Raw genomic sequence first — 56,979 nt, 5'->3', positions numbered from 1 at the left:
GCTCGGATCGACGATCTTCACTTCGAGATGCGGCTGGATGCGGCCGACCGTCGTCGTGCGCTTCTCCAGCGGATCGTCGGTCGAGCTCTGGAACGACACGGGGCTCGTCTCCGTCATCCCGTACGCGATCGTGATTTCAGAAAGGTGCATCTGCGACACGACGCGCTTCATCGTCTCGATCGGGCACGGCGAGCCGGCCATGATCCCGGTGCGCAGCGTCGACAGGTCGAATTTCGCGAATTCCGGATGGTCGAGCTCGGCGATGAACATCGTCGGCACGCCATGCAGCGCGGTGCAACGTTCTTCGGCCACCGCCGCGAGCGTCGCGACCGGATCGAACGCTTCGCCGGGGAATACCATCGCGGCGCCCTTCGACACGCACGCGAGCACGGCCAGCACCATCCCGAAGCAGTGATAGAGCGGCACCGGGATGCAGAGCGAATCCTGTTCGGTGAAACGCATCGCCATCGCGATCGAGCGCGCGTTGTTGACGACGTTGCGGTGCGTGAGCGTCGCGCCCTTCGGGCTGCCGGTCGTGCCGCTCGTGAACTGGATGTTGATCGGATCGTTGGCCGAGAGCGTCGCGCCGATCGCATCGAGCAGCGCCGGATCGACGGCCCGGCGGCCACGCGCCATCACGTCCGCGAAGCGGAACATGCCGGCAGGCGCCACCTCGCCCATCGACACGATCGTGCGCAGGCTCGGCACGCGCGCCGCATGCAGGTCGCCCGGCGTCGCGGTCGCGAGCTCCGGCGCGATGGTCTGCAGCATCTCGACGTACGCGGAGCTCTTGAAGCGCTCGGCTGCGATCACGGCCTTGCAGCCGACCTTGTTCAGCGCGTATTCGAGTTCCGACAGCCGGTAGGCCGGATTGATGTTGACGAGCACCGCGCCGATCCGCGCGGTCGCGAACTGCGTGAGCAGCCATTCGCTGCGGTTCGGCGACCAGATGCCGACGCAGTCGCCCTTCACGATCCCGAGCGCGGCGAGCCCTGCCGCCAGCACGTCGATCTCGTTCGCGAACTCGCGCCAGGTCCAGCGCACCTGCTGCTCGCGGAACACGACGGCCGGGCGGTCGGGAAAGCGGCCGGCCGTGTCGAGCAGGAACCGGCCGATCGTCGCTTCGGATAGCGGCACGTCGGTTGCACCACGCACGTACGACAAGCCGTTCTCGGGCGCGATCAGCGCGCCCACGCCAAGGTCTGCTGCCATGAATGTCTCCGTCCTTTGGGTCTGATCGGCCCGCGCGCGTGCTGCGCGCCTCCGCCGCAACGCTCGCGACGAGCGGCCTCACCGCGGATGATGCCGCGCTCCGCTGACGGTACTCTGACATCAAATCGCGGTGGACGGATGAAATAGCACGATCGGACGCAATGATCCGGCCCGAAAAACGCAGACGAAATGCGGGCGAAACACGGAGGAAGCGTGGACGAAGCCCAGACGAAAAAAAAGCAGCCCGAAGGCTGCTTTCTTTCGCGGGATACGCGGCGCGGCTCAGTGCCGGCTGCGGATCTTCGCCAGACGCTGGATCGCCTCGAGCTGCGCCATCGCGGTCGCGAGCTCGGATTGCGCTTTCGCGAGGTCGAGATCCGACTTCGCGTTCTGCAGCGTTTCCTCGGCACGCTTGCGCGCTTCCTCGGCTTTCGCCGCGTCGAGGTCCTTGCCGCGGATCGCGGTATCGGCGAGCACCGTCACGGCGCCCGGCTGCACTTCGAGAATGCCGCCCGCGACGAACACGAATTCGTCGTTGCCGCCCTCGACCTCGATGCGCACCGCACCCGGACGAATCCGGGTAATGAGCGGCGTGTGACCCGGCAGAATGCCCAGCTCACCCGTTTCGCCCGGCAGCGCGACGAATTTCGCCTCGCCCGAGAAGATCTGCTCTTCCGCGCTGACGACGTCTACTTTGATGGTTGCCATATCGACTCCAATCTCATCCACGGGTTGAGCGTATTGCGGCCGGCGCAGGCGGCCGGAATACAAGTCATCACTGACTTCATTGCTCCGGCCGGCGCTCGCCGGCTTGCGACTCACTCAAGCCCTTACTGGATCTTCTTGGCCTTTTCGAAGGCTTCGTCGATCGTGCCGACCATGTAGAACGCCTGTTCCGGCAGGTGGTCGCACTCGCCGTCGACGATCATCTTGAAGCCGCGGATCGTTTCCTTCAGCGGCACGTACTTGCCCGGCGAGCCCGTGAACACTTCAGCGACGTGGAACGGCTGCGACAGGAAACGCTGGATCTTACGCGCACGGGCGACCGACAGCTTGTCTTCCGGCGACAGTTCGTCCATGCCCAGAATCGCGATGATGTCGCGCAGTTCCTTGTAGCGCTGCAGCGTCTGCTGAACGCGACGGGTGATCGAGTAGTGCTCTTCACCGATCACGTTCGGGTCGATCTGGCGCGACGTCGAGTCGAGCGGGTCGACCGCCGGGTAGATACCCAGCGAAGCGATGTCACGCGACAGAACGACGGTTGCGTCCAGGTGGCCGAAGGTCGTCGCCGGCGACGGGTCGGTCAAGTCGTCCGCAGGGACGTACACGGCCTGGACCGACGTAATCGAGCCCTTCTTGGTCGACGTGATGCGCTCTTGCAGCTTGCCCATTTCTTCAGCCAGCGTCGGCTGATAGCCCACTGCCGACGGCATACGGCCGAGCAGTGCCGACACTTCGGTACCGGCCAGCGTGAAACGATAGATGTTGTCGACGAAGAACAGCACGTCGAGGCCTTCGTCACGGAAGTGCTCGGCCATCGTCAGGCCGGTCAGCGCGACGCGCAGACGGTTGCCCGGCGGCTCGTTCATCTGGCCGTACACCAGCGCGACCTTGTCGAGAACGTTCGAGTCCTTCATTTCGTGGTAGAAGTCGTTCCCTTCACGGGTACGCTCGCCCACGCCCGCGAACACGGAGTAACCGCCGTGTTCCTTCGCGATGTTGTTGATGAGCTCCATCATGTTGACGGTCTTGCCCACGCCTGCACCACCGAACAGGCCAACCTTGCCGCCCTTTGCGAACGGGCAGATCAGGTCGATGACCTTGATACCCGTTTCGAGCAGTTCGGTCGACGGCGACAGTTCGTCGAACGCCGGTGCCTTCTGGTGGATCGAACGCGTCACGTCGCTGTCGATCGGGCCGGCTTCGTCGATCGGACGGCCGAGCACGTCCATGATTCGGCCGAGGGTCGGCTTGCCGACCGGCACCGAGATCGGCTTCGCCGTGTTCTTCACGGTCAGGCCGCGGCGCAGGCCGTCGGATGCACCCAGACAAATGGTACGGACCACGCCGTCACCCAGCTGCTGCTGGACTTCGAGCGTCAGTTCCGAGCCATCGAGAATGAGCGCGTCGTAGATCTTCGGCATGCTGTCGCGCGGGAATTCCACGTCGATAACGGCGCCGATGCACTGTACGATCTTGCCTTCTACCAAAGCAGCAGTACTCATCGCTTTTCCTTTAAATACCTGATTCTTTACTCGCGCAAAGGCGCAGTTGTCGTCCCGGGCGCGCGCTTAAACAGCGGCTGCGCCGCCGACGATCTCCGACAGTTCTTTCGTGATCGCGGCCTGACGGCTCTTGTTGTACACGAGCTGCAGTTCGCTGATCACCGTCTTCGCGTTGTCGGACGCGGCCTTCATCGCGACCATGCGCGCCGATTGCTCGGACGCCATGTTTTCCGCGACGGCCTGGTACACCAGCGCCTCGACGTAACGCACGAGCAGTTCGTCGACGACTGCCTGCGCGTCCGGCTCGTAGATGTAGTCCCACGACGTCGCCGGCGTACCGTCATCGGCTTCGAAGTGGTCCGACGACAGCGGCAGCAGCTGCTCGATCACGGCTTCCTGCTTCATCGTGTTGACGAAGCGCGTGTAAGCGATATAAACCGCCGACAGCTTGCCTTCCGAGTACAGATCGAGCTGCGTCTTCACGGCGCCGATCAGCTTGTCCAGGTGCGGGGTGTCGCCGAGGTGCACGACCTGCGACATCACCTTCGCGCCGAAGCGGTTCAGGAACCCGAGGCCCTTGCCGCCGATCGCGGTGGCTTCGACCTTCTGGCCCTTCTCTTCCAGCTCCTTGAACTTCTGCACCGTCGCACGCAGCACGTTGGTGTTCAGACCACCGCACAGACCCTTGTCCGTCGTGACGAGGATGATGCCGGCCGTCTGCGCGCCGTCGTTCGCCACCATGAACGGGTGACGGTACTCGGGGTTCGCACGGCTCATGTGCGCGGCGATGGCACGGACCTTGTCCGCATACGGACGAGCGGCGCGCATGCGTTCCTGCGCGCGACGCATCTTCGATGCAGCCACCATCTCCATCGCCTTCGTGATCTTGCGCGTGTTCTGCACGCTCTTGATCTTGCCGCGAATTTCCTTCATTCCAGCCATAGCTTGCTCCTTGACCGAAGCGGCGCGGGTGCTCGGCACCCGCGCGGCCTCAGTGTGTCACTCGCGGATCAATAGGCACCGGACTTCTTGAAGGCTTCGATCGCCGAGCGCAGTGCGCCTTCGTCGTCCTTCGAGAGATCCTTGGTGTCTTCGATGCGCTTGATGAGGTCAGCGTGGCTGGTCTTCAGGTTGTCGCGCAGGCCCTTCTCGAACGACAGCACTTGCTTGACGTCGAGGTCGTCGAGGTAGCCGTTGTTCGCGGCGTACAGCGACACGGCCAGTTCCCAGACCTGCAGCGGCTGGTACTGCGGCTGCTTCAGCAGTTCCGTCACGCGGCGGCCGCGCTCGAGCTGCTTGCGGGTCGCTTCGTCGAGGTCCGATGCGAACTGCGCGAATGCGGCCAGTTCACGGTACTGCGCGAGGTCGGTACGGATACCGCCCGACAGCTTCTTCACGACCTTCGTCTGAGCAGCGCCACCGACGCGCGACACCGACACGCCGGCGTTGATTGCCGGGCGGATGCCTGCGTTGAACAGATCGGTTTCCAGGAAGATCTGGCCGTCGGTAATCGAGATCACGTTCGTCGGAACGAACGCGGTCACGTCGCCAGCCTGCGTTTCGATGACCGGCAGTGCCGTCAGCGAACCGCTCTTGCCCTTCACTTCGCCGTTCGTGAACTTCTCGACGTACTCTTCCGACACGCGAGCCGCACGCTCCAGCAGACGCGAGTGCAGATAGAACACGTCGCCCGGGTACGCTTCACGGCCCGGCGGACGGCGCAGCAGCAGCGAGATCTGACGGTATGCCCAAGCCTGCTTGGTCAAGTCGTCATAGATGATCAGCGCGTCTTGGCCACGGTCGCGGAAGTATTCGCCCATCGTGCAGCCGGCGTACGGCGCCAGGTACTGCATGGCAGCCGAATCCGATGCCGAAGCGGCGACGACGATCGTGTATTCCATCGCGCCCGTTTCTTCGAGCTTGCGAACCACGTTCATGATCGACGAAGCCTTCTGGCCGATCGCGACGTAGATACAGATCAGGTCCTTGCCCTTCTGGTTGATGATCGCGTCGAGCGCCACCGCGGTCTTGCCGCACTGACGGTCGCCGATGATCAGCTCACGCTGGCCACGGCCGATCGGCACCATCGCGTCGATCGACTTGATGCCCGTCTGCACCGGCTGCGACACCGACTTGCGCCAGATCACGCCCGGGGCGATCTTTTCGATCGCGTCGGTCAACTTCGCGTTGACCGGGCCCTTGCCGTCGATCGGGTTGCCGAGCGCGTCGACCACGCGGCCGACGAGTTCCGGACCCACCGGGACTTCGAGAATGCGGCCCGTCGTCTTGACGATGTCGCCTTCCGAGATGTGTTCGTATTCGCCGAGAATCACCGCGCCGACCGAGTCGCGCTCGAGGTTCAGCGCGAGACCGAACGTGTTGCCCGGAAACTCGAGCATTTCGCCCTGCATCACGTCCGACAGGCCGTGGATACGCACGATACCGTCGGTCACGGAGATCACGGTGCCCTGGTTGCGAACGTCTGCGCTCGCTTCAAGGCCCTGGATCCGGCTCTTGATCAGCTCGCTGATCTCAGAGGGATTGAGTTGCATTATTCGCTCCTGATAGTCAATTCTGTTGCGTGCCGGCGTGGCGCTCAGGCGGTCAAGGCAGCCTGCATCGATGCGAGGCGCGCGCGAACCGAGGTGTCGAGCACTTCGTCGCCGACCGTCACGCGCACGCCGCCGATCAGCGACGAATCGACTTCGACCGTCGGTTTCAGCTTGCGCTTGAACTTGCGTTCGAGGCCCGAGACGAGACTGTCGAGATCCGCGCCGTTCAGCGGGAACGCGCTCACGATCTCGGCGTCGGCTGCGCCTTCACGTTCGTTCTTGAGCGCCTCGAACTGCTCGGCAATTTCCGGCAGCAGCGCGATGCGATGATTGTCGACCAGCATCTGCACGAAGTTCTTCGCTTCGGCGCCGGCCGCGAGCGGCGACTTGGCCGCAGCAAGCAGCAACTCGGCTACTTGCGTGCGCGTCACCTTCGGACTCGACGCGACCGACAGCACTTCCGGCAGACGCGCAACCTGGGCCAGCTCTTGCACGAGCGTGGACCAGGCGGCGATGTCACCGCCCTCGGCCACGCGGAACAGCGCTTCTGCGTAAGGGCGGGCGATGGTTGCAAGTTCGGCCATGATCAGAGCTCGGCTTTCAGTTGATTCAGCAGTTGGGCGTGGGCCGTTTGATCGACTTCGCGCTTCAGGATCTGCTCGGCGCCCTTCACGGCCAGCGCGGCGACTTCGCCACGCAGCGCTTCGCGCGCCTTCACGATTTGCTGTTCTGCTTCCGCCTTCGCCTGGGCGACGATGCGGGCGGCTTCAGCCTGGGCGTTGGCCTTGATTTCCTCGGCGACCGCCTGGGCACGCTTTTCAGCGTCGGCGATGCGCTGCTGGCCGTCGTTGCGGGCCTGCGCGAGTTCCTGGTCCACGCGCTTGTGCGCTGCGTCGAGTTCCGCCTTGCCCTTCTCCGCGGCGGCGAGGCCGTCGGCGATCTTCTTCGAACGTTCGTCGAGGGCGTTGATCAACGGCGGCCACACGAATTTCATCGTGAACCACGCGAGGACCAGGAACACGACCATTTGCGCAAACAGAGTTGCGTTGAGATTCACGGTGTTTCCTTATCTGCTATTCCGGAAAAATGAAACGGTAAGGCGCTCATCGAGTTGCATTCGATCAGCGCCCCAAGTCTCCGTTCCGCCCTGCGCCGGCTCACGCCGGACGCATATTTCCGAGGAACCTTAGCCTGCGAGCTTCGACAGGAGCGGGTTCGCGAACGCGAACAGCATTGCGACACCAACGCCGATCAGGAATGCAGCGTCGATCAGACCAGCCAGCAGGAACATCTTCGTTTGCAGCGGGTTGATGAGTTCCGGCTGACGTGCGCAGGCTTCGATGTACTTGCCACCCATCAGCGCGATACCGATACAGGCGCCGATTGCACCCAGGCCGATGATGATGCCGATACCGATGGCGGTCAGACCCTGGATGTTGGCGATGTAAGCTTGCATGATCACTCCTTTGTGAAAAGACTTGGAACTGAGATTTAAAAAACTAAAACGGAAACTCTTTCTTGCACGCCGCGCTTAGTGCTTGTCGTGCGCCTGGCCGAGATACACCAGCGTCAGCATCATGAAAATGAATGCCTGCAACAGAACAATCAGGATGTGGAAGATTGCCCAGACGCTACCCGCGATCACATGACCAACGAAGCCGAGGAACGTTGCGTCGCCACCGAAGCTCCACATGCTGCCGAGCAGGGCGATCAACAGGAACAACAGCTCACCCGCGTACATGTTGCCGAACAGCCGCATACCGAGCGAGACGGTCTTCGCGAGATATTCGACAATGTTGAGCGCGAGGTTCGGGATCCACAGCAGCGGGTGCGCGCCGAACGGTGCCGACAGCAGCTCGTGCACGAAGCCGCCCGCGCCCTTGATCTTGATGCTGTAGTAGATCATCAGGACGAACACGCCGAGCGCGATGCCGAGCGTGCCGTTCAGGTCGGCCGTCGGAACGATGCGATGGTGGGAAATCACGTCCGACAGACCGAGCAGGCCGATCACGCGGCCCGGCAGGTCGACCGGGAGGAAGTCGAGGGAGTTCATCAGCGCAACCCACACGAACACCGTGAGGGCGAGCGGCGCGATGAAGGTGCGATTGCCGTGGACGATGGCCTTCGACTGGTCTTCGACCATTTCGACGAGCATCTCGATCGCGCACTGGAAACGGCCCGGCACGCCCGACGTCGCCTTGCGGGCGGCCAGACGCAGCAGGACGATCGTCACGATGCCGCATACGATCGACCAGAACAGCGTGTCGAGATTCCAGACGTGAATGTCGAAAATCGACGTCTGATGCGAGGTGGAGAAATTCTGCAAGTGGTGCGCAATGTACTCGGACGGATCCGGACCGCGCGTGCCTTCGCTAGCTGCCATATCGTTAATGCCACCCAAATTGTCGAAAATCGTTTTGCCCGTTCCGCAACACGCTATTGCGGGAACGGGCCGGTGCGGTTCGTTGTCGAAACCGCACGCTGCTTGTTCCTTACCGCCAGGCCAGCGCGATCCAGTACGTCTTCAGCACGACGAGGTACGTGACGAGGAACGGCACCCAGTGCACGCCGGCCCAGCCGAACGCCACCGCGGTGAACATCCCGATCGTCAGAGCGAGTTTCAGGGCTTCGCCCATCACCCAGCTCATCACGGTGGCCGAGCCACCTGCCTTCAGTCGTGCCACGAATACCGCACTGGGCACCCAGCCGATCGCTCCGCCCAGAAACGCGGATTGCGCAGCGGCGCCCGGCGACTTCGAAAACAGCCACCACGCCAGCGTTGCAACCAGGGACAGGACCACTTGCGCGAACACCACCTTGTAGGGGGTCACGCGCGAGGGCTTGCTCACGTTCGGACCGAACAGCCTTTCGGCCTCTGCCCGTGTAAGCGGAACGATGTTGTTATCTTGCTGCTCGACATCCCAGTCATCGTCGGATTCACGCCGCGCGCCGGCCGCCGAAGCGGTGCGTTGCGTGCGCTGATCATCGTGCCTGTCGTCCGGCGCCTGACCCGCCATCGCAATCTTCCGCTGAAATCCTTGAACCCGACCCCAAGCTTTCTGAAAGCTTTCAGGGGTGCCTAGCTAACAAATCCGGGCGATTGTAAGCGATAGTTGCAAGTGATTCAAGGCTTTAGACGCGACAAAAACCTGCATAAAACGACGCCTCATGATGTGAAAAAACACCCGATTCGACGACGTACGATGACAGTTGTAAGGTCGGTTTTTTGCACCGGTATTTCTTGTGCGAAAAAGTCCGGTGACGGCGGAAATGACGGGGAAACGACGCCCGCTGCGGGCCAGCAGGAAGCGGCGCGATCGCCGCCGGGCATCCGCTGCCATGGAGTCGTCGGGAACGACTCGGCGCGACACGCCGGAACACGCAAGACGCCGCAATCAAGCCATCGCGCCGGCGCGAGAAACTCGACCGGTTGCTCGCGCATCGATTCGTCCAATCAGTTGTCGCGCCGCCACAGAAGTTCGACTGTGGGCCGCAGCACTTATCAACAATCCTTGATCACTGCGGACGCTGTGCGCCCCGTCCGCCGCCCGAACGGCACACCTGTGCGGCGCGCATCGGCCTCGCTCAACCGTGCATGAGCAACCACGCGCCGAGCGCCGCGCTCACCAGCGCGAACGGAATCGAAACGAGGTGGAACGGCAGCCACATGCGCGGCTCCTTCGCGAGACGCACCGCGATCAGGTTCGCGAGCGAGCCGATCGCGAAACCGAAGCCGCCGACCGATACGCCGAATGCCAGCGCGCGCCAGTCGTGCGTGAACTCCGACAGCAGAATCGCGGCCGGCACGTTGCTGATCACCTGCGACAGCGCCGCGCCGGCGGCGTAGACGCGCAGCGGCGAATCGAGTTGCGCATGCGCGACCGCATCGTGCACGACGGGCAGCGCAGCCGCGCTGCGCAACACGACGAACATCAGCACGAATATCAGCAGCAGCAGCCAGTCGATCTTCAGGACTGCGTCACGTTTGACGGCGAGCAGCACGATCGCGACACCGACGAGGCCGGGCAGCGGATGGTGCGCATCGGCGAGCAGCACGAACGCGGCGAACAGCACCGCCGCGATCAACGCGTGCATGCGTTGGACGGGAAAGGACGCGGCGTCGCCGGACAGGTCGAGCGGCTTCGCGCGAAACATCAATGCAGTCAGCACGAGCAGCAGCGCCATCAGCGCGAGCGCGAGCGGCCCGAGCGTGACCACGAAACGGCCGAACGACACGCCGCTCAATTGCCACAGGAACAGATTCTGGGGATTGCCGAGCGGGGTCGCGACGGACCCGGCGTTGACGGCCAGCGCGACGACGATCACGAGCCGCCGGAACGGCAGCGGTGTCAGCGCGCGCAGCGACACCATCAACGGTACGACGACGAACAGCGCGACGTCGTTGGTGAGCCACATCGACAGCACGGCGGCGAAGCCGACAAGCAGCATCGCGAGCCCTCGCTCGGAATGCACGTGATGCACGATGCGATGCGCAAGCCACATCAGGCAGCCGGACAACTCGAGCGCCTTGGTCAGCATCAGCAGGCCCGCGAGCGTCGCGACCGTCTGCCAGTCGACGCGGTCGACCAGTACCGAAAATGGTTGCGGACGCACCCATTGCAGCACGATCAGGCCAAGCGCCAGCACCGACAGTACCGGTTCCTGCGCGAGCCAGCCGAGCCACCGGCGCGGCGCCGGTGCGCCCGTTTGCTCCATGGGTTGCCCGTTACTCTTCGGTCGCGACGTTGCCGCGCAGGCGCGCGAGAATGCCCTCGAGCGCGTCGAGGTTGCCGAAGTCGATCAACACCTGCCCGCGCCCGCGGCGGCCCAGCTTGATCTTCACCGTCGACGCGAGCAGGTCTGACAACTCCTCTTCGAGACGACGTGTATCGCGGCCGCCGTCGTCCTTCGCACGCGCCTTCACGGCCGGCGCTTCCTTCGTCGTATGTGCGACGAGCTTCTCGGTCTCGCGCACCGACATGCGCTTGTTGACCACCTGATGCGCGAGCGTGATCTGCGTGGCCGCGTCGACCGCGAGCAGCGCGCGTGCGTGCCCCATGTCGAGATCGCCGGCCAGCAGCATCGTCTGCACGGGTGACGCGAGGTTCAGCAGGCGCAGCAGGTTCGACACCGCGCTGCGCGAACGGCCGACCGATTCGGCCGCCTGTTCGTGCGTGAAACCGAACTCGTCGAGCAGGCGCTGGATGCCGTGCGCCTCTTCGAGCGGATTCAGGTCCTCGCGCTGGATGTTCTCGATCAGCGCCATCGCGGCGGCGGCCTGATCGGATACGTCCTTCACGAGCACCGGCACTTCATCGAGGCCGGCCAGGCGCGCCGCGCGGAAACGCCGCTCGCCCGCGATGATCTCGTATTTGTCTGACGAAATAGGCCGTACCAGGATCGGCTGCATCACGCCCTGCGCGCGAATGCTGGCCGCGAGCTCCTGCAGGCTGCCTTCGTCCATCCGCGTACGCGGCTGGTACTTGCCGGCTTGCAGCTTGCCGAGCGCGAGCGTGTTCGGTGCGCCTTCGATCTTCACCGCTTCGGTGATATCGGCACTGCCGCCGAGCAGCGCTTCGAGGCCACGTCCCAAGCCCTTCTTCTTTGGTACCGCGTTCATGTCTTTCTTCCTCGCTTCGCTCATGTCCGGATCACGACACCTCGAACGCGCGCACGCGTTCGATCATCTCGGCACCGAACTGGATATACGCCTGCGCACCGCGCGAGCTGCGATCGAACACGACGCCCGGCAACCCGTAACTCGGCGCTTCCGCCAGACGCACGTTGCGCGGAATCACCGCGTCGAACACCTTGTCGCCGAAGTGCGCTTTCAGTTGATCGGAGACTTGCTGCTGCAGCGTGATGCGCGGATCGAACATCACGCGCAGCAGGCCGATGATCTTCAGGTCGCGATTCATGTTCGCGTGAACCTGCTTGATCGTATTGACGAGGTCCGACAGCCCTTCCAGCGCGAAGTACTCGCACTGCATCGGGATCACGACGCCGTGCGCCGCGCACAGGCCGTTCAGCGTCAGCAGCGACAGCGTCGGCGGGCAATCGATCAGCACGAAATCGTAGTCGTCGGCCACGCGCTCGAGCGCGGCCTTCAGCCGGCGCTCGCGATTGTCGATGCTGATCAGCTCGATCTCGGCGCCGGACAGCTCGCGGTTCGCGGGAAGCACGTCGTAGGTGACGCCTTCCGGACGCACGCGCGCGTCAGTCACCGACACGCCATCGACCAGCACTTCGTACACGGTCGCTTCGCAGGCGGCCTTGTCGATCCCGCTGCCCATCGTCGCGTTGCCCTGCGGGTCGAGATCGATCAACAGGACTCGTTGCTCCTGCGCTGCAAGGCTTGCGGCGAGATTGACCGATGTCGTCGTCTTGCCGACGCCCCCCTTCTGGTTCGCAACGCAGAAGATCTTTGCCATCGTTGGTGTGTTCCCTTTACCTTCAAACAAACGGCGCGCTACCGCGCGCCTTCAATTCGCGTCGTCGACGGCCACTTCGAACAGATGCCGCTCCGCATCGAGCATCGGCACCGCCAGCCGGATCGTCTGCTTGACGTGGCTGCCTTCCGGCAACCGCGCAATCTCGTCGTCCGGGTGAACGCCCTTCATCGCCCAGATCGAACCACCCGGCGCGACCAGATGTCGAGCAAGTTTAACGAAGTCGGATAGATCCGCGAAAGCGCGGGATACGATCATGTCGAATTTTTCCGGCACTTCGACACCCGGCTGCAGCGATTCGACCCGCCCGGTGACCACCGACAGGTTCGCCAGCTTCAGCTCCGCGCGCATCTGCGTCTGGAAGGCGGACTTCTTCTGCACGATATCGTTCAGCGTGACCTGCCAGCCCGGCTCGACGATCGCCAGCACGATACCGGGCAGCCCGCCGCCCGAGCCGACGTCGAGCACGCGCGCCGACGTACGACCACGCAGATGCGGGACGATGGAAAGCGAATCGAGGATGTGCTGGATCAGCATCTGCTTCGGGTCGCGGATCGCGGTCAGGTTGTAGACCGCGTTCCACTTGCCGAGCAGCGCGACGTAGTCGAGCAGCTGGTTGCGTTGCGCATCCGTCAGCGTGAGGTCGAGCGCCGCCGTGCCTTCGACGAGCATCTGTTCCAGTACGTCCCGATTAACCGCCGGCGCGCGACGCGCCGTCATTGTTGCGTCGGGACGGTACCGCCCCCCTGCTCCGCGGACTCTGCGGCCGTGCCGTTGCGGCGGCCCAGGCCGCGCCGCTTCAGGTGCACCATCAGCAGCGAGATGGCCGCCGGCGTGACGCCCGAGATACGCGACGCTTGCCCGATCGTTTCCGGCCGGAACTCGTTGAGCTTCTGGCTCACCTCGAACGACAGGCCGCGGACTTCACGGTAATCGATACCGTCCGGCAGGCGCGTGTTCTCGTTCGCATCGTTGCGCTCGATCTCGGACGCCTGGCGCTCGATATAGCCCTGATACTTGATGCCGATCTCGACCTGTTCCTTGATCTGTGCGAGCAGCACCGGATCGTCCGTCAGCGGCTCCGCGGGGCCGCACTCGCCGCCCTTCAGTCCGCATACGCCGTCGTAGCTCACACCCGGGCGGCGCAGCAGTTCGGCGAGGCTGTATTCGTGATCGATCGCCTTGCCGAGCAACGCGGTCGCCTCTTCTGCCGGCAGCGTCTTCGGCGTGACCCAGGTCGACTTCAGGCGTTCGGTTTCACGTGAAACAGCGTCGCGTTTCCGGCTGAAGGCGTCCCAGCGCGCGTCGTCGACCAGCCCCAGTTCGCGGCCGATTTCGGTCAGGCGCATGTCAGCGTTATCTTCGCGCAGGCTCAGGCGATACTCGGCGCGACTCGTGAACATCCGGTACGGCTCGGCCACACCGCGCGTAACGAGATCGTCGACCAGCACGCCCAGATAGGCCTGGTCGCGCCGCGGGCACCACGCCTCCTTCTCCTGCACGTAACGGCCCGCATTGAGGCCGGCCAGCAGACCCTGCGCGGCCGCCTCCTCGTAGCCGGTCGTGCCGTTGATCTGGCCCGCAAAGAACAGCCCGTTGATCGCCTTCGTCTCGAGCGACGCCTTCAGCGCGCGCGGGTCGAAGTAGTCATACTCGATCGCGTAGCCGGGACGCAGGATGTGCGCGTTCTCGAGGCCGCGCATCGAATGCACGAGCTCGAGCTGGACATCGAACGGCAGGCTCGTCGAGATCCCGTTCGGATAGAACTCGTTGGTCGTCAGCCCTTCCGGTTCCAGGAAGATCTGGTGCGATTCCTTCGATGCGAACCGGTGGATCTTGTCCTCGATCGACGGGCAATAGCGCGGCCCGACACCTTCGATCACGCCTGTATACATAGGCGAACGGTCGAGACCGCCGCGAATGATGTCGTGCGTGCGCTCGTTCGTATGCGTGACCCAGCACGGCAGCTGCTGCGGATGCTGCTCCGCGCGGCCCAGGAACGAGAACACGGGGATCGGATCGAGGTCGCCCGGCTGCTCGTCGAGCTTCGAGAAGTCGATCGTGCGCCCGTCGATACGCGGCGGCGTACCGGTCTTCAGGCGGCCCTGCGGCAGCTTCAGCTCCTTCAGGCGCGACGACAGCGACACGGCCGCCGGATCGCCCGCGCGGCCGCCCGTGTAGTTGTTCAGGCCGACGTGGATCTTGCCGTCGAGGAACGTACCGGCCGTCAGCACAACCGCGCGCGCGCGAAAGCGGATGCCGATCTGCGTGACGGCGCCAACCACGCGGTCGCCTTCGACGATCAGGTCGTCGACCGCCTGCTGGAACAGCCACAGGTTCGGCTGATTTTCGAGCCGGTGGCGAATCGCGGCCTTGTACAGGATGCGATCGGCCTGCGCGCGCGTCGCGCGCACGGCCGGGCCCTTCGACGAATTGAGGATCCGGAACTGAATACCGCTTTCGTCCGTCGCGGCGGCCATTGCGCCGCCCAGTGCGTCGACTTCCTTGACCAGATGGCCCTTGCCAATGCCGCCGATCGACGGATTGCAGCTCATCTGCCCAAGCGTTTCGATGTTGTGGGTCAGCAGCAGTGTCTTTGCGCCCATGCGGGCGGACGCCAGCGCGGCTTCCGTGCCGGCATGACCGCCACCGACGACGATGACGTCAAATTCTGTGGGAAAAAGCATGGTGGATTCCGTACGCAGAGCTGCGCACGAACCTATCAGAGAAATGTATGGGCCGAATTATAGCGGGTTCGCTTTTCACCCGAAGGCCGTCCGAATGGTAGGGTCTGTGCATTTCGGCGATTTTTTGGCTGAGGACCGGTGAAATGCCTTGGTAGGCGTACTTCGGCGATGCCTACGAGCGATTCAACGCACATCGTCGTGCCTGTGCAAAAAACCTGGTTGATAGTCGCGTCAGCATGTGTGGAACTCGTTAACTGGCCAATGCCTGTGGACCAGCGCAGCACGCCAGACCCGACATCCTGTGCCCATCACCACACAGCATTTCTGTCGGTCGTCCCCATGCTTATCCACCGAAGCGCGCCGCATCATCGGCCTGTGGAACAAGCAAGCGCAGCACCGCACAGAGCTTCCCACTATTCCGGCGCGACTTATCCGCCGGGTCAGAATCGTCGACGCATCGAAACCCGGCCAGCCCCAAAACAAAAACGGCGTGTTTCACGTGAAACACGCCGTCCGTTTCCCGCCCCCCGAGCCAACAATCAAGCCGTCTTCTTCGCCAGCCCGAGGTACGTTTCGATCACACGCGGATTCTGCGCGAGTTCGGCCGCCGGCCCTTCCAGCGCAAACTCGCCCGTCTCCAGCACATAACCGTAATCGGAGATCTGCAGCGCCGCCCGTGCGTTCTGCTCGATCAGCAGCGTCGCCACGCCGGTGCCGCGCAACGCGCTGATGATATGAAAGATCTCTTTCACGATCAGCGGCGCCAGCCCGAGGCTCGGCTCGTCGAGCATCAGCAGATCGGGTTTGCCCATCAGCGCACGGCCGACCGCCAGCATTTGCCGCTCGCCACCGGACAGCGTGCCGGCCGCCTGCCGGCGCCGCTCCTTCAGCCGCGGGAACAGCGCGAACACGTGATCGAGCTGATCGAGGAAGTTCGCTTCCCCGGCCTGCTTGCGCCGATATGCGCCCAATACGAGGTTGTCCTCGACCGTCATCGTGCTGAACAGCTCGCGTTTCTCCGGTACGAGGCACATCCCGCGTGCGACGCGCTGCTCGACGGGCAATGCGCCGACGTCGTTGCCGCGATACACGACCGCACCGGACGCGTGCCCCGTTATCGGCAGCGCCCCCATGATCGCGTTCAGCAGCGTCGACTTACCGGCGCCGTTCGGGCCGATCACGCTGACGATCTGTCCCGCCCCGACCTTGATGGCCGCGCCGTGCAGCGCCTCCACCTTTCCGTACCGCACCGCCAATCCGCGTACTTCAAGAATCGGCATCGTCGTGTCCGTCATCACTCCACCCCGCCCAGATACGCTTCGAGTACGGCCGGGTCCTGCTGCACATCCTGCGGCAGCCCTTCCGCGATCCGCGTGCCGAATTCCATCACCACCAGCCGGTCGGTGAGGTTCATCACGAAATCCATGTCATGTTCCACGAGCAACACACTCATCCCTTCGGCCTTCAGCCGCCGCAGCAGGTCGGCGAGTTGCTGCTTCTCCTGGTAACGCAGCCCGGCGGCCGGCTCGTCGAGCAGCAGCAGCGTCGGATCGCAGCACAGCGCCCGCGCGATTTCGAGGATCCGCTGCTGGCCGAGCGCGAGGCTGCCCGCTTCGTCGTACATGTGCTTTTCCAGCCCGACGCGGCGGATCTGGCGCGCGGCTTCGGCCAGCAACTGCGCTTCCTCGTGCGCATTGAGCCGCGCGATGCTGCGCCACACGCCCGTGTGGCCACGCAGATGGGCGCCGATCGCGACGTTCTCGAGCACCGTCATCGCCGGCAGCAGCTTCACGTGCTGGAACGTGCGGCCGATGCCGCGGCGGACGATCTGACGCGACGTCAGCCCGTCGATGCGTTCGCCACGGAACGTGATCGCTCCGCCGGTCGGCTTCAGCACGCCGGTCACGAGGTTGAACGTGGTCGACTTGCCTGCGCCGTTCGGGCCGATCAGCCCGATGATCTGCCCCGCTTTCACGTCGAAGCTGACGTCGTTGACGGCCACCAGCCCGCCGAACTGCTTGCGTGCGTTGTCGACGACGAGCAGCGGCTCGCCGGCCACGGGCTTCGCGCGCTGTGGCAGCGGGTCGGCCTGCTCCGGCACATGCGCGCGCGGCCCGCGCGGGAACAGCTTCGCGACGAACGGCCATACGCCCTGGCGCGCGTACTGCAGCAGCAGCACCATCAGCACGCCGAACACGATGATCTCGAAGTTGCCTTCCGAACCGAGCAGCTTCGGCAGCAGTGTCTGCAGATAGTCCTGCAGCACGGTCAGGATCGCGGCGCCGAGCACCGCGCCCCACACGTGCGACACGCCGCCCACCACGGCCATGAACAGGAATTCGATCCCGTGGTTCAGGCCGAACGGAGTCGGGTTCACCGCGCGCTGCAGATGCGCGTACAGAAAGCCCGATACGGCAGCGAGCACGGCCGCGTAGACGAAGATCACGACGCGCATCCACGCGGTGTTCACGCCCATCGCCTCGGCCATCACGCCGCCGCCGCGCAGCGCGCGGATCGCGCGACCCGGACGGCTGTTCAGCAGGTTCTGCACCGACACGATCGCGGCCAGCACCACGGCCCAGATCAGGAAATACAGGCTGCGACCGCTTTCGAGCTCGATGCCGAACAGGTTCAGCGCCGGAATCCCGTTGATCCCGTCGTACTTGCCGAGCAGTTCGAGGTTGCCGAACAGGTAGAACAGCGCGAGTCCCCACGCGATCGTGCCGAGCGGCAGGAAGTGCCCGGACAGCCGCATCGTCACGGCGCCCAGCACGAGCGCGACCAGCGCCGTCAGCACGACGCCGACGATCAGCGCGAGCCACGGCGACACGCCGTACCGCGTCGTCAGGAACGCGGTCGCATACGCGCCAATGCCGACGAACGCGGCCTGCCCGAAGCTCGTCATCCCGCCGACGCCCGTCAGCAGCACGAGCCCGATCGCGACGATCGCATACAGGCCGATGTAGTTCAGCAGCGTGATCCAGTACTCGGGCACCTGCAGCGCGCCGGGCAGCACCGGCAGCGCGAACAGCACCACGAGAAACACCCAGAAGGTCTTGTTGCGTACCATCGTCTTCATCGCGTCACTCCTCTTCCTCTTCCGCATGCGGCGTCACGAAGCTCCGCCACAGCAGCACCGGAATGATCAGCGTGAACACGATCACCTCCTTGTATGCGCTCGCCCAGAACGACGAATAGGATTCGAGCACGCCGACCAGCAGCGAGCCGGCGGCCGCGAGCGGATAGCTGACGAGCCCGCCGATGATCGCGCCGACGAAGCCCTTCAGGCCGATCAGGAAGCCCGAGTCGTAGTAGATCGTCGTCAGCGGACCGACGAGGATCCCGGACAGCACGCCGAGCCCCGCCGCGAACGTGAATGCAAGCCGCCCCGCTTCGGTGGTGCCGATGCCGACGAGCCGCGCCCCGAGCCGGTTCACCGACGTCGCGCGCAGCGCCTTGCCCGCGATCGTGCGGCCGAAGTACACGTAGAGCGCACCGATCAACACGAGCGCCGTGACGACGACGAGGATGCTCTGCACCGACACCGTCATGCTGCCGATCGCGAGCGACGCGTCCGAGAACGCGTTGGTGCGCGAGCCTTCCGCGCCGAACATCACGAGGCCGAGACCGACCATCGCGAAATGGACGGCGACCGACACGATCAGCAGCAGCAGCGTCGTGCCTTCGGCGATCGGCTGGTACACGAGCCGGTAGACGAACGGCCCCATCGGCACGACGATCGCGAGCGTCAGTGCGATCTGCGCGAGCATCGGCATCGGTTGCGCGGCAAAGCTGCGCGTGATCGCGAACACCGCGAGCGGCAGCAGGATGTAGCGGCTGGCGAGCGTCGCGAGCGTGCGACCGAGCTGATGGCGGCGTTCACGATGCCGGATCAGGCTACCGACTTCGAGCAGGAAGCACGCGATGCCCATCGCGAACAGCAGCCAGCAGGTGGCGGGGAATTTCTGCGCCTGCAACGCGGCCAGCGTCAGCGCACCGTAGGCGACGAACTCGCCCTGGGGAATGAAGATCACCCGCGTGACGGAAAACACCAGGACGAGCGCCAGCGACAACAATGCATAAATGGCGCCGGTCGTGATGCCGTCTTGCGCGAGGATCGCCGCAATCGAGAGATCCATACGTTTCGTGTATCGAGAGAAGGCTGCGGAGAAACGAAAGGCGGAAACGGCCGGGACGCGCGCGACGCGATCGGCACGTCGCGCGCATGCGGCGGGCCCCGGTGGTTCCAGGCAGCACGGGTGCGGCCGTCAGGCGCGCACCCTGCCGACGGCACACGCGGCGCCGTTCGCGCCGCGCACGCCGGTTTCACGTGATGCTTGCGCTTACTCGGCCTGCAGCTTCCACTTGCCGTCGACGATCTGCACCATCACGCGCGCACGCGTGTCGAAGCCGTTATGATCGGTCGCCGTCATGTTGATCACGCCGTGCGACACGGGCAGATCCTTCACGCTTTCGAGCGACGCGCGCAGCGCTTCGCGGAACGCCTCGGTGCCCGGCTGGCCCTTCTTCAGCGCTTCCGGGATCGCCCGCTGCAGCAGCAGGCCCGCATCCCACGCATGACCGCCGAACGTCGACAACGAACCCGCGCCGTAGGCCTTCTCGTACGCGGCCTTGTAGCCGAGCGCCGGCTTCTTCACCGGGTTCGAGTCGGGCAGCTGGTCGGTCACGAGCACGGGGCCGGCCGGCAGGATCTCGCCTTCGCAATCCTTGCCGCACACGCGCAGGAAATCGTTGTTGGCGACACCGTGCGTCTGGTACACCTTGCCCTTGTAGCCGCGCTCCTTCAGCGTCTTGGCCGGCAGCGCCGCCGGCGTGCCGGAGCCCGCGATCAGCACCGCATCCGGGTTCGAGCCCAGCAGCTTCAGCACCTGCCCCATCACCGACGCGTCGGTCCGGTTGTAGCGCTCGTTCGATACGAGCTTCAGCCCGTGCTTCGCGGCCGCCGCGTCGAACGTCTTGTACCAGCTGTCGCCGTACGCGTCGGCGAAACCGATGAAGCCGACCGTCTTCACGCCGTGCTTCGCCATGTAACCGGCGATCGCGTCGGCCATCAGCTGGTCGTTCTGCGGCACCTTGAACATCCACGCGCGCTTCGCGTCCATCGGCGCGATGATCTGCGCGCTCGCCGCGAGCGAGATTGTCGGCGTCTTGCCCTGCGACACGGGGTCGAGCATCGCGAGCGAGTTCGGCGTGACCGACGAGCCGATGATCGCGTCGACGTGGTCCTCGTCGATCAGCTTGCGCACGTTCTGCACTGCGCGGCTCGTGTCGGAGGCGTCGTCCAGCACGATGTACTGCACGCTCTTGCCCGCGATTTCCTTCGGCAGCAGCGCGATCGTGTTCTTTTCCGGAATCCCGAGCGAAGCGGCCGGGCCGGTGGCCGACAGCGTCACGCCGATCTTGACCTGCGCCGACGCCGTAGCCGCCGCACACACGAGGCCCGCGGCAAGCAGGGCCTCCATCCATCGATTCATCTTCATTTACGTTGTCTCCAAACGCTGCTCGAAAAAACCACGGGTCGCTCGGGCGGCTCCCGGTCCCCAAAAACAAGTTAATAAATTAACTATCTCGTCCTGCCCCGCCAATGCTCGTTTTCCCGTGACACGCCGGGCGCGCGCCGCATGCCGGCCCAAACGATCGTTCGACCGTCACGATGCGTAACGGGGGTGTCGTCAGGATGAAGAAAGCGAAGAAATGCGCGAGCGCGCGAGTGATCGTTGCGGCTGCATCGATGATCGGCGCGCAGCTCGAACCGGCCTGCTGCGGCCAGGCCCGCGACGGGTGAAACATCGAAAAACCGGCCGCTCATGCGAATACGGACGCAAACGCGGATGTCGATGCGAGCGCAACGACCCGCGAGGGCGCGGGAACGCGCATACGGGCCACGGAACGGCTCGGGAACGCCGCGATGACCCACCGCGCACCCCATGACGAACGGACGGCGCCTGCCGCCTCTCCTGCCCCGATCCACCGTGCTGCGCTGCTCATCCAACCGTACTCCCTCTTCTGCATTGTGCTTGTAGGAGAACTGCCGACCATTTTCCCGACCGCACGGTCGGCGAAAGCCGAGTGTAACGGACGCATTTCGCGCACGCCAACCGGGTAAGCCCGAAGCGCCTGTGCAGGACTGCGCAGCGTCTGCGAACGAATCGCCGGAAACGGAAAACGGGGACGCGCGAAGCGCGGAAAAGACGCGGTGCGAACGCAAACGCGGGAAGTGGCCGTCACGCGGGCCGATGCACCATCGAAGGAATCCGTGCACGCAAATGAAAAAGCGCTGTTGGATTCCGTCCAACAGCGCTTTGGGGTCCGGGCACTTTGTGCCTCGATTGTCTCCTCGTTCTCCACCTGCAAATTCGTTTCGCGGTGCATCAGAACTAAGGTGAATCTTAAAGAGGCTTAAGCACCACGACAACTTAGCATTTACCCCTATGGTGCATCGCCGCACGAAAATGGGGCACCAGCCTGCCGCGCGGCGCCGGCCGGAGCCTGCTGCGACGCCCTTCCCGGGCGTGCCGGATGGTGCTTCGCATCAACGCGCGGCGACGCGCACCGCATGCTCATGACGAGGCCCTGAGCGGCTTGACCCGCGCGACCATCTCGCCGACGATCCCGCGCCGGAATGCCAGCACGCACGCGATGAAGATCAGCCCGGTGACGATCGTCGCCGATTCGCCGAGCGAATGGAACCACGCGACGCCCGTCGTCGACGCGAGCCATTCGCCGATGTCGCCGAGCCGGTCTTCCAGCGCCACGATCAGCGCGGCGCCCAGCAGCGGCCCGAACAGCGTGCCCATTCCGCCGACCAGCGTCATCAGCACGACGAGGCCCGACATCGTCCAGTACGCGTCCGACAGCGTCTCGAAGCCGAGCACCAGCACCTTCAGCGAGCCGGCCAGCCCCGCGAGCCCGGCCGACAGGATGAACGCGAGCAGCTTGAAGCGGTCGGTGTCGTAGCCGAGCGAGATCGCGCGCGCCTCGTTCTCCTTGATGGCGACGAGCACCTGGCCGAACGGCGAATGCACGACCCGCACGATGAACGCGCACGCGGCCACGACCACCACCAGCACGACGTAGTACAGCGCGACGTCGTTCGACAGGTCGAGCAGCCCGAACAGGCGGCCGCGCGGCACGCCCTGCAGGCCGTCCTCGCCGTGCGTGAACGGCGCCTGCAGATAGATGAAGTAGACCATCTGCGCGAACGCGAGCGTGATCATCGCGAAGTAGATGCCCTGCCGGCGAATCGCGAACAGCCCGACGACGAGCCCGAGCAGCGTCGCGGCGACGGTGCCGACCAGCACGCCGAGCTCCGGCGTGAAACCGAGCGTCTGCATCGAGTAGCCGGTCGCATAGCCGGCCGTCGCGAGGAACATCGCATGGCCGAACGACAGCAGCCCCGTATAGCCGATCAGCAGGTTGAACGCGGCCGCGAACAGCGCGAACGCGAGCACCTTCATCACGAACACCGGATACGCGCCGATGAACGGCGCGGCGAGCAGTGCGGCGAGCAGCACGCCGTAGAGCACTTTTCTCTGCATCATTTTTCCTTGCCGAAGAGGCCCGCCGGGCGGAACAGCAGCACGATCGCCATGATCACGAACACGACGGTGGCCGACGCTTCGGGATAGAACACGCGCGTGAAGCCCTCGATCACGCCGAGCAGCAGGCCCGTGACGATCGAGCCGAGGATCGAGCCCATCCCGCCGATCACGACCACCGCGAACACGGTGATGATCATCGGCTGGCCCATCAGCGGCGACACCTGGATCACCGGCGCGGCCAGCACGCCCGCGAACGCGGCGAGCGCGACGCCGAAGCCGTAGGTGAGCGTGATCATCATCGGCACGTTCACGCCGAACGCCTCGACGAGCTTCGGGTTCTCGGTGCCCGCGCGCAGGTACGCGCCGAGCCGCGTCTTCTCGATCACGAACCACGTCGCGAGGCACACCGCGAGCGACGCGACGACGACCCAGGCGCGATAGTTCGGCAGGAACATGAAGCCGAGGTTGGTCGCGCCGGACAGCTGCGACGGCACGTCGTACGGCTGGCCCGACGATCCGTAGATCGACCGGAACACGCCTTCGACGACCAGCGTGAGGCCGAACGTGAGCAGCAGCCCGTACAGGTGATCGAGCTTGTACAGCCAGCGCAGCATCGAGCGCTCGATCGCGATCCCGAACGCGCCGACCATCAGCGGCGCCAGCGCGAGCATCGCCCAGTACGGCAGCCCGAAATACGACAGGCCCATCCACGCGAGCATCGCGCCCAGCATGAACAGCGCGCCGTGCGCGAAGTTGATCACGTTGAGCAGCCCGAAGATCACCGCGAGCCCGAGGCTCAGGATCGCGTAGAACGAGCCGTTGACGAGCCCGAGCAGCAACTGGCTCAGCATCGCCGGCAACGGAATGCCAAAGATTTCCATCGACTTAGCCGTCAGAATGAGTTTCGTTGCGTGCGCAACCTTACGGCCGTTGCGCGCGCGAGCGGCGCAGCAGGCACGTCGCTGCGGCCGCCGCCGCGCGGCGCGCGACTCGCGCGCGCCGCTACGCAGCGCTTACTTCCACAACGCGCAGCGCGTTTCCTGCTTGGTGCCGAACGCCTGTTCGCCCGGAATCGTCGCGAGCACCTTGTAGTAGTCCCACGGCTCCTTCGATTCAGACGGCTTCTTCACTTCCATCAGGTACATGTCGTGGATCATGCTGCCGTCCTGGCGGATGTAGCCCTTCGCGTAGAAGTCGCTGATCTTGATCTTCTTCAGCTCGGCCATCACCTTGTCGGAGTCGGTCGTCCCGGCGGCCTGCACGGCCTTCAGGTACGTCGTCACCGACGAGTAGTCGGCCGCCTGCAGGCTCGACGGCATCTTCTTCATCTTGCCGAAGTAGCGCTGCGCCCACTGGCGCGACGCCGCGTCGCGGTTCCAGTACCAGCTGTCGGTCAGCACGAGGCCCTGCGTCGTCTCGAGGCCGAGGCTGTGCACGTCGTCGATGAACATCAGCAGCGCGGCGAGCTTCATCGTCTTCGTGATGCCGAATTCCTTCGCGGCCTTGATCGAGTTGATCGTGTCGCCGCCCGCGTTCGCGAGGCCGAGAATCTGTGCCTTCGACGATTGCGCCTGCAGCAGGAACGACGAGAAATCCGATGCGGACAGCGGATGACGCACCGCGCCGAGCACCTGCCCGCCGTTCGCCTTCACGACGTCCGACGTGTTCTTCTCGAGCGCCTTGCCGAACGCGTAGTCGGCCGTCAGGAAGAACCAGCTCTTGCCGCCCTGCTTCACCACCGCCGACCCGGTGCCCTTCGCGAGCGCCATCGTGTCGTACGCGTAGTGGACCGTGTACGGCGTGCACTGCTCGTTGGTCAGCGTGTCGGCGCCCGCGCCGATGTTGATGTAGACCTTCTTCTTCTCGGCCGCGACCTGGTTCATCGACAGCGCGGTGGCCGAGTTCGTGCCGCCGACCAGCAGGTCGAGGCCACCGCGGTCCATCCATTCGCGCGCCTTCGATGCGGCGATGTCGGCCTTGTTCTGGTGATCGGCATAGACGACCTCGATCGGCTTGCCGAGCACCTTGCCGCCGAAGTCCGCGACCGCCATGCGGATCGCCTCGAGACCGCCCTGCCCGTCGATATCCGCGTAAAGCCCCGACATGTCGGTGATGAAGCCGATCTTCACGGTATCCGCCGCGTGGGCGGCGCCGGCGGTGAACGCGGCGGTCGCGAGCGCGAGACAGGCCTGTGCGAGGGTCTTCATTTTCATTGACGTCTCCTGTTGTTCTGATGCGTTGTGGTTGTTCGAGGGCCGCCACGGCCAGCGGCAAGGGAATCGGAGCGGCGTCACACCCCGAGCAGGTCGTGCAGCGTCGGCATCTTGCCTTCCAGTTCGGACGCGCGGAAATGCTCGACGATGCTGCCGTGCTCCATCACGTAGAAGCGGTCGGCAAGCGGCGCGGCGAAGCGGAAATTCTGTTCGACCATCACGATCGTGTAGCCGCGCGCCTTCAGCGCGACGATCATCCGCGCGAGCGCCTGCACGATCACCGGCGCGAGGCCCTCGGAAATCTCGTCGAGCAGCAGCAGGTTCGCGCCGGTGCGCAAGATCCGCGCGACCGCGAGCATCTGCTGCTCGCCACCGGACAGCCGCGTGCCCTGGCTCTGCCGGCGCGACGCGAGGTTCGGGAACATCGCGTAGATCTCGTCGAGCGACATCGCATGCTCGCGCGACCCGATCAGCGGCGGCAGCATCAGGTTCTCCTCGCACGACAGGCTCGCGAAGATCCCGCGCTCCTCCGGGCAGTAACCGATGCCGTAATGCGCGATGCGGTGCGTCGCGAGGCCGATCGTCTCGTGGCCGGCGACCTTGATCGACCCGCTGCGGCGGCCCGTGAGGCCCATGATCGCGCGCAGCGTCGTCGTGCGGCCCGCGCCGTTGCGGCCGAGCAGCGTGACGACCTCGCCGCGATGCACCGTCAGGTCGACACCGTGCAAGATGTGGGATTCCCCGTACCAGGCCTCCAGGCCCGTGATCTCCAGCGCAGGCGTACCGCTCTCGACGCCGCTCAATTCGCGTTCCTCCCGTTCGCTGTGCTTCATGCGTGCGCCCCCGCGAGCGCCGCGTCGGCGCTGCCCATGTAGGCCTCGATGACGAGCGGATTCTTCGACACTTCCGCATACGAGCCTTCGGCCAGCACCTCGCCGCGTTGCAGGACGGTGATCGTGTCGGAGATCCCCGCGATCACGTTCATGTTGTGTTCCACCATCAGGATCGTGCGCCCGCTCGCGACCTTCTTGATCAACGCGGTCACGCGGTCGACGTCCTCATGGCCCATCCCCTGCGTCGGCTCGTCGAGCAGCATCAGTTCGGGCTCCATTGCGAGCGTCGTCGCGATCTCGAGCGCGCGCTTGCGGCCGTAGGCCAGCTCGACGGTCGGCACGTGCGCGAAATCGGTGAGGCCGACCTGCGTGAGCAGGTCCATCGCGCGATCGTCGAGCCGCTTCAGCGTGCGCTCGCTGCGCCAGAAATGAAATTCGGTGCCGAGCGCGCGTTGCAGGCCGATGCGCACGTTCTGCAGCGCGGTGAGGTGCGGGAACACGGCCGAGATCTGGAACGAGCGGATGATGCCGCGCCGCGCGACCTGCGCGGGCCGCTCGTCGGTGATGTCGATGCCGTTGAAGACGATCTGGCCGGCCGTCGGCGTCAGAAATTTGGTGAGGAGGTTGAAACAGGTGGTCTTGCCCGCGCCGTTCGGCCCGATCAATGCGTGGATCGCACCGCGCCGCACACGCAGGTTGACGCCGTTCACGGCGGTGAAGCCCCTGAATTCCTTCGTCAGTCCGCGTGTTTCCAGAATCGTGTCGCCGAGAATCATGTTCCCTTCCGTACGAAGTCAGGCGAAGCACCGGGATGCCTGGCGCAGGCGGCCGCGAACAGGTCAGCGGATCAGCGGGCTGCCCCCGGGCGCCGTGGTACGCCTCGAGGGTTGGTCTCCCGCGCCGACGCGTATGCACATTACAGAACATTGTCGCGCCGTTGGTGCAGTGCAATCATCGGGATTTGCACTTATAGGGCTGGCCGCCATATCGGCCGCGACTGCGTGCGGTTTTGCACCGCGCTTTTTTGACACGTGCATCATCACGCGTTGACCTGCTGCGGGATCCGGCACGCGCGCGCTCGACGAAAAAAAGCCGCGCGACGACGCGGCTTGCAGGGATCTTGCCGTTCGAACGGACGTGACGGCAGCTTGTTTCGCATAGCGAATCAGCGGGCGTTCGCATGACCGCCCGCTGGCATGCGTGTCAGCGGGTCGTCACACAGCCGTCACCGCGGCCTCGGTTCGCACCGCCGTCGCTTCGCGCGCCGCGCGGCGGTCGGCACGAATCATGTCGCTCGCGCGCTCGGCGATCATCAACGTCGGCGAATTGGTGTTGCCCGATGTGATGAACGGCATCACCGACGCATCGACGATCCGCAACCCGGCGATGCCGCGCACGCGCAGCCGGCTGTCGACCACCGCGCGTTCGTCGTCCGCGCGCCCCATCCGGCACGTGCCGACCGGGTGGAAGATCGTCGTGCCGACGGCGCCGGCCGCGTCGACCAGTTCGGCCTCGGTCCGGTATTGCGGGCCCGGCAGGATTTCCTCGGGGCGATAGCGTGCAAGCGCCGGTGCGGACGCGATCCGGCGCGTGAGGCGCAGCGCGTTCGCGGCGACGTGCCGATCGTGATCGGTCGACAGATAGTTCGGCGCGATCGCCGGTGCGCTGCCCGGATCGGCGCTCGTCACGTGCACGCTGCCGCGCGACGTCGGCCGCAAATGGCAAACCGACGCCGTAAAGGCGTTGAAGCGGTGCAGCGGTTCGCCGAAGCGTTCGAGCGACAGCGGCTGCACGTGATACTGGAGATCGGGGCGCGTGAGTGCGGGATCGTCCGGATCCGATTTCGCGAATGCGCCCAACTGCGACGGCGCCATCGACATCGGCCCGCGCTGCAGCAGCGCATATTCGGCGCCGATCATCAGCTTGCCCCACCAGTGCGCGGACAGCGTATTGAGCGTACGCACGCCGTCGACGCGAAACGCCATGCGCAATTGCAGGTGATCCTGCAGGTTTTCGCCGACGCCGGGCAGATCCTGCACGACGTCGATGCCGAGCGCCTGCAGCCGCCGGCCATCGCCGATGCCCGACAGTTCGAGCAGTTGCGGCGAATTCACCGCGCCCGACGTCAGCAGCACTTCCGCTCGCGCGCGCGCGACGTAATCGGTGCCGCCGCCGCGATACTCGACGCCGACCGCGCGCCGACCGTCGAAAATCACGCGCTGCGCATGCGCACCGGTGATCACGGTCAGGTTCGGGCGCGCCATCGCCGGCCGCAGGAATCCCTTCGACGTATTCCAGCGCACGCCGCGCTTCTGGTTCACTTCGAAGTAGCCGACCCCGGCATTGTCGCCGCGGTTGAAATCGTCGGTCGCGGGAATGCCCGTCTGCTGCGCGGCCTGCGCGAACGATTCGAGGATCTCCCAGCGCAGCCGCTGTTTCTCGACGCGCCAGTACCCGCCCGCGCCGTGCGCGTCGCTCGCGCCCGCATGGTGATCCTCGCTGCGCTTGAAGATCGGCAGCACGCTGTCCCACGACCAGCCGGCGTCGCCGGTTTCCTGCGCCCAGTGATCGTAGTCCTCGCGCTGGCCGCGCATGTAGATCATCCCGTTGATCGACGAGCAGCCGCCGAGCACGCGGCCGCGCGGATACGACAGCGCGCGGCCGTTGAGCGCCGCTTCGGGCTGCGTCTTGTACAGCCAGTCGGTGCGCGGGTTGCCGATGCAGTACAGATAGCCGACCGGGATATGAATCCAGTGGTAGTCGTCCTTGCCGCCCGCTTCCAGCAGCAGCACGCTGATGTCGGGATCCTCGGTCAGGCGGTTCGCGAGCACGCAGCCCGCGGTGCCCGCGCCGACGATCACGTAGTCGAATTCGCCCTCGAGCGTGCGTTGAGTACTCACGGCGTGTCCCCTTCTGCTTGTTGTGCGCCGCGCGGCGCGATGCCGCGCGCATGTTCAGCATAGTGCGTCGTGTCGCGCGTCGCGCTCAAGGCCGCGCGCCGCGACCCGATGAAGCGTACTCCCGCGCGCGGCCGCCGATCCAATGAGTTATGCTGAACTGCGTTATAAGCCGCGCTCATATCACGACGATGGATCTCACCCTGCTCCGCGCGTTCGCGACGGTCGCGCGCGAAGGCAACCTGACGCGCGCCGCCGCGCAGCTGCACCTGACGCAGCCGGCCGTCAGCCTGCAGATCAAGCACCTGCAGGAAACGCTCGGCGTCGCGCTGTTCACGCGCACGTCGCGCGGGCTCGCGCTCACGCGCGACGGCCAGACGCTGCTGCCGCATGCGGAACGGGCGCTGGCCGCGGCCGCCGACGTGCAGCGCGCCGCCGCCGCACTGCGGCACGAGGTGCGCGGCCGGCTGCGGATCGGCACGATCCTCGATCCGGGGTTCCTGCGGCTCGGCGGCTTCCTGCGTGCGCTGGTCGAGACCCATCCGCAGATCGAGACCGCGCTGCGGCACGGGATGTCGGGCTGGGTGATCGAACAGGTGCGTGCGCGGGCGCTCGACGTCGGCTACTACATCGGCCGTCCCGAAGAGGACTCGCCGCGCGACGAAGCGCTGTTCCACACCGTCACGCTGACGCGCTTCGAATATCGCGTCCTGGCGCCCGCCGGCTGGAAGGAGCGCGTGCAGCGCGCGCACGACTGGCGGGCGCTCGCCGCGCTGCCGTGGATCTGGACGCCGCCGGCGTCCGCGCACCACCGGCTGCTGTCGCGGCGTTTCGCGGACGCCGGCGCGCAGCCGGTGAAGGTCGCCGAGGTCGACCAGGAGCAGTCGATGCTCGATCTCGTCAAATCGGGGATCGGGTTGACGCTCGCACGCGATTCGACCGCGCTGGCCGAAGCGCACGCGCATGCGCTGACGATCGTCGAGCACGTGACGGTGCCGACCGAACTGACGTTCGTGACGCTCGCCGAGCGGCGCGACGAGCCGGCGATCGCGGCCGCGTTGCGGCTGATCGAAGCGCAGTGGGCGATATGAGCATTGCTGATGTCGATGCGGCCGATTGCGCATCGGGTATCGGTGCCTGATGCATCCCGCGGATCGCCGTCGCGGGCCGAATCACCGACTCGCCCGCCCCGCGTCGTGTCGCCGCGCCCCCGCCCGCTCGTCACGCCACCATCGCAGGCTTTTTGCTAGATTGTGCGTTCGCACACCGCGAGACCCCGATTGAAGGAGACCCGCATGGCCCGCAACATCGAGATCAAAGCCCGCGCCCGCGAATTCGACCGGCTGCGCGAACAGGCGGCTCAACTCGCGACCGAAGCGCCGTTGTTCTACCGCCAGCAGGATTTCTTCTATGACGTGCCGCGCGGCCGGCTGAAGCTGCGCCGCTTCGAGGACGGCACGCCGGCGGAGCTGATCTTCTACCAGCGCGACGACCGCGACGGCCCGAAGGCGTCGTACTACACGCGCAGCCCGGTGACGAACCCCGACGCGATGCATTCGCTGCTCGCGACCGCGCTGACCACGCGCGGAATCGTGACGAAGGAGCGGCACGTGTACCTCGCGGGCCGCACGCGCATCCATCTCGACCGCGTCGACGGGCTCGGCGATTTCATCGAACTCGAAGTCGTGCTCGGCCCGGACGACGACGAAGCCGGCGGCGAAGCGGAAGCGCACGAGGTATTCGCGAAGCTCGGCGTGGCGCAGGAGGATCTCGTCGCGGTCGCGTACGTCGATCTGCTGAACGCCGACGCCCAGCCCGAAACGGCCTGATCCGGCCCCGCTGAAGGCGCGCCGCGCGTGCCGCCTTCAGCGCCGGTGCCGGCCCCGCGGGCGCCGCCCCGTCACGCGGCGCCGGGCGCCAGGTGCGCGAGCGGCAGCGCGCCGTTGCGCTTGAAGGTCGTCAGCACGATGTTCGAGCGCACGCTGTCGACGCCCGGCACCCGCATCAGCTTCTTCATCACGAACTGCGACAGCGCGTTGAGATCCGGCGCGACGATCCGCAGCAGATAGTCGGCATCGCCCACCACCGCATGGCATTCGAGCACTTCGGGCAGCACGTCGATCTGCTGCTGGAACTGCTCGATGATCGAATCGCCGTGATGCTTGAGCTTCAGGCTCGTGAACGCGGTCACGCCGAGCCCGAGCTTTTCGGGGCGCAGCATCACGCGATAGCCTTCGATCACGCCGGCCGCCTCGAGCCGCTGCAGCCGCCGGCCGATCTGCGACGGCGACAGCGGCACCTCCTCACCCAGCTGCTGATGCGTCGCGCGACCGAAGCGCTGCAGTACGTCCAGCAGCGCGAGATCGAAGTGATCGAGTTCCAGCATGAGTGTTCTCCGCATTGATTCGTGATTTGATGCGTGATTATCGCATCATTCGGCAAATCAACGCCAACTATGCGCCCAATCCGCGCGCAGCCCGCTCTACACTTGCATGGTCCCAACCCACAGCGTGCAGAGCCTGATCATGTCCACCGTCGTCACCGCGAAACTGCAGGAGCAGTTCGATGCGGGCCTCGAAACCCGCGCCGATTTCACCATCGACCAGCCGCTGCACCGCTACGGCCAGGTCGACCACGCGGTGTGGAAGCAGCTCTATGCGCGCCAGTCGGCCTTGCTGCGCGGCCGCGCGTGCGACGCGTTCGTCGCCGGACTCGGCAAGATCGAGCTGCCGGCCGATCGCGTGCCGTCGTTCGCCGACGTGAATCGCCAGCTGAAGCCCGCGACCGGCTGGGAAATCGTCGCGGTACCGGGCCTCGTGCCCGACCGCGTGTTCTTCGAGCACCTCGCGAACCGGCGTTTCCCCGTCACCTGGTGGATGCGTCGCCCCGACCAGCTCGACTACCTGCAGGAACCCGACTGCTTCCACGACCTGTTCGGCCACGTGCCGCTGCTGATCGACCCGGTGTTCGCCGACTACATGCAGGCGTACGGCCGCACCGCGCTCGCGGTCGCCGACGACGAAGCGGCGCTGGCGCGGCTCGCGCGCCTCTATTGGTATACGGTGGAATTCGGGCTGATCCGCGACCCGCGCGGGACCAACGGGCTGTCGATCTACGGCGCCGGGATCGTGTCGAGCAAGGGCGAAAGCCTGTACAGCCTGGAAAGCGCGGCGCCGAACCGCCTCGGGTTCGATCTCGAGCGCGTGATGCGCACGAAGTACCGGATCGACACGTTCCAGAAGACCTACTTCGTGATCGACGATTTCGCGCAACTGTTCGCGCTCGCCGACGTCGACGGCCGCGCGCTGGCCGACCGGCTCGCGGCGCTGCCCGAATTCGCGGCCGGCGCGGTGCTCGACACCGACCGCGTGCTGCATCGCGGCACGGGCGACGGCTGGCCCGACGACGCCGACGCGTGACGCACCGGGCGCCGCGACACCGCGGCGCTGACCGCCCGCGGCCGGCTGCCCGTCGCCGCCCACCCGTCGCCCTTTCCGCAACTATGAAACAATGAACGATGCCGGCTTCGCCGCGCGGCGCAGCCGCGTGCGGGCGCCGTTACCGAACGAGAGGTGCAAGATGATCCACAAGCTCACATCCGAAGAACGCAAGACCCGGCTCGAAGGCCTGCCGCACTGGGCCGCCGTGCCGGGCCGCGACGCGATTCAGCGCCGCCTGCGCTTCGCCGATTTCAACGAGGCATTCGGCTTCATGACGCGCGTCGCGATCAAGGCGCAGGAGATGAACCACCATCCGGAATGGTTCAACGTGTACAACCGTGTCGACGTCACGCTGTCGACCCACGATGCCGACGGCCTCACCGAACGCGACATCGAACTCGCGCGTTTCATCGACGGCGCCGCGACGCACGCGCAACCCGGCGCCTGAGTCCCGCCTCTATCGCCGCGCGTCTTTCGGTGCGCGGCGCGTCAACTTTTCATTTCGATGAACGTTTTCTAGGATGTACTCAGCGAAAGCCTTCAGCTTTCCAAGCCATCCTTAAGGCGCACGTAAGTCTCGTACGCTTTCCGTGCCTTGGGGTCCAAACCTTCCAGTTGCAGCGCGCTTTCGCGCTGTACAATCAGCAGCGCATACGGCTTGGAAAGCGCGCTGGCCTCTTCGCAGAGTTTGAGTTCGTCGCCGCTCGACGGCGAGCGGGCGCGCCAGAAATTGATCGCGGCTTCTAGGTCGTGGATCGAAATATCGGACATGATTGGATCTAATCGTTCGCTGGCCGCCATGCTTGATGTCAGGCGAGGCGGCGCCCCTGTGGAAACGGCGTCGTGCTGTCCGCGTGCCTGAACCGCCAACCCATTGTACTTGAGCGAACTTCATGCGACTCCTTCTGATCGAAGACGACCGCCCCATCGCACGCGGTATCCAGAGCAGCCTCGAGCAGGCTGGCTTCACCGTCGACATGGTGCATGACGGCATCTTTGCCGAACAGGCGCTGGCACAGAACCGCCACGAACTCGTGATCCTCGACCTCGGCCTGCCGGGCATCGACGGAATGACGCTGCTCACGCGCTTCCGCCAGACCAACCGCCACACGCCCGTGATCGTGCTGACCGCGCGCGACGAGCTGAACGACCGGATCCAGGGCCTGAACTCCGGCGCCGACGACTACATGCTCAAGCCGTTCGAGCCGGCCGAGCTCGAAGCGCGCATCCGCGCGGTGATGCGCCGCAGCGGCCCGCACAGCGACATGCCGCGTCCGGAAGTGTCGCTCGGCGGCGTCCGCCTGTCGGGCGTCGACCGCCGCATCTTCAACGACGACAAGCCGCTCGAACTATCGCCGCGCGAATTCGCGGTGCTCGAAATGCTGCTGCTGCGTCACGGCCGCGTCGTCAGCAAGGCGCAGTTGCAGGATCACCTCACGCACTTCGGCGGCGATCTCGGCGACACCGCGATCGAAGTCTACGTGCACCGCGTGCGCAAGAAACTCGAGCAGTGCCGGGTCGAAATCGTCACCGTGCGCGGCTTCGGCTACCTGCTGCAGGAAATCCGCCAGACGGCGAGCGTCTGAGCGACGCCGCGCGCCGGCCAGCCGCGTGCCGCGGCGCGCCTGTGTGCGGCTTGCGCGTCGCCGCCCGGCGCACGACCGCGCCGCTCCCCGTGAGCGGCGCTCATCCATTTACCCGTCGAAATGTCTCCTGATCCGGCTGTGACCACCAGCCTGCGCCGCTCGCTGCTCCGGCGCCTCGCCGCCCCGCTGTCGATGCTCGCGCTGATGAGCGGCCTGATCGCCTACTGGCTCGCGTGGCAGTACACGCAGCACGTGATCGACCGCTCGCTCGCCGATCTCGCGACCGCCATCTCCAAACAGATCCAGATCGCCGGCCCCGACGCGCCGTTCACGGTGCCGCCGCTCGCGCAGGCGATGTTCTCCGATCCGGCCGAAGCGCTGATCTACCGGATCAGCGACGGCGAACAGGAACTCGCCGGCGATCCGAAACTGCCGCTGCAGGGCATCAACGTGCGCCGCATGCACCATGCGTACGTGTTCGAGGCCGAGTACGACAATCGCGCGGTGCGGGTCGCGCAGGTGCGCGTCGACGACGTCGAGGGCGGCAAGCCGATGGTCGTCGAAGTCGCGCAGCCGGTGCGGCACCGCTACCGGATCGCGGCCGAATTCCTCGTCGCGATCATGATGCCGCTGCTCCTGCTGCTGCTCGCGGGCTGGGGGATCGTGTGGCGCGTCGTGAACCAGCAGCTCGGCCCGCTCACGCATCTCGCGGATTCGCTGAACCGGCAGACCCACACGTCGCTGGAGCCGGTCGACGAAACCGACGTGCCGCTGGAGATCCGGCCGCTGACGAGCGCGATGAACGCGCTGCTCGGCCGTCTGAAGACCGCGCTCGACGCGCAGCGCAAGTTCATCGCCGACGCCGCGCACCAGTTGCGCACGCCGCTCACCGCGGTGAAGCTGCATGCCGAGCAGGCGGCCGTCGCGCGCGACCCGCACCAGACCTTCGCCGCGGTACGCGAGCTGCGCGCGGCCGCCGACCGCGCGGTGCGGCTGTCCAATCAGCTGCTGTCGCTCGCGCGTGCCGAGCCGGGCGAACAGGCCGCGCGCTTCGTCGACGTCGACCTCGCGGCGATGGCGTTCGAGACGGGCGCCGAATGGGTACCGCGCGCGCTCGCGTCGCATGTCGACCTCGGCTTCCAGCGCAGCGACGACCCGGGCGACGACGAGAAGCTGATCGTGCGCGGCAACCCGGTGCTGCTGCGCGAGGTGATCGCGAACCTGCTCGACAATGCGCTGAAGTACGTGCCGCTCGCGCGGCCGGACGGCGCGCGGATCACGGTGAACGTCGCGCGTGCCGCGCTCGAGGGCAACCAGCCGGCCGCCGAGATCGTCGTCGAGGACAACGGCCCCGGCGTGCCCGCGAACCAGCAGGCCGACCTGTTCAAGCGCTTCTTCCGTGGCGACGCGCAAAGCGGCAATGGCGTCGAGACGGGCGCCGGGCTCGGGCTCGCGATCGTGCACGACATCATCGCGATGCACGGCGGCACCGTGTCGTACGAGGATGCACCGGAAGGCGGCTCGCGCTTCGTCGTGCGGGTGCCGCTCGCCGCGCGTACGGAGAAGCCGGCCAGCGAAACGCCGGCCGCGGCGCCGACGCACTGAGCGGCGCGATGTTCGGCGGGCAACCGCGTGCCCGTCGACCGGGCAGCCCGCCGGAACAGGAACGGAAAGACGGAAAGCGAATGACGGGCCGCCATGATGCGGCAACCGTCGGCTGAAACGACAACGACAGCGCGCGATGCGCTGCCGCCTGCATCACTTCTTGTGCTTCTTGTCCTTCGAACCGGACGCCGACTTGCCGTCCTTCTTGTCCTTCTTCTTTTTCTTCTTCCCGCCTTCGTCGGACGTCGCGAGCAACGTGCCGCGGCACGACTCCGCACCGCAGTGGCACGCGTATTCGCGCTTGAGCTTCTTCGTCAGCTTCGCGTCGATCACGAGGCCGTAGTCGTAGAACAGCTCCTCTTCCGGTTCAATGTCGCGCAGCGCGTGGATGTACACACGGCCTTTGACTTCCTCGGCTTCGCAGTTCGGCGCGCACGAATGGTTGATCCAGCGCGCGCTGTTGCCGTCGATCTTGCCGTCGATCACGCCGCCTTCGTCCAGTGCGAAGTAGAACGTATGGTTCGGCTCGCTCGGGTCGTGCGGATGACGGCGCAGCGCTTCCTTCCACGAGATTCGCTCGCCCTTGTATTCCACTACGCGCTCGCCGGCCTTGATCGGCGCCACGGCGAACACGCCCTTGCCGTGTACTCCCGAGCGGCGCACCGCGATCCTGCGTGAACTCATCGAACCAATCCTTGTGAAGACGACCTGAAGGGAAGCAGCCGCGATCGCGGCCGGGCGCCGCGCAAAACGAAAACGCGGCACCGGTCGGTGCCGCGTCGGGGCATGCGGCGAATCACCCGCATCCTACACGTTCAAGATTGCTTCGTTCAACATCGCGCGCAATATTGCGCGATGTCCTCAGCGCTGGCCGAATGCGACGTCGCCGAACAGCGCCTTGTGCTCGCGCGGCTGCGAGCGCCAGTATTGCGGCGGCGCCGTCACCTGCGCGCCGAGCTCGGCCGCCGCGTGCCACGGCCAGCGCGGGTCGTACAGCATCGCACGCGCCATCGCGACGAAATCGGCATCGCCGGCCTCGATCAGCCGGTTCGCGTGCGCGGGCTCGTTGATCAGCCCGACCGCGATCGTCGGCATGCCGACCGCGCGCTTCACGGCCTGCGCGAACGGCACTTGGTAGCCGGGCGACAGCGGAATCTTCTGCAGCGGCGACACGCCGCCGGACGACACGTCGATCCAGTCGCAGCCGCGGCGCTTCAGTTCGTGCGCGAACGCGATCGTATCGTCGAGCTCCCAGCCGCCTTCGACCCAGTCGGTCGCGGACACGCGCACGCCGACCGGCCGGTCTTCCGGAAACGCCGCGCGCACGATCTCGAAAATCTCGAGCGGAAACCGCATCCGGTTGTCGCGCGAGCCGCCGTATTCGTCGGTGCGCTGATTCGCGAGTGGCGACAGGAACTGATGCAGCAGGTAGCCGTGCGCCGCGTGTACTTCGATCGCATCGATGCCGAGCCGCGCGGCACGCTTCGCCGACGCCGCGAAGGCTTCGCGGATGCGGTTCAGGCCCGCGGCATCGAGCGCGAGCGGCGGCGTCTCGCCGTCCTTGTGCGGCACGGCCGACGGCCCATGCGGCAACCAGCCGCCATCGGCGACCGGCACGAGCTGGCCGCCCTCCCAGGGCGCCGCGCTCGACGCCTTGCGCCCCGCATGCGACAACTGCATCGCGATACGGACCGGCGAATGCTTGCGGATCGCGGCGAGCACCGGCTTCAGCGCGGCTTCGGTCACGTCGTCCCACAGGCCGAGGTCGCCATGCGTGATGCGCCCGTCGGGTTCCACCGCGGTCGCCTCGATGCACAGCAGCCCCGCGCCCGACAGCGCGAGATGGCCGAGGTGAATCATGTGCCAGTCGGTCGCTTCGCCGCGTTCGGCCGAGTACTGGCACATCGGGGAAATCACGATCCGGTTCGGAAGGGTCACGCCGCGCAGCGTGAACGGAGAAAACAGCGCAGTCATGGAAGCCGCTCGTCAGGAAAGGGGAAGAGCGGACGAGCGTAGCACGCACGCCTGAAGCGCGCAGATGGCGCGATCGGCAGTAAGCGGATGGTCAGGTACGGCCGGCCGGGCGCCGGCAGTGCGCGGAATGCGCGGTGTACGGCGAGGCGCCGGCCCGCAACGGATGCGGGTCGGGCCGAACCTGTGCAGCGGGCGGAGCCGCCCGCGACGTCAGAGCCCGACGCTGCCGAGCCACTCCGCGAACATGCGCCGTGCGGCCGCCTCGAGCACGGGCCCGTGCTGCGCGGTATCGGCACGCAGCTGGCGCGCGTCGACGCCGGGCGTCGCGGTGATTTCGCCGGCGTTCGCGATCAGCCACGGTTCGAAGCGATCGGTGCGGATCTCGGGATGACATTGCAGCGCCAGCACGTGCTGCCCCCAGGCGAAGGCCTGGTGGCGGCAGGCCGGCGTCGACGCGAGATGGATCGCACCGCCCGGCAGGTCGAACGTATCGCCATGCCAGTGCAGCATCGACGTCGTCGCGCCATCGAGATGGCGCAGCGGCGATGCACGGCCGGCGTCGGTGAGCGTCAGCGGCGCCCAGCCGAGTTCGTGCTGCGCGGCCGGATAGACGCGCGCGCCGAGTGCCCGCGCGATGAACTGCGCGCCGAGGCAAATACCGAGGATCGGCAATCCCGCGTCGATACGCTGGCGCACGAGCGCCAGCAGCGGCGCGATCGTCGGATACTGCGCATCGTCGTACACGCTGAGCGGCCCGCCGAGCACGACCAACAGCGACGGCTCGAGCACGTCCAGCACCTCGACCCGCGACGATCCGACATCGACATAGCGCACCCGTCGACCGCGTTCGCCGAGCACCTGCTCGAAGCTCCCGAGATCCTCGAAATGCACGTGGCGGATCGCCACGACTTCAGCGTTCATCATCGGCCTCCCGGTCGATCGACGGACGTCAGCCTGCGAAAATCTTCCAGGTCTTCTTCTGCGTCGCCGCGTCGGCTTCTTCCTGCACCGAGCAGTCGAGACGCAGATCGCTGTCGGACATCGCGATGTCGAGCGCCGCGCAGTGATGCACGGTCTTCTTCGACGGCTTGCCCGGCTGGAAATGCGTGCACGTGAGGCACATGCGCTGCGGCGGCGTCGCACCGGCCACTTGCAGCTCGCGCAGCGTCTTCAGCAGCGCGCGATACAGCGTGCCCTGCTCGTCCGCGCCGAGCTTGCCGACCGCTTTCGTCAGGAATTCAGGCCACTGCAGCGCCTTCTTCGCGGCCGTGCGGCCACGCGCCGACAGGCGCACGGCCAGCGCGCGGCCGTCGTCCAGCGCACGGCGCTTCTCGACGAGCCCCTTCGTCTCGAGCGTGCTGACCGCATCGCTCGTGGTAGCCGCGGTGAGCTGCGTCTCGCGCGCGATCTCGCCGAGCCGCATCGGGCCCTTGCGCTGCAGCAGCAGCACGAGAATCTCGCCCTGCGTCGGCGTGAGGCCAGCGCCTTCCGCCCAATCCCATGCCTCGCTCCGCATGGCCGTGCTCAACCGCAGCAAGCTGTGGGTCACACGTCCCGCAGCCTGGTTCCCGTAAACGCCTTCGCTCATAGTCTTTTCGCTTTGCCGCCGCCCGGATTGCCGAGCAGCCGTAGTGTGGAGATCGAATGTCTATCTCAAAACAGACACACTCTCTCGAGTGCGTCAGCACGGCCGTCGCGAGGCACACGCGGCGGTCGCGTTCGCGGCGACCGGAGAGACACGCGTCGTTCCGGTGTCCGCAAAGCCGACATTCTAAGCGAGAGCGGAAAATCGCACAGCTAAGTTATCCCCTGCATTCTGTGGAAAATCACTGGATAACCGTCATTTTTCGTTGTGCGCGCAATGTCGCGCGCCCACAAAACGGGGCGCGCCGGCATTGTCCTGTTCGAATCGGCCATCGGCCGCATGGTAATGGTCCACCGGGTTATCCCGCCTGCAGAGCGTTGACTTTGCAGTGGAATATCGGGTTATCCACAGATTTTGAGGACGCCTGGCAACGATTTCGGCGGGACACGGCGCCGAGCGCCGTTCAGCGAATCCCGGTTCGGTCGATCCTGCAATCTGCAAAACATTTTTTCACTCACGCCAACGTAAGCACTGCTGCCGGACCGTCTCGTTCAGCGATTTTTCCTGTTTGAAAACGGTTCTCAACCACGATGCGTCGTTCACGCGCGCCTTCGCGAGCGCACCGATTTCGTCGAGCGCCGCGCGCGAGCCTAGCGCGGCTGCATGCGGCGCGATCCGGTCAAGCGTGTCGAGGATGTCTTCCGCGATCGTGCGGCGCTCACCCGTCTGAGGATTCACGCAGGTGCCTTCGAGCCCGAAGCGGCACGCTTCGAAACGGTTGAACGTGTAGACCAAGTAGTCGTCCTCCGACAGCTTCAGCGGCCGGTCGGTCAGCAGGTAACGCGCGAGCGTCTGGATGTAGCAGGCGATCGCCGCGGCGCGATCGACCGACAGCGGCGTGTCCATCACGCGCACCTCGATCGTGCCGTAGCCGGGCTTCGGCCGGATGTCCCAGTAGAAGTCCTTCATCGAGTTGACGACGCCCGTGTTCACCATCTTCGTGAAGTACTCCTCGAAGCTGTCCCAGGTGAGCACGAACGGCGCGCGGCCTGACAGCGGGAACGCGAAGACCGAATTCAGGCGTGCCGAATGGAAGCCCGTGTCGACGTTCTGCACGAACGGCGACGACGCGGACAGCGCGATGAAGTGCGGAATGAAGCGCGACATCGAGTGCAGCAGGAACAGCGCGCTGTCGGGATCGGGACAGCCGATGTGCACGTGCTGGCCGAACACGGTGAACTGTTTCGCGAGATAGCCGTACAGCTCGGAGATGTACTGGAAGCGCGGCGCATCGTAGATCTGCCGGTCGCTCCATTGCTGGAACGCATGCGTGCCGCCACCGGCCAGCCCGACGTTGAGCTGGTCGGCCGCCTTCACGAGCACGTCGCGGATCGCATGCAGCTCGCTGACGGCCTGCTCGTGCGAATGGCAGATGCCGGTCGACAGCTCGATCATGCTTTCGGTGATTTCCGGCGTGATGTTGCCCGGAAAGGTCTCGCCCTGGATCAGGCGCATCAGGTCGGATGCCGCTTTGGTCAGGTCGTAGTTGTGCGTGTTGACGACCTGGATCTCCAGTTCGACGCCGAACGTGAACGGTTCGGAATTGACGAAGGTTTCGAGTGCCATGGCAGGTTCCGGAATCAGTTGCCGTCGCTGCGTTCGCCGACCGCCGACAGGCAGCGATAGACGACGAACGGGCTGACGAGCTGCAGGATCACGATCGAGCACATCACGATCGCGCGCAGGTGCGGGTCGAAATTCGGATAAAGCTGGTAGGTATCGTCGACGAGCAGGTACGACAGCGCGGACATCGGCGTGAGCGCGATGCCGAGCGCGACGCCCTGCTTCATCCCGAGGCCGCTCGGCTTCGCGAACGCGACGACGCCGGCCAGCTTCGCGACGAGCCGCGTGACGATCAGCACGATCGCGAGCAGCCCGCCGAGCGCGATGTCGCCCCACGTGAACGACGTGAGCGTCAGCACGAACAGCACCACCGTCAGCAGCCAGCCGGCCGTGCCGAAATGCTCGGGCCACAGTTGCGGCCGTGCTTCGAGGTTCTTCACGATGATGCCGGCGAGCAGCAGCGTGAGCAGCGTCGACAGCTTCAGCGCCTGCGCGACGGCGATCGCCAGCATCACAAGCCCGAACAGCGCGACGAACGAATGCTCGTCGCGCATCGTCGCGGTCATGTGACGGAACAGGTAATTGCACGAACGCGCGACGAGATACGCGACGATGAACGAACCGGCGAGCAGGTAGAGCGGCTGCAGGATCGTCGCGAACACGTTGCCGTACGCTTCCTGGTGCAGCCAGCTCGTGACGAGCTTGGTCAGCACGATCGCATACACGCTGTTGAGCGCGGTGAGCGTGATCAGGCGTTGCGATACCTGCCCTTCCGCGCGCAGTTCGGTCTTGAGCTGGATCACCATCGACGGCGACGTCGCGATCGCGATCGCCGACAGCACCAGCGCGACCATGCCCGATACGCCGAGCGCGAGCATCACGAACAGCACGAGCACGAAGGTCAGCGTGGCTTCCGCGAGACTCGACGCGACGAGCCACGGATTGCGCCGGATCCAGCGCAGGTCGAGGCGGCTGCCGAGTTCGAACAGCAGCAGGCCGAGCGCGACATCCATCAGCAGCCGCGAGGTTTCGTCGGTGCTCGCGTCGATCACGCCGAATCCGAACGAACCGGCGATCAGGCCGATCACGGCATAGCCGGTGATGCGCGGCAGGCGCCACGCGCGATAGCACAGCTCGCCGCACAGGCCGGCTGCGAACAGCGCGAGCCCGGCCCAGAACACGGCATCCGGCGTAAGCGGCCAGTTGGGCAGGAATGAGAACGCCGACTTCATCGTGGTGACTTCTCCTTTGGAAGCAACCGCCAGCGACGCGGGGTCAAGCGACAGGAATGGATGCGCGCCGGCTGGGTATCGCCCCGAATGTGATTGTTGTGCTCGACGACGGCGGTACATGGGGTCCGCCTGTTCCACCACAGGGCGGAACGTCGTTCAGGTTGCCGATCTGGATTGTCGGCCTGATGTGTGAACGGACTGCGCAGTCTCGAGGATTCTGATTCGAAATCGTGCCGACCGTTCCATTGAAGCATGTCCGGCGCCTGGCCGAACGAACGCGAAGGAAACCGATTGTGCCACAGCTTTTTCGCTCCGGAACCGATTGAATCGACTCGCGGCGCTGTGCGGCACCGCAGGTCTTTGGTTTCAAAGGTTTACTTGTATATATACGTAGTAGAAGTTAACAAAGGACGCACAGTTCTGTGGATAACTCCGGTTTACGCTGGCAGATCAAGGTGTTGGCGAAACCATAACCGGTTGCACAGGCTGTTCGTGCACAGACATTTGAGTTGAGCAACTTTCGGGCCGCTGCACAGCTGTGCCGAGTTGCCCAGTTTACGTCCACTGTGATTACACACGAAGTGCGTGCGGATTCCGCGCGGTTATCCACAGCATCGCGTGGATAACCTTGCGCGGGAAAATCGGGAAACTGTGACGCAGGCGTGCGACCGGTCAGCCGGTCGAACCGACGCGGCGGGCGCGCAGTGCGCGGATCAGGAAGCGGGCGGGATCGATCGCGTCGGCGAGCTCTCGCTCGAGCGGCCAGGGTTCGCCTTCGAGTTGCGACGCGATCAGTTCGGCGCCGAGCGCCGCCCACACGAGCCCGCGCGAACCGAAGCCGAATGCGCCGTAGAGGCCCGGCATGCGCGGCAGGTCGCGCGCCTGCGCACCGCCCAGCGCGCGTGCGTTCGCAACGGCCTGCGCTTCGTCGGCGAGCGGGCCGACGAGCGGCAGGCGATCGCCGACGACCCAGCGGAACGCCACGCGGCCGCGCAGCGTGGCGGGATCCGGCCACTCGCCGATCAGGCCCGGCAGCAGGCGCCGCACGCGCTCGAGGTTTTCGGCGTGGCCGGCCGCGCGCATCGCGGGATCGGTGTCGTCCGGCTCGAAGGTGGCGCCGATCAGCAGCGTGCCGTCGTCGAGCGGGATCGCGTAGCCGTCGCCGATCGCCGGGCACGGCAGCGGCGCCGTCGTGCCCGGCGGCAGCAGCGTGAGCTGGCCGCGCACCGGTTGCAGCGCGACGTGCTGCAGTCCGGCAAGGCGCGCGGCGTCGCCCGCGTTCGCGAGCACGACGACGGGCGCGTCGGCCAGCGTGGCGCCCGTCTCGTCGAGCGCATGCCAGATGTCGTCCCGCCGCTCGAGCCGCGCGACGCGGGTGGACGCAAGCAGGCGCACACGCTCGCCGGCCGCCGTGCATTGCGCGGCGCACAGCCCGGCCGGCCAGACGGCGCCGCCGTGCGGAAACAGCAGCCCGCCATGCGCGACCGGCAGGTTCAGGTGCGCACGCGCGGCATCGGCGTCGAGCAGCGTCACGTAGTCGGATGGCGCACCGAAGGCATCGAACGCGTCGCGCATCCGCGCGAAATCGTCGGCCGATTCGGCGAGATGGATCATCCCCCGCGTGCTGCGTGCGAAGACATGGCCCGCACGTTCGAGGGCTCGCCAGCGTGCGATCGCGTGCAGGAAGCCGCCGCGCGTGAGCCGGCTCGCGACGTTGTCGTCGCGCGTCATCAACGGATGGAAAACGCCGGCCGGATTGCCCGACGCGTCGCGCGCGATTCGTTCGTGCCGCTCGATCAACGTGACGTCCCAGCCGCGCGCGGCCAGACGTTCGACCACCGCGCAGCCCGCGAGGCCCGCGCCGATCACGATCGCGCGGCGTACTGCAACGGGCAATGCATGCGGCGGTTCGTGCCGGCGCGCGCGCCAGCGTGGCGCATATTCGCCGACGAGACGACCGTCGACTTCGCGGAACGTGAAACCTGTCTCGCCGAGCGCGTGTTTCACGGCATCGGACGTTGCATGCGTCGCAAACGTCGCGTGCTCGCCGGCCATTTTTGCGAGCGCGCGAATTCCGTCGCTCGATGCCGCGGCGCCATCGAGAAAAAATGCATCGGCGCGCGCGACGAGCTTCTTCGACAGCTCGATCGCATCGCCGAACGCGAGCGTGAGCACCACGCGCCCTGCGTCGAATTCGAGCCGGTGCAGGCCCGGCACCAGCATCGGCCATGCATCGATCAATGCGTCGACGTCTGCCGATATGGTTGTGTCTGCAACCATATGCGACACCGCGCGGCGCAGGTCGTCGCGCGACAACGGGTGCGGTTCGACCGCGACGACGTGCAGCCGTTCGCAGCGCTCAGGATCGTCGCGCCACGCGGCCCATGCGGCGAGGAAGCCGGCGCCCGCGCCGAATCCCGTCGTGACGATTGTGAACGTTCGGCGGCGCTGCCAGCGCGCGGGCAGCCCGTTGCCCGCGACGAACGCGCGATGCGCGTGCGCGAGCGTGCCGGATGCGCCGCGATGGAGCGTGCCGAACTCGGGCGAAACGAGCGTGCCGTCGTCGCGAAGCGCGAGCGTGGCGGAAACAAGTCGGTCGGGCATGCGAAACAAAAAACGTGGCAGCCAAGCCTGGCAAGGGATTGCGGGAGGCCGTCCGACGGGCCGTTGGGAAAAGCCAACGGGGCGGCGGTCGGGCGGACCGCGCTGCGTATCCTGTCCGGTTGGCGCAGGTCAAAAAACGGGCAATCGACGATTCATTCGGCGAAATACCGATGAAAATCTTTGAAACCCTTGTCGTTATTGGGTTTGCGCTGCGCTATCATAGCAACGCCGTACCGCGGGGTGGCCGCCGGCAAGCCGGAGGGCGCGTCGCGCGGGCCAGGATTCGGCGCTGTGTCGTCGGAGTCTGACTCTCGACGGCACGGTTCGCGCACGTATAATCGGCGCGTTCGCGCTGTTCGTGTCAACCTAACCTGATAAAGGAACCTTAATGAACAAACAGGAACTGATCGACGCCGTCGCCGCCCAAACGGGCGCCAGCAAGGCTCAAACCGGCGAAACGCTGGACACGCTGCTCGAAGTCATCAAGAAGGCCGTGTCGAAGGGTGATGCGGTTCAGCTGATCGGCTTCGGCAGCTTCGGTTCGGGCAAGCGCGCAGCACGTACGGGCCGCAACCCGAAGACGGGCGAAACCATCAAGATCCCGGCAGCCAAGACGGTCAAGTTCACGGCTGGCAAGGCGTTCAAGGACGCCGTCAACAAGCGTTAAACCCGCGCCTGTTCCAGGAAAAACCCGCCTCTCGGCGGGTTTTTTGTTGGGCGCGCGCGGCATTTTCGCCACAGTTCGCGCCGCTCTTGCAAAAGTTAACGGTTACTTTTACAAGCCGTTACCAAGCGATCATGCGTGCACGATCTGCGTGTCGCCGTGATCGTCGTCGTCGTGCGAATCGACATCCCACGCCGGGAACGGATCGTCGAACGCCGCCCATCCCGCCGCGCCGAGCGCGAACTCCGCATCGGTCAGCAGGCACGCATCGAGTTTCGCGCGCCACGCGTCGGCGTCGAGCGCGATGCCGATCAGCACGAGTTCCTGCCGGCGATCGCCGACCGTGCGATCGTCGAGATCGCCCAGCCATTCCGTGCGGATTTCGGCGAGCAACTCGTCGTCGTCCGGCCATTCCGCGCGATCCTGCGCCGCCCACCACAAGCCTGCCGGGCCATGCCGGCACACGCCGCCCGCCTGCGACAGCGAGCCCGCGATGTCGTTGCGCGTCGCGAGCCAGAAGAAACCCTTGCTGCGCAGCACGCCCGGCCACTCCTGATGCAGCAGCGCCCAGAGTCGTGCCGGGTGAAACGGCCGGCGCGCGCGGTAAACAAAATTGCCGATTCCGAATTCGTCGGCTTCGCCGTGCACGTGCGCATGATGGTCGTCATGGCAGTCGGGGTCGTCGCAATGCGTGTGATCGTGATCGAGCGACGCGAGCCAGCCCGGCGCGTTCGCGGCTTCGTCGAAATCGAAGCGGCCGGTGTTCAGCACTTCGTCGAGCGGCACGTTGCCGAACGTCGACACGACCTGGTGCGCGCGCGGATTGAGGCGCGCGAGGATGTGCTGCAGGCGCGCGAGATCGTCCGCGCCGACGAGGTCGGCCTTGTTGATCACCAGCACGTCGCAGAATTCGATCTGCTCGATCAGCAGTTCGACGAGCGTGCGGTCGTCGTCTTCCGACGCGGCGATGCCGCGCGTCGCGAGCGCGTCGTCGGAGCCGTAGTCGCGCAGGAAGTTGTACGCGTCGACCACGGTGACGAGCGTGTCGAGCCGCGCGATGGACGACAGCGACGCGCCGTCGTCGTCGACGAACGTGAAGGTTTCGGCGATCGGCATCGGCTCCGCGATACCGGTCGATTCGATCATGATCGCGTCGAAGCGGCCTTCGGATGCAAGGTTGCGGATCTCGACGAGCAGATCGTCGCGCAGCGTGCAGCAGATGCAGCCGTTCGACATTTCGACGAGGCGTTCCTCGACGTGCGACAGCGCCTGCGCATCGCGCACGAGCGACGCGTCGATGTTGACCGCCGCGAGATCGTTGACGATCACCGCGACTTTCAGGCCCGCGCGGTTCGCGAGGACGTGGTTGAGCAGCGTGGTCTTGCCGGCGCCGAGGAAACCGGACAGCACTGTGACGGGCAACGGCTGTTTCATTGCCGGATTCATGATGATATGCACCAACGGAAAAGATGAAAAAGCGGCCGCGGCGCCCTGCCGGGGCGCGATCGGCCCGCGCACGGGCCAAACGGCGGCGTCAGCCCGCATTGTGCATCAAACGCGCGCGGCCGGCCCGGCGCCGGCCGGTGACGCGGCGCAGAATCACTGCGCGGCTTGAGCGGCTTGAGTGGTCTGCGCGGGCGGCAGCAGCTTCCATTGCGTCAGGATGCCGGCGATCTGCCGCGCGTACTTGTCGCGCAGCGATGGCGTTTCCGAATGATAGGCGCCGACTGCCTGCCACGTGTTGCCGTAGCGATTCATCTTCTGCTTGAGATGCCACGCGGCGATGTACACGTTCTTGCACGGCTCCATCAGCGTGTCGCGGCCGATCCCATAGCGCGACAGCGTCGGCAGGTGGATCGAATTGATCTGCATCAGGCCGTAGTCGACCGAGCCGTTGGTGTTCTTGTTCAGCGCGCCGGGCCGGTTGCGCGACTCCTGCCACGCGATCGCGCGCAGGATCAGCGGATTGACCTGCTGATATTTGGCCGCTTCGTCGAAACAATCGGCGCGTGCGTTGCCGCTGGCGAACCACGCGCCGGCGGCGATCAACGCGATCGAAGCGAACCGTCTGTTCATCGTGCGGAAACGAAAAGGAATTGCGCGAAGCTCGGGAAAACCCGTGCCTGTTATTAGTGCGACGAGAAACGCGCCGCCCGTATCATACCGGCAGACCGTCAGATTGCGACAGGCAGGAATACGGCAGCCCGGTTATACCGCATTTCCGTGTCGGTTCATCGCGAAAACAAGGGAGAGGGCCGGCATGCGGAGGGCGACGCGGATCCTTACATATTGCATACGATTCGCCGGACGCATGTCGTATGTGAGACAGTCCTCGGATCAATGTGATATTTCGGACATGAAAAACTGCTAATGTCGCCTCTTTCGGACTTGGATCCCAGCACTACCGCCGGAAGTGGCCTGAGCCGGCATCGACCCATTCATCCATGACAAGAAATCGCTTCGTTATGCGGCGTGTTGCCACGACCCTGCTCGTGGCCGGCATCATCGTCTCGCAGGCCGCCTACGCTCAGGTCACGCTCAATTTCGTGAATGCGGATATCGACCAGGTCGCGAAAGCGATCGGCGCCGCGACCGGCAAGACCATCATCGTCGACCCCCGCGTGAAGGGGCAGCTCAATCTCGTGGCCGAACGGCCGGTGCCGGAAGACCAGGCGTTGAAGACGCTGCAGTCGGCGCTGCGCATGCAGGGCTTCGCGCTCGTGCAGGATCACGGCGTGCTGAAGGTCGTGCCGGAAGCCGACGCGAAGCTGCAGGGCGTGCCGACCTACGTCGGCAATGCGCCGCAGGCGCGTGGCGACCAGGTGATCACGCAGGTGTTCGAGCTGCACAACGAATCGGCGAACAACCTGCTGCCCGTGCTGCGGCCGCTGATCTCGCCGAACAACACGGTGACGGCCTACCCGGCGAACAACACGATCGTCGTGACCGACTATGCGGACAACGTGCGCCGCATCGCGCAGATCATCTCGGGCATCGACAGCGCCGCGGGCGCGCAGGTGCAGGTCGTGACGCTGCGCAACGCGAACGCGATCGACCTCGCCGCGCAGATGCAGAAGATGCTCGACCCGGGTGCGATCGGCAACAGCGACGCGACGCTGAAGGTGTCGGTCACGGCCGACCCGCGCACCAATTCGCTGCTGCTGCGCGCATCGAACGGGTCGCGCCTCGCGGCCGCGAAACGTCTCGCGCTGCAGCTCGACGCGCCGAGCGCGGTGCCCGGCAACATGCACGTCGTGCCGCTGCGCAACGCCGATGCGGTGAAGCTCGCGAAGACGCTGCGCGGGATGCTCGGCAAGGGCGGCAACGACAGCGGCTCGTCGGCGTCGTCCAACGATGCGAACAGCTTCAACCAGAACGGCGGTTCGTCGGCGAGCGGCAACTTCTCGACCGGCACGTCGGGCACCCCGCCGCTGCCGTCGGGCGGCCTGGGCGGCTCGTCGTCGTCGTCCTACGGCAGCGGTTCTTCGTCCAGCGGCGGAATCGGCAGCGGCGGCCTGCTCGGCGGCGACAAGGACAAGAGCGGTGACGACAACCAGCCAGGCGGGATGATCCAGGCCGACTCGGCCACCAACTCGCTGATCATCACCGCGTCCGATCCGGTTTACCGGAACCTGCGCTCGGTGATCGACCAGCTCGACGCGCGGCGCGCGCAGGTCTACATCGAAGCGCTGATCGTCGAACTGAACTCGACGACGCAGGGGCAACTCGGTATCCAGTGGCAGGTCGCGAGCGGCCAGTTCCTCGGCGGCACGAACCTGGCCGCGGCGGCCGGCAACGTCGCGGGCAACAGCATCATCAACCTCACGACCGGCACCGCGGGCAGTACCGGCGCCGGCCTCGCGGCCAATCTTTCGGGGCTGAACCAGGGGCTCAACATCGGCTGGCTGCACAACATGTTCGGCGTGCAGGGCCTCGGCGCGCTGCTGCAGTATTTCTCGGGCGTGAGCGACGCGAACGTGCTGTCGACGCCGAACCTGATCACGCTCGACAACGAGGAAGCGAAGATCGTCGTCGGCCAGAACGTGCCGATCGCGACCGGTTCGTACTCGAACCTGACGAGCGGCACCACGAGCAATGCGTTCAACACGTACGATCGTCGCGACGTCGGCCTGACGCTGCACGTGAAGCCGCAGATCACCGACGGCGGGATCCTGAAGCTGCAACTCTATACGGAGGACTCGGCGGTCGTCAGCGGCACCACCAGCGCGCAGACCGGTCCGACCTTCACGAAGCGCTCGATCCAGTCGACGATCCTGGCCGACAACGGCGAGATCATCGTGCTCGGCGGCCTGATGCAGGACAACTACCAGGTGTCGAACAGCAAGGTGCCGCTGCTCGGCGACATCCCGTGGATCGGCCAGCTGTTCCGTTCGGAATCGAAGCAGCGGCAGAAGACGAACCTGATGGTGTTCCTGCGCCCGGTGATCATTTCCGATCGCAGCACCGCGCAGGAAGTCACGGCCAACCGCTACGACTACATCCAGGGTGTGACGGGCGCGTACAAGTCGGACAACAACGTGATCCGCGACAAGGACGATCCGGTCGTCCCGCCGATGCCGATCGGTCCGAGCCAGGGCGGCACGCCGGCCGGCAACCTGTTCGATCTCGACAAGATGCGTCGCCAGCAGTTGCAGCGCCAGGTCGCGCCGGTGCCGGCCCAGCCGTTGCCGGAAGCGACGCCCGCGCAGCCGCAGGGCGTGCCGCAGCAGGCGGTGCCGGCCCAGCCGCTGACCACCGCACCGGGAGCCTCGCAGTGAGCGACGTGCTCGCGTCTTCCGCCCACGACGGCGCGCCGGGCGAACGCCAGCCGCCGTCGCCGCTCGCCGCGCGCCTGCTGCCGTACGGCTTCGCGAAGAGCGGCCAGGTGCTGATCGCGCATCAGCTCGACGACACGCTCGAGGTGTGGATCAGCGAACGCACGAGCGACGCCGCGCTCGCGGAAATCGCCCGCAACTTCGGCTCGATCGCCGTGCATCGCGTGCCGGCCGACGAGCTCGCGCAGGCGATCAACCAGGCGTACGCGCGCCAGGACGGCAGCGCCGCGCAGGTGGTCGGCGAGGTCGAAGGCGAAGTCGACCTGTCGCGGCTGATGCAGGACATTCCCGAAGTCGAGGATCTGCTCGAATCGGAAGACGACGCGCCGATCATCCGGATGATCAACGCGTTGCTCACGCAAGCGGCGCGCGAACAGGCGTCGGACATTCACATCGAGCCGTTCGAGAATGCGTCGGTCGTGCGCTTTCGCGTCGACGGCACGCTGCGCGACGTCGTGCGCCCGAAGAAGGCGCTGCATGGCGCGCTGATCTCGCGGATCAAGATCATGGCGCAGCTCGACATCGCGGAGAAGCGCCTGCCGCAGGACGGCCGCATCACGCTGCGCGTCGGCGGCCGGCCGGTCGACGTGCGGGTGTCGACGCTGCCGACCGGGCACGGCGAGCGCGCGGTGCTGCGTCTGCTGGAAAAGGACGCGCAGCGCCTGAACCTCGAAGCGCTCGGGATGGGCCGCGACACGCTCGTGCAGTTCGACAAGCTGATCGGCCGCCCGCACGGCATCGTGCTCGTCACCGGCCCGACCGGTTCGGGCAAGACGACCACGCTGTACGCGTCGATGTCGCGGCTCGAGACCGCGACGACCAACATCATGACCGTCGAGGACCCGATCGAATACGACCTCGCCGGCATCGGCCAGACGCAGGTGAACGAGCGGATCGGGATGACCTTTGCCCGCGCGCTGCGCTCGATCCTGCGCCAGGACCCGGACGTGATCATGATCGGCGAAATCCGCGACCTCGAAACCGCGCAGATCGCGGTGCAGGCGTCGCTGACGGGCCACCTCGTGCTCGCGACGCTGCACACGAACGATGCGGCGTCCGCGGTCACGCGCCTGACCGACATGGGCGTCGAGCCGTACCTGCTCGCGTCGTCGCTGCTCGGCGTGCTCGCGCAGCGCCTGGTGCGCCAGCTCTGCCCCGTCTGCAAGGAAGAGCGGCACGAGGAAGGCCGCACCGTGTGGCATCCGGTCGGCTGCGACAAGTGCGGGCATTCGGGCTATTCGGGCCGGCGCGGGGTCTACGAACTGCTGCTGGTCGACGAGTCGATCCGCACGCTGATCCACCGCAATGCGGCCGATGCCGAGATCCTCGCCGCCGGCCGCGCGGAAGGCATGCGCACGCTGCGCGACGACGCGGAGCGCTGGCTCGCGTCCGGCGCGACGTCGCTCGAGGAAGTGCTGCGCGTGACGGGAGGCGCATAGCGCGATGCCGGCATTCCGTTTCGAAGCGATCGATGCGGCGGGGCGCGCGCAGAAAGGCGTGATCGATGCCGACAGCGCGCGTGCCGCGCGCGGCCAGCTGCGCACGCAGGGACTCACGCCGCTCGTCGTCGAGCCGGCCGCGAGCGCGACGCGCGGCGCGCGTTCGCAGCGGCTCGCGTTCGGCCGCAAGCTGTCGCAGCGCGAACAGGCGATCCTCACGCGCCAGCTCGCGAGCCTGCTGATCGCCGGGCTGCCGCTCGACGAGGCGCTCGGCGTGCTGACCGAGCAGGCCGAGCGCGACTACATTCGCGAACTGATGGCCGCGATCCGCGCCGAAGTGCTCGGCGGCCATTCGCTCGCGAATGCGCTGGGCCAGCATCCACGCGATTTTCCGGAAATCTACCGCGCGCTGGTCGCGGCGGGCGAGCACACCGGCAAGCTCGGCATCGTGCTGTCGCGCCTCGCCGACTACATCGAGCAGAGCAATGCGCTCAAGCAGAAGATCCTGCTGGCGTTCACGTATCCGGGCATCGTTACGCTGATTGCGTTCGGCATCGTCACGTTCCTGCTGAGCTACGTCGTGCCGCAGGTCGTCAACGTGTTCGCGAGCACGAAGCAGCAGCTGCCGATCCTCACGGTCGTGATGATGGCGCTGTCGGAGTTCGTGCGGCACTGGTGGTGGGCGATCCTGATCGCGGTCGCGCTCGCCGTGTGGTTCGTGAAGGCGACGCTGTCGCGCGCGGGGCCCCGGCTCGCGTTCGATCGCTGGGTGCTGACCGCGCCGCTCGCGGGCAAGCTCGTGCGCGGCTACAACACGGTGCGCTTCGCGAGCACGCTCGGCATCCTCACCGCGGCCGGCGTGCCGATCCTGCGCGCGCTGCAGGCGGCCGGCGAGACGCTGTCGAACCGCGCGATGCGCGCGAACATCGACGATGCGATCGTGCGCGTGCGCGAAGGCTCCGCGCTGTCGCGCGCGCTGAACAACGTGAAGACGTTTCCGCCGGTGCTGGTGCACTTGATCCGGTCGGGCGAAGCGACGGGCGACGTGACGACGATGCTGGACCGCGCGGCCGAAGGCGAAGCGCGCGAGCTGGAGCGCCGCACGATGTTCCTGACGAGCCTGCTGGAGCCGCTGCTGATCCTCGCGATGGGCGGCATCGTGCTCGTGATCGTGCTGGCCGTGATGCTGCCGATCATCGAGCTGAACAACATGGTGCAGTGACGCTGCGGCCCGTTTGCCGGGCCGCCATCGTTCAGCGCATGTAGATCGCGGGTGACGGCGTGTTCGCCGGGAGCTGGATTTCGGCGCGGGCGCCGTTGCGGTCGATGATGATCGAGCGCGGGCGGACTTCGGCGAGCTTCGCGCCGGACGTGACGTCCGCGCCGAGCGACACGGCGCGCGGCGGTTCGCCGCCGACGCCGACGATCGCGGCGCCGCCGTGGTCGAGCGCGAGAATGCCGAACAGGTGGATGTCCTGGACGGGATTCTTGTCGAGCTGGCCGCCGAAGAGCGCCGCGGCGTCCTCGGTGCGGATCGGCAGCCGCGCGGCGGCGGCTGGCAGCGGCGCCTCGCGGGCCGACAGCGTGACGACCCAGTAGGTGGCCGTCGCGCACAAACCCGCGAAGAGGGCGAGGGAAAGGATCCGGATCGAGAGCGCGTTCATGCGCGCTATTGTACGGATGTATGTGAAATTTGCGTTGAGTGAAAGCCCTCGGCGATGCGCGCCTTACAATGCGTGCTCCGCGCCCGCCGGTCCGGAAGGTTGCCGTCAGGCAATCGTCCGGTGCGCCGGGTGCGTCACTCAATCGACGACATTTTTTGGAAAGAGGTAGTCAGTCATGCAAACGTGGATCACTCGCCGCAACGCGGCCGTGCGTCGTCAGCGCGGTTTCACGCTGATCGAGATCATGGTGGTGGTCGCGATCCTCGGGATCCTGGCGGCGCTGATCGTGCCGAAGATCATGAGCCGCCCGGACGAGGCGCGCCGCATCGCCGCGAAGCAGGACATCGGCACGATCATGCAGGCGCTCAAGCTGTATCGTCTCGACAACGGCCGCTATCCGACCCAGGAGCAGGGCCTGAACGCGCTGATCCAGAAGCCGACCAATGATCCGATCCCGAACAACTGGAAGGACGGCGGCTATCTCGAGCGCCTGCCGAACGATCCGTGGGGCAACGGGTACAAGTACCTGAACCCGGGCGTGCACGGCGAGATCGACGTGTTCAGCTACGGCGCCGACGGCAAGGAAGGCGGCGAAAGCAACGACTCCGACATCGGCTCGTGGCAATAAGCCGGCGCTGATCGCCCCGACGCTTCATTCCCGTTCTTCATGCTCGCCATTCGCACGACCTCCCGCTGCGGCCGCGATTGCCGTGTGCGTCGCGGTGCGGTGCCGTCCGCACCGGCAGGTGCCGATGGCGGCTCGATGAAGCACCGCGCGGCGCGGCGTCGCGCGCGCGGTTTCACGCTGCTCGAAATGCTGGTCGTGCTCGTGATCGCGGGGCTGCTGGTGTCGCTCGCGTCGCTGTCGCTGACGCGCAATCCGCGCACCGACCTGCGCGAGGAAGCGCAGCGCATCGCGCTGCTGTTCGAGACGGCCGGCGACGAAGCGCAGGTGCGCGCGCGGCCGATCGCATGGCAGCCGACCGCGCACGGCTTCCAGTTCGACGTGAGCTCGCCCGACGGCTGGCGCACGCTGCGCGACGACCTGCTGCGCCCGCGCGACTGGGATGGCGGCGTCACCGGCGCGGACATCGATTACCCGGGGTCGGATACGCGCGCGAGCCGAGTCGTGTTCGGCACCGAGAGCATCGACACGCCCGTGCGCGTGACGCTGCATTCGGCCGCCGGCAGCGCGACGATCGTCGGCACCGGCAACGGCCGCTACGAGGTGCAATGACGATGCGTCGTCGCCTGCCCTTCTCCGTTTCTTCATCCCGCGGCTTCACGATGATCGAGGTGCTGGTCGCGCTCGCGATCATCGCGGTCGCGCTCGCCGCGTCGATCCGTGCGGTCGGCACGATGGCGACCAATGCGTCCGACCTGCATCGCCGGCTGCTCGCCGGCTGGAGCGCAGACAACGCGCTCGCGCAGCTGCGGCTCACGCATGCGTGGCCGGAAGTCGGCGAGCAGAGTTTCGACTGCTCGCAAGGCAACGTGCAGCTGGTCTGCACGCAGCGTGTGAGCACCACGCCGAATCCGGTGTTCCGGCGCGTGCGGATTTCGGTGAGCATGCCTGGCCGCGCCGGCGTGCTCGCGCAGATGGTGACGGTGGTCGCGAATGAAACCAGCCGTCCACTCTGACGCGCCGATGCGCCGCCCGTCCGCCCGCCCGGCGCGCCTCGCCACCCGCGGCTTCACGCTGATCGAGCTGATGATCGCGATCGCGATCCTCGCGGTGGTCGCGATCCTCGCGTGGCGCGGGCTCGACCAGATCATGCGCGGTCGCGACAAGGTCGCGGCCGCGATGGAAGACGAGCGCGTGTTCGCGCAGATGTTCGACCAGATGCGCATCGACGCGCGGCTCGCCGCGACCGACGACGAAGCCGGCCAGCCGGCGATCGGCGTCGCCGGCAATACGCTGCAGATCGTGCGCGAACTCGACGTGCCGGGCGTCGCGCCGCGGCTGCAGGTGGTCCGCTACCGGATCGCCGGCGGGCGCGTCGTGCGCTATGCGTCGCCGCCGATCGACGACACGAACCGGCTGCGCACCATGCTGAAGGACAGCAGCGTCGAAGGCTGGAGCTGGGTCGCGCTGATGGGCGGCGTCGGCGCGATCGACGCGAAGCTGTATGTGCCGCGCGTGGGCTGGACCACCAACCTGCAGACGGCCGACGAAGCGCTCGCGCAGAACAACGACGCGCTCAAGGTGCCGCAGATCGGCAACGCGCCGCCGGCGCGCGCGGTGACCGGGCTGCAGGTCAGCATCGGCGCGACGTCGCTGCGCGTGCCGGTCACGCGCATCTTCCTCGTCGGGGAATGACGATGCGTGCGCGCCCACTCCACCGAATGCCTGCCCGCCGTCAGCGCGGCGCCGCGATCATCACCGCGCTGCTCGTGGTCGCGCTGTCGGCGATCCTCGTGTCGGGGATGCTGTGGCGCCAGCAGGTGCAGATCCGCCGGATCGAGAACCAGCGCGTGATCGCGCAGGCGCAGTGGGTCGCGCGCGGCGCGCTCGACTGGACCCGGATGATCCTGCGCTCCGAAGGCGATACGGCGCCCGGCATCACGTATCTCGGCGGGATCTGGGGCGTGCCGATCGCGAAGACCAAGCTGTCGGATTTCCTCGGCCGAATCGGCGCGCCCAACGACACCGACGCCGAAGACACTTACCTGTCCGGCTCGATCGAGGACGCGCAGGCGAAGTTCAACCTGCGCAACCTCGTGTCGTCGCCGGCGCCCGGCGTGCTGCAACTGAACGTCACGCAGATGCAGGCGTTCCAGCGCCTGCTGACGACGCTTGGCTACGACAGCGCGTTCGCGAAGCGCATCGCGCTGCAGGTGCGCGCGGGCCTGCTGCATTCGGCCACGCGGTTCCAGATGCCGAACCTGCCCGGCGGCGGCGGCACCGCGGCGAACGCCGCGACCGCGCCGGTGACGAGCGGCGACATGCAGGGCAGCGGCTTCACCGACGATCCCGGGATGGCCGGCGGCGACCGCGGGCCCGCGCCGCTGATGATGACGCGCGTCGACAGCCTGCTCGACGTCGACGGCGTGACGCCCGAGATGGTCGCGCGGCTGCGCCCGTTCGTCACCGTGCTGCCGACTACCACGCCCGTGAACATGAACACCGCGCCGGCCGAAGTGATCGCGGCGCTGATACCGGGGATGAGCGTGTCGTCCGCGCAGGCGCTCGTGTCGCGCCGCGAGACGGTGTTTTTCCGGAACGTCGGCGACGTGCAGCTCGCGCTGCGCGGCGCCGGCGCGCCGCCGAACGTGACGATCGACTCGAGCCTCGTCGACGTCAATTCGAGCTATTTCATCGTGCATGGCCGGATCCAGCACGAACGCGCGGAGGTCGACCGCACCTCGCTCGTGTATCGTGATCCGACCACGCACTCGACGCGGGTCGTGCGCATCCGCGACCAGCTATAACGACGCCAATCGGGAGAGGAGCTCTTGTGAGCACGTTGATTGTTTCTTTGCCGCCGCGCGAGCCTGCCGTGCCGTTGCAGGAATGGCAGTGGCCCGAGCTGCCGTTCACGCTCGTCGACAAGGCCGGCCAGGTGCAGCGCGCGGGCCGCGCCGCGCTCGCGCTGCTGCCGCGCGCGAACGCGACGGTGCTGATCGTCGCCGCGCGCGACGTGCTGCTGCTGGCCGCGACCGTGCCGCCGCTGAAGGGGCCGAAGCTGCGCCAGGCGCTGCCCAACATCGTCGAGGATCAGCTGATCCAGGACCCGCTCGGCTGCCACATCGCGCTCGATCCGGCCGCGCTGCCCGACGGGCGCCGCGTGCTGGCCGTCGTCGATCGCGCGTGGTTCCGCACGATCTGCGACGCGTTCACCGCGGCCGGTCACCGGCACCTGAGCGCGGTCCCCGCGACCCGCTGCCTGCCGGCGCCGCGCGCGTCGGCCCACGCGGCCTCCGCCGTGCCGGCCGACGGCGAGGCGACCGACGCCGCCGCGCTCGTCGCGGACGTCACCGAGCCGCCTGCCCGCCCGGCGACCGTCGCCGCGGTGCTCGGGCTCGCGACGGCGGTCGAACCGGTGCTCGTCGAAGCCGGCGCGCTGCCGGCGACGGCCAGTGCAAGAAACGGAACAG

At 66.2% G+C, this 56,979-nt stretch carries 53 protein-coding genes (1 of these 53 only partly in view); 16 read left to right on the top strand and 37 right to left on the bottom strand.

What is annotated here, in order from left to right; translation table 11 throughout:
• The 25 genes from MMB92_RS23655 to MMB92_RS23535 all read right to left on the bottom strand — a co-directional run.
• Positions 1–1,212, bottom strand: the 5' portion of a protein-coding gene (locus MMB92_RS23655; RefSeq protein ID WP_006491418.1) for an AMP-binding protein. Its footprint begins 516 nt before the window's first position; only the first 1,212 of its 1,728 coding nucleotides appear in the window; its start codon is at positions 1,210–1,212; its stop codon lies off the left edge, out of view.
• A 282-nt stretch (positions 1,213–1,494) separates the two neighbouring features.
• A complete protein-coding gene (locus tag MMB92_RS23650; RefSeq protein ID WP_006477288.1) occupies positions 1,495–1,920 on the bottom strand; it encodes a F0F1 ATP synthase subunit epsilon in 426 nt (141 codons plus the stop codon).
• A gap of 122 nt (positions 1,921–2,042) precedes the next feature.
• The gene (atpD, locus tag MMB92_RS23645; RefSeq protein ID WP_006482710.1) at positions 2,043–3,437 is read right to left on the bottom strand and encodes a F0F1 ATP synthase subunit beta; all 1,395 of its coding nucleotides are present in this window, start codon (positions 3,435–3,437) and stop codon (positions 2,043–2,045) included.
• Between the two features lie 66 nt (positions 3,438–3,503).
• Positions 3,504–4,379: a F0F1 ATP synthase subunit gamma gene (gene atpG / locus MMB92_RS23640; RefSeq protein WP_006482709.1), complete on the bottom strand. Its 876-nt coding sequence runs from the start codon at positions 4,377–4,379 to the stop codon at positions 3,504–3,506.
• A gap of 68 nt (positions 4,380–4,447) precedes the next feature.
• A complete protein-coding gene (atpA, locus tag MMB92_RS23635; protein ID WP_006482717.1) occupies positions 4,448–5,989 on the bottom strand; it encodes a F0F1 ATP synthase subunit alpha in 1,542 nt (513 codons plus the stop codon).
• A 44-nt stretch (positions 5,990–6,033) separates the two neighbouring features.
• Positions 6,034–6,573 (bottom strand): F0F1 ATP synthase subunit delta, encoded by a 540-nt coding sequence (locus MMB92_RS23630; RefSeq protein ID WP_006482713.1) that lies wholly within the window; start codon positions 6,571–6,573, stop codon positions 6,034–6,036.
• A gap of 2 nt (positions 6,574–6,575) precedes the next feature.
• Complete coding sequence (locus tag MMB92_RS23625; protein ID WP_006477283.1) at positions 6,576–7,046, bottom strand: F0F1 ATP synthase subunit B; 471 nt, start codon at positions 7,044–7,046, stop codon at positions 6,576–6,578.
• A gap of 129 nt (positions 7,047–7,175) precedes the next feature.
• Entirely contained in the window at positions 7,176–7,445 is a 270-nt protein-coding gene (gene atpE, locus MMB92_RS23620; protein ID WP_006482730.1) for a F0F1 ATP synthase subunit C, read from the bottom strand.
• Between the two features lie 75 nt (positions 7,446–7,520).
• Positions 7,521–8,372, bottom strand: coding sequence for a F0F1 ATP synthase subunit A (atpB, locus tag MMB92_RS23615; RefSeq protein WP_012492242.1), 852 nt, complete (start codon positions 8,370–8,372; stop codon positions 7,521–7,523).
• 109 nt (positions 8,373–8,481) lie between these two features.
• Entirely contained in the window at positions 8,482–9,006 is a 525-nt protein-coding gene (locus MMB92_RS23610) for an ATP synthase subunit I (RefSeq protein ID WP_006482723.1), read from the bottom strand.
• A gap of 568 nt (positions 9,007–9,574) precedes the next feature.
• On the bottom strand, positions 9,575–10,705 hold the full coding sequence (locus tag MMB92_RS23605; RefSeq protein WP_277562966.1) for an SLC13 family permease: 1,131 nt from the start codon (positions 10,703–10,705) through the stop codon (positions 9,575–9,577).
• Between the two features lie 10 nt (positions 10,706–10,715).
• Positions 10,716–11,609: a ParB/RepB/Spo0J family partition protein gene (locus MMB92_RS23600; protein ID WP_006482728.1), complete on the bottom strand. Its 894-nt coding sequence runs from the start codon at positions 11,607–11,609 to the stop codon at positions 10,716–10,718.
• Positions 11,610–11,640: 31 nt separating this feature from the next.
• Positions 11,641–12,420: a ParA family protein gene (locus tag MMB92_RS23595; protein ID WP_006482737.1), complete on the bottom strand. Its 780-nt coding sequence runs from the start codon at positions 12,418–12,420 to the stop codon at positions 11,641–11,643.
• A gap of 51 nt (positions 12,421–12,471) precedes the next feature.
• The gene (gene rsmG / locus MMB92_RS23590) at positions 12,472–13,158 is read right to left on the bottom strand and encodes a 16S rRNA (guanine(527)-N(7))-methyltransferase RsmG (protein WP_048988771.1); all 687 of its coding nucleotides are present in this window, start codon (positions 13,156–13,158) and stop codon (positions 12,472–12,474) included.
• Positions 13,155–15,125, bottom strand: coding sequence for a tRNA uridine-5-carboxymethylaminomethyl(34) synthesis enzyme MnmG (gene mnmG / locus MMB92_RS23585; protein ID WP_277562965.1), 1,971 nt, complete (start codon positions 15,123–15,125; stop codon positions 13,155–13,157). Before mnmG ends, rsmG begins: the two co-directional genes overlap by 4 nt.
• 539 nt (positions 15,126–15,664) lie before the next feature.
• Positions 15,665–16,420, bottom strand: coding sequence for an ABC transporter ATP-binding protein (locus MMB92_RS23580; protein WP_200062358.1), 756 nt, complete (start codon positions 16,418–16,420; stop codon positions 15,665–15,667).
• Complete coding sequence (locus MMB92_RS23575; protein ID WP_006491417.1) at positions 16,420–18,204, bottom strand: branched-chain amino acid ABC transporter ATP-binding protein/permease; 1,785 nt, start codon at positions 18,202–18,204, stop codon at positions 16,420–16,422. The genes MMB92_RS23580 and MMB92_RS23575 overlap by 1 nt, the downstream gene beginning before the upstream one ends.
• A gap of 4 nt (positions 18,205–18,208) precedes the next feature.
• On the bottom strand, positions 18,209–19,264 hold the full coding sequence (locus tag MMB92_RS23570) for a branched-chain amino acid ABC transporter permease (protein WP_006482706.1): 1,056 nt from the start codon (positions 19,262–19,264) through the stop codon (positions 18,209–18,211).
• Positions 19,265–19,468: 204 nt separating this feature from the next.
• Positions 19,469–20,626 (bottom strand): ABC transporter substrate-binding protein, encoded by a 1,158-nt coding sequence (locus tag MMB92_RS23565; RefSeq protein WP_125332908.1) that lies wholly within the window; start codon positions 20,624–20,626, stop codon positions 19,469–19,471.
• A gap of 1,080 nt (positions 20,627–21,706) precedes the next feature.
• Positions 21,707–22,684 carry a branched-chain amino acid ABC transporter permease gene (locus MMB92_RS23560; protein ID WP_006482714.1) on the bottom strand — a complete coding sequence of 326 codons (978 nt, stop codon included), beginning with the start codon at positions 22,682–22,684 and terminating at the stop codon, positions 21,707–21,709.
• Complete coding sequence (locus tag MMB92_RS23555; RefSeq protein WP_006482704.1) at positions 22,684–23,568, bottom strand: branched-chain amino acid ABC transporter permease; 885 nt, start codon at positions 23,566–23,568, stop codon at positions 22,684–22,686. Before MMB92_RS23555 ends, MMB92_RS23560 begins: the two co-directional genes overlap by 1 nt.
• A 132-nt stretch (positions 23,569–23,700) precedes the next feature.
• Entirely contained in the window at positions 23,701–24,900 is a 1,200-nt protein-coding gene (locus MMB92_RS23550) for an ABC transporter substrate-binding protein (RefSeq protein WP_006482735.1), read from the bottom strand.
• A 77-nt stretch (positions 24,901–24,977) separates the two neighbouring features.
• Positions 24,978–25,733 (bottom strand): ABC transporter ATP-binding protein, encoded by a 756-nt coding sequence (locus MMB92_RS23545; RefSeq protein WP_124633643.1) that lies wholly within the window; start codon positions 25,731–25,733, stop codon positions 24,978–24,980.
• The gene (locus MMB92_RS23540; protein ID WP_006477266.1) at positions 25,730–26,509 is read right to left on the bottom strand and encodes an ABC transporter ATP-binding protein; all 780 of its coding nucleotides are present in this window, start codon (positions 26,507–26,509) and stop codon (positions 25,730–25,732) included. The genes MMB92_RS23545 and MMB92_RS23540 overlap by 4 nt, the downstream gene beginning before the upstream one ends.
• 438 nt (positions 26,510–26,947) lie before the next feature.
• Positions 26,948–28,633 carry a choline dehydrogenase gene (locus MMB92_RS23535; RefSeq protein ID WP_080323619.1) on the bottom strand — a complete coding sequence of 562 codons (1,686 nt, stop codon included), beginning with the start codon at positions 28,631–28,633 and terminating at the stop codon, positions 26,948–26,950.
• A 188-nt stretch (positions 28,634–28,821) separates the two neighbouring features.
• On the opposite strand from MMB92_RS23535, the gene MMB92_RS23530 reads away from it, so the two are divergent.
• Together MMB92_RS23530 and MMB92_RS23525 are read left to right on the top strand one after the other, a co-directional pair.
• Complete coding sequence (locus MMB92_RS23530; RefSeq protein WP_012492239.1) at positions 28,822–29,721, top strand: LysR family transcriptional regulator; 900 nt, start codon at positions 28,822–28,824, stop codon at positions 29,719–29,721.
• 204 nt (positions 29,722–29,925) lie between these two features.
• Positions 29,926–30,459 (top strand): class IV adenylate cyclase, encoded by a 534-nt coding sequence (locus MMB92_RS23525; RefSeq protein ID WP_006482724.1) that lies wholly within the window; start codon positions 29,926–29,928, stop codon positions 30,457–30,459.
• Positions 30,460–30,530: 71 nt separating this feature from the next.
• Here the strand turns inward: MMB92_RS23525 and MMB92_RS23520 are convergent, their stop codons facing one another.
• Positions 30,531–31,016 (bottom strand): Lrp/AsnC family transcriptional regulator, encoded by a 486-nt coding sequence (locus MMB92_RS23520; RefSeq protein ID WP_006408082.1) that lies wholly within the window; start codon positions 31,014–31,016, stop codon positions 30,531–30,533.
• 139 nt (positions 31,017–31,155) lie between these two features.
• Here MMB92_RS23520 and phhA point away from each other — a divergent pair, with 139 nt between their 5' ends.
• Both phhA and MMB92_RS23510 read left to right on the top strand, forming a co-directional pair.
• On the top strand, positions 31,156–32,049 hold the full coding sequence (gene phhA, locus MMB92_RS23515; protein WP_034201168.1) for a phenylalanine 4-monooxygenase: 894 nt from the start codon (positions 31,156–31,158) through the stop codon (positions 32,047–32,049).
• Between the two features lie 91 nt (positions 32,050–32,140).
• The gene (locus tag MMB92_RS23510; protein WP_277562964.1) at positions 32,141–32,518 is read left to right on the top strand and encodes a 4a-hydroxytetrahydrobiopterin dehydratase; all 378 of its coding nucleotides are present in this window, start codon (positions 32,141–32,143) and stop codon (positions 32,516–32,518) included.
• Between the two features lie 92 nt (positions 32,519–32,610).
• Here MMB92_RS23510 and MMB92_RS23505 read toward each other — a convergent pair whose 3' ends face one another.
• Complete coding sequence (locus tag MMB92_RS23505) at positions 32,611–32,841, bottom strand: DUF3717 domain-containing protein (protein ID WP_006401493.1); 231 nt, start codon at positions 32,839–32,841, stop codon at positions 32,611–32,613.
• A 122-nt stretch (positions 32,842–32,963) separates the two neighbouring features.
• On the opposite strand from MMB92_RS23505, the gene MMB92_RS23500 reads away from it, so the two are divergent.
• Both MMB92_RS23500 and MMB92_RS23495 read left to right on the top strand, forming a co-directional pair.
• A complete protein-coding gene (locus MMB92_RS23500) occupies positions 32,964–33,656 on the top strand; it encodes a response regulator transcription factor (RefSeq protein WP_006401494.1) in 693 nt (230 codons plus the stop codon).
• A gap of 120 nt (positions 33,657–33,776) precedes the next feature.
• Positions 33,777–35,261, top strand: a complete 1,485-nt coding sequence (locus MMB92_RS23495) for a sensor histidine kinase (protein ID WP_012492237.1) — start codon at positions 33,777–33,779, stop codon at positions 35,259–35,261.
• A gap of 153 nt (positions 35,262–35,414) precedes the next feature.
• Here MMB92_RS23495 and MMB92_RS23490 read toward each other — a convergent pair whose 3' ends face one another.
• The 7 genes from MMB92_RS23490 to mnmC form a co-directional block, all read right to left on the bottom strand.
• A complete protein-coding gene (locus MMB92_RS23490) occupies positions 35,415–35,945 on the bottom strand; it encodes an SET domain-containing protein-lysine N-methyltransferase (protein ID WP_006491632.1) in 531 nt (176 codons plus the stop codon).
• 177 nt (positions 35,946–36,122) lie between these two features.
• The gene (locus MMB92_RS23485) at positions 36,123–37,235 is read right to left on the bottom strand and encodes an NADH:flavin oxidoreductase/NADH oxidase (protein ID WP_006496328.1); all 1,113 of its coding nucleotides are present in this window, start codon (positions 37,233–37,235) and stop codon (positions 36,123–36,125) included.
• Between the two features lie 210 nt (positions 37,236–37,445).
• Positions 37,446–38,156: a glutamine amidotransferase gene (locus MMB92_RS23480; protein WP_034201883.1), complete on the bottom strand. Its 711-nt coding sequence runs from the start codon at positions 38,154–38,156 to the stop codon at positions 37,446–37,448.
• Positions 38,157–38,184: 28 nt separating this feature from the next.
• The gene (locus tag MMB92_RS23475) at positions 38,185–38,823 is read right to left on the bottom strand and encodes a MarR family winged helix-turn-helix transcriptional regulator (protein WP_006489994.1); all 639 of its coding nucleotides are present in this window, start codon (positions 38,821–38,823) and stop codon (positions 38,185–38,187) included.
• 507 nt (positions 38,824–39,330) lie between these two features.
• On the bottom strand, positions 39,331–40,446 hold the full coding sequence (locus tag MMB92_RS23470) for a YbdK family carboxylate-amine ligase (protein WP_006490006.1): 1,116 nt from the start codon (positions 40,444–40,446) through the stop codon (positions 39,331–39,333).
• A 14-nt stretch (positions 40,447–40,460) separates the two neighbouring features.
• Positions 40,461–41,675: a cation:proton antiporter gene (locus MMB92_RS23465; RefSeq protein WP_006490002.1), complete on the bottom strand. Its 1,215-nt coding sequence runs from the start codon at positions 41,673–41,675 to the stop codon at positions 40,461–40,463.
• Positions 41,676–42,347: 672 nt separating this feature from the next.
• Positions 42,348–44,279, bottom strand: coding sequence for a bifunctional tRNA (5-methylaminomethyl-2-thiouridine)(34)-methyltransferase MnmD/FAD-dependent 5-carboxymethylaminomethyl-2-thiouridine(34) oxidoreductase MnmC (gene mnmC / locus MMB92_RS23460; RefSeq protein ID WP_277562963.1), 1,932 nt, complete (start codon positions 44,277–44,279; stop codon positions 42,348–42,350).
• 388 nt (positions 44,280–44,667) lie between these two features.
• On the opposite strand from mnmC, the gene MMB92_RS23455 reads away from it, so the two are divergent.
• Positions 44,668–44,946, top strand: a complete 279-nt coding sequence (locus MMB92_RS23455) for an HU family DNA-binding protein (protein ID WP_006401505.1) — start codon at positions 44,668–44,670, stop codon at positions 44,944–44,946.
• A gap of 129 nt (positions 44,947–45,075) precedes the next feature.
• On the opposite strand, the gene MMB92_RS23450 is transcribed toward MMB92_RS23455, so the two are convergent.
• Entirely contained in the window at positions 45,076–46,389 is a 1,314-nt protein-coding gene (locus tag MMB92_RS23450; protein ID WP_020979349.1) for a GTP-binding protein, read from the bottom strand.
• A gap of 153 nt (positions 46,390–46,542) precedes the next feature.
• Complete coding sequence (locus MMB92_RS23445) at positions 46,543–47,019, bottom strand: lytic transglycosylase domain-containing protein (protein WP_048988784.1); 477 nt, start codon at positions 47,017–47,019, stop codon at positions 46,543–46,545.
• Between the two features lie 368 nt (positions 47,020–47,387).
• Here MMB92_RS23445 and gspD point away from each other — a divergent pair, with 368 nt between their 5' ends.
• From gspD to gspF, 3 genes are read left to right on the top strand one after another with little or no spacing between them, the layout of a single operon-like run.
• Positions 47,388–49,721: a type II secretion system secretin GspD gene (gene gspD / locus MMB92_RS23440; RefSeq protein ID WP_077019835.1), complete on the top strand. Its 2,334-nt coding sequence runs from the start codon at positions 47,388–47,390 to the stop codon at positions 49,719–49,721.
• A 5-nt stretch (positions 49,722–49,726) separates the two neighbouring features.
• Positions 49,727–51,217, top strand: a complete 1,491-nt coding sequence (gene gspE, locus MMB92_RS23435) for a type II secretion system ATPase GspE (protein WP_306172258.1) — start codon at positions 49,727–49,729, stop codon at positions 51,215–51,217.
• Positions 51,218–51,221: 4 nt separating this feature from the next.
• Positions 51,222–52,439: a type II secretion system inner membrane protein GspF gene (gene gspF / locus MMB92_RS23430; RefSeq protein ID WP_060213113.1), complete on the top strand. Its 1,218-nt coding sequence runs from the start codon at positions 51,222–51,224 to the stop codon at positions 52,437–52,439.
• 31 nt (positions 52,440–52,470) lie between these two features.
• Here gspF and MMB92_RS23425 read toward each other — a convergent pair whose 3' ends face one another.
• Entirely contained in the window at positions 52,471–52,881 is a 411-nt protein-coding gene (locus MMB92_RS23425; protein WP_006496338.1) for a type II secretion system protein N, read from the bottom strand.
• Positions 52,882–53,056: 175 nt separating this feature from the next.
• Between MMB92_RS23425 and gspG the strand changes: the two genes are divergently transcribed.
• The 6 genes from gspG to gspL form a co-directional block, all read left to right on the top strand.
• Positions 53,057–53,509, top strand: a complete 453-nt coding sequence (gene gspG / locus MMB92_RS23420) for a type II secretion system major pseudopilin GspG (RefSeq protein ID WP_012492990.1) — start codon at positions 53,057–53,059, stop codon at positions 53,507–53,509.
• Between the two features lie 39 nt (positions 53,510–53,548).
• Positions 53,549–54,118 carry a GspH/FimT family pseudopilin gene (locus MMB92_RS23415; protein WP_006491630.1) on the top strand — a complete coding sequence of 190 codons (570 nt, stop codon included), beginning with the start codon at positions 53,549–53,551 and terminating at the stop codon, positions 54,116–54,118.
• Positions 54,119–54,120: 2 nt separating this feature from the next.
• Complete coding sequence (gspI, locus tag MMB92_RS23410) at positions 54,121–54,522, top strand: type II secretion system minor pseudopilin GspI (RefSeq protein ID WP_058902309.1); 402 nt, start codon at positions 54,121–54,123, stop codon at positions 54,520–54,522.
• Positions 54,500–55,201 (top strand): prepilin-type N-terminal cleavage/methylation domain-containing protein, encoded by a 702-nt coding sequence (locus MMB92_RS23405; protein WP_102898891.1) that lies wholly within the window; start codon positions 54,500–54,502, stop codon positions 55,199–55,201. Before gspI ends, MMB92_RS23405 begins: the two co-directional genes overlap by 23 nt.
• Positions 55,202–55,203: 2 nt before the next feature.
• The gene (gspK, locus tag MMB92_RS23400; protein WP_060213158.1) at positions 55,204–56,313 is read left to right on the top strand and encodes a type II secretion system minor pseudopilin GspK; all 1,110 of its coding nucleotides are present in this window, start codon (positions 55,204–55,206) and stop codon (positions 56,311–56,313) included.
• A gap of 26 nt (positions 56,314–56,339) precedes the next feature.
• On the top strand, positions 56,340–56,979 hold a 640-nt coding region (gene gspL, locus MMB92_RS23395; protein ID WP_277562962.1), incomplete at its 3' end, for a type II secretion system protein GspL.

This window comes from Burkholderia sp. IO2, from assembly GCF_029522185.1.
Classification (GTDB): Bacteria; Pseudomonadota; Gammaproteobacteria; order Burkholderiales; family Burkholderiaceae; genus Burkholderia; species Burkholderia cenocepacia.
Note: the sequence above shows the minus strand (reverse complement) of the source record. Positions and strands in the feature narration are given on the sequence as shown.

Coding starts and splice junctions, on each gene's coding strand:
- MMB92_RS23650 (WP_006477288.1), bottom strand. CDS start 1,920: ATGGCAACCATCAAAGTAGACGTCGTCAGCGCGGAAGAGCAGATCTTC.
- atpD (WP_006482710.1), bottom strand. CDS start 3,437: ATGAGTACTGCTGCTTTGGTAGAAGGCAAGATCGTACAGTGCATCGGC.
- atpG (WP_006482709.1), bottom strand. CDS start 4,379: ATGGCTGGAATGAAGGAAATTCGCGGCAAGATCAAGAGCGTGCAGAAC.
- atpA (WP_006482717.1), bottom strand. CDS start 5,989: ATGCAACTCAATCCCTCTGAGATCAGCGAGCTGATCAAGAGCCGGATC.
- MMB92_RS23630 (WP_006482713.1), bottom strand. CDS start 6,573: ATGGCCGAACTTGCAACCATCGCCCGCCCTTACGCAGAAGCGCTGTTC.
- atpE (WP_006482730.1), bottom strand. CDS start 7,445: ATGCAAGCTTACATCGCCAACATCCAGGGTCTGACCGCCATCGGTATC.
- atpB (WP_012492242.1), bottom strand. CDS start 8,372: ATGGCAGCTAGCGAAGGCACGCGCGGTCCGGATCCGTCCGAGTACATT.
- MMB92_RS23610 (WP_006482723.1), bottom strand. CDS start 9,006: ATGGCGGGTCAGGCGCCGGACGACAGGCACGATGATCAGCGCACGCAA.
- MMB92_RS23605 (WP_277562966.1), bottom strand. CDS start 10,705: ATGGAGCAAACGGGCGCACCGGCGCCGCGCCGGTGGCTCGGCTGGCTC.
- MMB92_RS23600 (WP_006482728.1), bottom strand. CDS start 11,609: ATGAACGCGGTACCAAAGAAGAAGGGCTTGGGACGTGGCCTCGAAGCG.
- MMB92_RS23595 (WP_006482737.1), bottom strand. CDS start 12,420: ATGGCAAAGATCTTCTGCGTTGCGAACCAGAAGGGGGGCGTCGGCAAG.
- rsmG (WP_048988771.1), bottom strand. CDS start 13,158: ATGACGGCGCGTCGCGCGCCGGCGGTTAATCGGGACGTACTGGAACAG.
- mnmG (WP_277562965.1), bottom strand. CDS start 15,125: ATGCTTTTTCCCACAGAATTTGACGTCATCGTCGTCGGTGGCGGTCAT.
- MMB92_RS23580 (WP_200062358.1), bottom strand. CDS start 16,420: ATGACGGACACGACGATGCCGATTCTTGAAGTACGCGGATTGGCGGTG.
- MMB92_RS23575 (WP_006491417.1), bottom strand. CDS start 18,204: ATGAAGACGATGGTACGCAACAAGACCTTCTGGGTGTTTCTCGTGGTG.
- MMB92_RS23570 (WP_006482706.1), bottom strand. CDS start 19,264: ATGGATCTCTCGATTGCGGCGATCCTCGCGCAAGACGGCATCACGACC.
- MMB92_RS23565 (WP_125332908.1), bottom strand. CDS start 20,626: ATGAAGATGAATCGATGGATGGAGGCCCTGCTTGCCGCGGGCCTCGTG.
- MMB92_RS23560 (WP_006482714.1), bottom strand. CDS start 22,684: ATGCAGAGAAAAGTGCTCTACGGCGTGCTGCTCGCCGCACTGCTCGCC.
- MMB92_RS23555 (WP_006482704.1), bottom strand. CDS start 23,568: ATGGAAATCTTTGGCATTCCGTTGCCGGCGATGCTGAGCCAGTTGCTG.
- MMB92_RS23550 (WP_006482735.1), bottom strand. CDS start 24,900: ATGAAAATGAAGACCCTCGCACAGGCCTGTCTCGCGCTCGCGACCGCC.
- MMB92_RS23545 (WP_124633643.1), bottom strand. CDS start 25,733: ATGAAGCACAGCGAACGGGAGGAACGCGAATTGAGCGGCGTCGAGAGC.
- MMB92_RS23540 (WP_006477266.1), bottom strand. CDS start 26,509: ATGATTCTCGGCGACACGATTCTGGAAACACGCGGACTGACGAAGGAA.
- MMB92_RS23530 (WP_012492239.1), top strand. CDS start 28,822: ATGGATCTCACCCTGCTCCGCGCGTTCGCGACGGTCGCGCGCGAAGGC.
- MMB92_RS23525 (WP_006482724.1), top strand. CDS start 29,926: ATGGCCCGCAACATCGAGATCAAAGCCCGCGCCCGCGAATTCGACCGG.
- MMB92_RS23520 (WP_006408082.1), bottom strand. CDS start 31,016: ATGCTGGAACTCGATCACTTCGATCTCGCGCTGCTGGACGTACTGCAG.
- phhA (WP_034201168.1), top strand. CDS start 31,156: ATGTCCACCGTCGTCACCGCGAAACTGCAGGAGCAGTTCGATGCGGGC.
- MMB92_RS23510 (WP_277562964.1), top strand. CDS start 32,141: ATGAACGATGCCGGCTTCGCCGCGCGGCGCAGCCGCGTGCGGGCGCCG.
- MMB92_RS23505 (WP_006401493.1), bottom strand. CDS start 32,841: ATGTCCGATATTTCGATCCACGACCTAGAAGCCGCGATCAATTTCTGG.
- MMB92_RS23500 (WP_006401494.1), top strand. CDS start 32,964: ATGCGACTCCTTCTGATCGAAGACGACCGCCCCATCGCACGCGGTATC.
- MMB92_RS23495 (WP_012492237.1), top strand. CDS start 33,777: ATGTCTCCTGATCCGGCTGTGACCACCAGCCTGCGCCGCTCGCTGCTC.
- MMB92_RS23490 (WP_006491632.1), bottom strand. CDS start 35,945: ATGAGTTCACGCAGGATCGCGGTGCGCCGCTCGGGAGTACACGGCAAG.
- MMB92_RS23485 (WP_006496328.1), bottom strand. CDS start 37,235: ATGACTGCGCTGTTTTCTCCGTTCACGCTGCGCGGCGTGACCCTTCCG.
- MMB92_RS23480 (WP_034201883.1), bottom strand. CDS start 38,156: ATGAACGCTGAAGTCGTGGCGATCCGCCACGTGCATTTCGAGGATCTC.
- MMB92_RS23475 (WP_006489994.1), bottom strand. CDS start 38,823: ATGAGCGAAGGCGTTTACGGGAACCAGGCTGCGGGACGTGTGACCCAC.
- MMB92_RS23470 (WP_006490006.1), bottom strand. CDS start 40,446: ATGGCACTCGAAACCTTCGTCAATTCCGAACCGTTCACGTTCGGCGTC.
- MMB92_RS23465 (WP_006490002.1), bottom strand. CDS start 41,675: ATGAAGTCGGCGTTCTCATTCCTGCCCAACTGGCCGCTTACGCCGGAT.
- mnmC (WP_277562963.1), bottom strand. CDS start 44,279: ATGCCCGACCGACTTGTTTCCGCCACGCTCGCGCTTCGCGACGACGGC.
- MMB92_RS23455 (WP_006401505.1), top strand. CDS start 44,668: ATGAACAAACAGGAACTGATCGACGCCGTCGCCGCCCAAACGGGCGCC.
- MMB92_RS23450 (WP_020979349.1), bottom strand. CDS start 46,389: ATGAATCCGGCAATGAAACAGCCGTTGCCCGTCACAGTGCTGTCCGGT.
- MMB92_RS23445 (WP_048988784.1), bottom strand. CDS start 47,019: ATGAACAGACGGTTCGCTTCGATCGCGTTGATCGCCGCCGGCGCGTGG.
- gspD (WP_077019835.1), top strand. CDS start 47,388: ATGACAAGAAATCGCTTCGTTATGCGGCGTGTTGCCACGACCCTGCTC.
- gspF (WP_060213113.1), top strand. CDS start 51,222: ATGCCGGCATTCCGTTTCGAAGCGATCGATGCGGCGGGGCGCGCGCAG.
- MMB92_RS23425 (WP_006496338.1), bottom strand. CDS start 52,881: ATGAACGCGCTCTCGATCCGGATCCTTTCCCTCGCCCTCTTCGCGGGT.
- gspG (WP_012492990.1), top strand. CDS start 53,057: ATGCAAACGTGGATCACTCGCCGCAACGCGGCCGTGCGTCGTCAGCGC.
- MMB92_RS23415 (WP_006491630.1), top strand. CDS start 53,549: ATGCTCGCCATTCGCACGACCTCCCGCTGCGGCCGCGATTGCCGTGTG.
- gspI (WP_058902309.1), top strand. CDS start 54,121: ATGCGTCGTCGCCTGCCCTTCTCCGTTTCTTCATCCCGCGGCTTCACG.
- MMB92_RS23405 (WP_102898891.1), top strand. CDS start 54,500: ATGAAACCAGCCGTCCACTCTGACGCGCCGATGCGCCGCCCGTCCGCC.
- gspK (WP_060213158.1), top strand. CDS start 55,204: ATGCGTGCGCGCCCACTCCACCGAATGCCTGCCCGCCGTCAGCGCGGC.